We start from the raw sequence: 57,671 nt of genomic DNA, 5'->3' as shown, positions 1-57,671 counted from the left end.
CACCTACTACCATAATTACATAAGGCTTATGGTTGCCGTATTCAAAGTTTTGAAAATCGTTGCTGTTGTTTTCAGCCAGTAGGTGTTGTATTTCGTCGCGCAGTATAGTATTAAGTTCCGAAGTGCTTACATACTTATCGCGCGCTACGCGGGTCTGTATCCGATCAATAATCTTCAGCGTGGTAGTTACACCAACATCCGAAGTCACCAGCACTTCTTCCAAATCATCCAGCACTTCATCATCAACGGTTGATTTGCCAGCTATGGCTTTGGTGAATTTTGAAAAAAGATTGGCTTTGGTTTTTTCTAAACCGGTATCCAGAGCCTCCTGTTGCTGAGGCGTACTTTCCTTTTTCTTAAAAAAATCAAATAATCCCATAATTCAGATGTGCAGATTAATGAATGTGCAGTTGCACAAATATACGTAAAACCTATAGCCCTATAAAAGAGGAGTGGGGTAAGCGCCTAAAAAATGAATGCTTAATGATAATAATGGGCAGCTTTTTACACCTGATTTGCTTAACAGAGCTTTCCTAATTAAAAAAGCTTAAAGTAAAGGGTATAAAAAAAGCCCTCCTGCAATTACAAGACGGCTTTTAATGATTAACAGGAAATAATCAATTAAGCTTTAGCTTCGTTGATAGCATCCTTAACGTGATCGTTGTGTACGATTTGCTCTTTGAATGAGTAAGCACCGGTTTTTGGTGATTTCACCATGGTAATTACTTTAGAGTACTCTTTACCTTTACCGGTTTTCAGGGTTGCAACTACTTTCTTTGCCATTTCTTTGTGGTTATTGAGTTATTGCGTTACTAAGCTCTTAAGCATGCAGGTGTAAACACCTAGCAACTCAACAGCATCATTAACTTAAATAACTAAATTAATTACTTAATTTCTTTATGAACGGTTACTTTACGCAGTACAGGGTTGAATTTTTTCAACTCCAGGCGCTCGGTAGTATTTTTCTTGTTCTTGGTAGTAATGTAACGAGACATACCTGGCATACCGCTCTCTTTATGCTCGGTGCACTCTAATATTACCTGAACTCTGTTGCCTTTTTTTGCCATTGCTTTGGTTATTATGTGGTTAATGAGTTATTGAACGGCTGATGGATTGAGCTAAAAAAACTTACCCAATCAACTGATCAACCTCTCAACTACTATATGTATCCTTTTTTTACAAATTTGTTAATGCAAGCGGTTATACCGTTTTTGCTGATGGTTTTAACAGCTGAAGTTGATACTTTCAGGGTAATCCATTTATCTTCTTCAGGGATATAAAATTTTTTAAGCTTCAGGTTAGGATAAAATTTGCGTTTGGTCTTTACGTTTGAATTAGAAACGTTATGGCCATTCATTGCGCTTTTTCCTGTTAAATCACAGATTCTTGACATGACAAAACTTTTAATTGTAATTCTCTTCCAAAAAGAGTTTGCAAATATCAAGTTTTTTCATCACAAATTCAATAGTGTAGCAAAAATATTTTATAAAAGATATCCACATTTATATAACCTGTTGTACAGGCAGACTCTAAAATAGATCTGGTTGTACGTGCATGATATATTTAAAGCGTAGCTGTAAACATATCTGTTTTTTACAGTTTATTATTATATACACCTATTGGTAATTTATTAATTTACGCCACCATTATAACCAACTATGAAAATATCATCTTTTACCGAATACCAGCATATTTACCAGCAGAGTGTTGAACAGCCTGAACAGTTTTGGGCTGATGTGGCCGACCAATACTACTGGCGTAAAAAGTGGGATAAGACCTTAGAGTGGAACTTTAAAGAGCCTAATATTAAATGGTTTCAGGGCGGTAAGCTTAACATTACTGAAAGCTGTTTAGATCGTCATCTGGAAACTAACGCTGACACGCCAGCTATTATTTGGGAACCGAATGACCCGACAGAAGCACACAGGGTTTTAACCTATAAGCAGTTGCACGATAAAGTGTGTCAGTTTGCCAACGTATTAAAAAATAATGGTGCTAAAAAAGGCGACCGTATCTGCATTTATATGCCTATGGTGCCCGAGTTGGCTATTGCTGTACTGGCATCTGCCCGCATCGGGGCTGTGCATTCCGTAGTATTCGGTGGTTTTTCTGCCCAATCTATTGCCGACCGTATCAAGGATGCAGAGTGTAATATAGTCATTACAGCTGATGGTGGTTTCCGTGGTGCTAAAGATTTGCCGCTTAAAAGCGTGATTGATGATGCTTTGGTACAGTGTCCATCGGTAAAACGTGTAATTGTGCTTACCCGCAGCCATACGCCAGTATCTATGATTAAGGGGCGTGATGTATGGTGGGAAGATGAGGTGAAAAAAGTAGAAACCCAAGGTAACCCGGCTTGCCCTGCTGAAGAGATGGATGCTGAGGATATGCTGTTTATCTTGTATACATCAGGTTCTACCGGTAAGCCTAAAGGCGTAGTGCATACATGCGGAGGCTATATGGTATATACGGGTTATACTTTTGCTACGGCTTTTCAGTATGAACCGGGGGAGGTATATTTCTGTACGGCAGATATTGGCTGGATTACAGGGCACTCTTATATTGTATATGGCCCGCTTAGCCAAGGTGCTACAGCACTGATGTTTGAAGGGGTACCTACCTGGCCGGATGCCGGCCGTTTGTGGGATATTGTGCAAAAGTTCAAAGTAAATATACTGTACACCGCACCAACAGCCATCCGTTCGCTGATGGGTTTTGGTACCGACATCGTTAATAAATATGATTTAAGTTCATTGACCAAACTAGGTTCGGTAGGAGAGCCATTGAATGAAGAAGCCTGGCATTGGTTTGATGAAAACATAGGTCATGGCCATTGCCCTATTGTAGATACCTGGTGGCAAACCGAAACAGGCGGTTTCATGATTTCGCCTATTGCCAATGTTACGCCACTAAAGCCTGGTTATGCCAGCTTGCCTTTACCAGGTGTACAGCCTATTTTGGTAGATGAAAACGGTCAGGAGATTCAAGGCAATAACGTAAGTGGTAACTTATGTATCAAGTTTCCGTGGCCGGGCATGTTGCGTACTACCTATGGCGATCATGAGCGCTGCCGCCAAACTTATTTTTCTACTTACCCTGACTTATATTTTACCGGCGATGGTTGTTTGCGTGATGAAGATGGTTATTATCGTATCACGGGCCGGGTGGATGATGTACTGAATGTATCTGGTCACCGCATAGGTACGGCCGAAGTAGAAAACGCTATTAATATGCATAGCAGCGTAGTTGAATCAGCCGTAGTGGGTTATCCGCATGAAATTAAAGGTCAAGGCGTTTACGCGTTTGTGATTAGCCCAGAAAAACACGAGAGTGAAGAGTTGACACGTAAGGATATTTTGATGACCGTAAGCCGCATCATCGGGCCTATTGCCAAGCCCGACAAAATCCAGTTTGTAACCGGTTTACCTAAAACCCGCTCAGGAAAAATTATGCGCCGCATACTGCGTAAAATTGCCGAGGGTGATACCAGTAACTTAGGCGATACTTCCACCTTGCTTGACCCATCGGTAGTAGATGAAATTAAGGATGGTGCTTTGTAAGTATTTTTGATTAAAAAAGCTTAATGCCTGTTTAGATTGATAATCTAAACAGGCATTTTAATTTAAAGTACATTTTAGGTGGTAGCTAGTGCGAAAATATGGATATGGAAAAAGTACTTACTGACAGAACAATGCCACCACTGCCAATGGTTTGTCAGTGTTACAGGGTGTTACACACTGAAACATGTAACACCTGTAACACTTTTCTTTATGCAGCTTTTTCCGTTGTATATGTTCATGGTGTTCATTCTGTTCATGAACGTTCACGTGTGTAAAAGTAAACATCTATTTAAACACCCTAAATAGCTAGCTTTATGTTCAATCAAACCAAATGTATTAAGGCTTGTTATATCTATACTAAACATTAAAGTTATGGACAAGTTAGAATTAAAAGGTGGCTGGAACGAGCTGAAAGGTAAAATCAAGCAAGCCTACGGCGATTTAACCGACGATGACTTAGCTCACGAAGAAGGTAAAGATGATGAAACCTTGGGCCGGTTACAACAAAAAACCGGTAAAACCCGAGATGAACTAGTAAAGTGGATTAATAGTTTATAAAAAGAAAAGGCCGGAAATACCGGCCTTTTCTTTTTTAGAATATTGTTAGTTATTTAGCAAGCGGTAATATAGGAGACTTCTCCTGCAAAAACATAAGCAATAAAAAAGCTGTTGTGAGCAGTATTGCCTTCAGGCGAATAGTTTATGCAGATACGTTCTATTATTAAATGTTTGGTGTTCATCTTTATTATAAGTTGGTTGCCTTTATCATCCCGTGCCTTTTCTATTTTAACGCATGAGGCCATTATTGATGCGGAGTGGGATAATGTATTAAAACCCATGCTAAAGCAAAAGTACCCGGATGCAACCGACGAAGATATACGTAAAGCACATTCGTATGCTTATGGAGGGAGTTTAGTAGCCGACATTGGTTACATTCCCGGAGGTGATGCCTACTTTACCGATCTGTTGCATTACGTACGTACCGGCGATTTTATAACCAATGTATTGCACGAAGCACAAAACTTAAATGAATACGCCTTTGCTTTAGGAACATTATCGCACTATGTAGCCGATCAGTACGGCCATTCGCTGGCTACGAATGTTACGGTGCCGGAAGTGTATCCGGTTTTAAAAAAGAAGTTCGGCAAAATAGTTACTTACGATGAAGATCATGTTTCGCACAGCCGTATGGAATTTGCTTATGATGCCGTACAAATAGGACGTAGCCACTATGCCTCGGCAGCTTACCATGATTTTATTGGGTTTAATATTGCCCGGCCTGTGTTGGAAAGGGCTTTTTTAAAGACCTACGGACAGGACTTAAATGAGGTATTCAAAAACTTTGATACAGCTATAGGGCGACTTCGATGGGGCGTAAAAGATTTATTTCCTGAACTAACCAAAAGAGCCTGGAAAGCCAACAAAAAGGAGATCAAAAAGGAGGATGCACGTTCCAGCTTACATCGGTTTAAATACAGAATGAGCCGGCGTATGTATAAGCAGGATTTTGGTAAAATTGATAACAAGCCCGACTTCTTAGCAAGAACCGTAGGCTTCATTGTCAGCATTCTCCCCAAAATAGGCCCATTGAAAACTCTTAAATTTGTTTATCCCGGACGAGATGGTGAAAAGCGGTTTATGCAGACTTTTGATACCATCGTGGTAAAATATACAGCCATGCTCAGGCAGGTGGATAATAATCAATATGCAGTATCTGATATTAATTTAGATACGGGTCATGCTACTACATCTGGAGATTATGGGCTGGCCGATGAAACTTATAGCAAATTGGTGCTTAACTTACAAAAAGAAGGCTTGCAATGTATGTCTGCTGAATTACAGCAAAATGTACTACAGTATTTTAGTAAAGTTAATCTGGATAAATTATTGAAAGACAAGCCCGAAAAAGCTGAGAAGTTAAAAGCAGGGCTAAAGCTGATCAAAAATGCCCATCCTGTTCCCATTAACCAGGTTTCCGTTACGAACGATTAGAATGCGAGATAACTAAAAAATATAAAGCCCTATGCTTTTGCACAGGCTAAAATTTAAATTGGTTTACTATCCAGTAAAGTTATCGTACCAGGTTTACTTAGCTAGTACAATTTTTAACAATTCAGCCAGCCAGCCTGGTGCCTCCAATGGGTACAAATGCCCTATGCCATGGGTAGTAATTAAACGAGTATTGGATGGTAAGTTAGGCATAACCTCGTCTGTAACCATTTCATAAGTAATAGCGGCATCATCTTTAGAGGCAATAACCGTTACCGGCATGGTCAAACTTTTAGTAAGATCGGCAATAGAATGGTTTATACCTTCCAAAGGCCACCAACGCCAGGTACTACCGTCGGCCATGTAGTTGGTGTCAATGGCTAAGGCATATTGCTCGGTACCAAGGGGCTGTATCGTATTTTTCTTGATGTTGTATGCAGCTGCCTCACCACTTGGATGATCAAGCATGCGTTGAATTTCCTTCTCTGGTATTTTTTCAAAAGTAGGAGGGGATGGGGCGAGCAAAACTAATTTTTTGATAGTATTGCCTGGGTTTGCCGCCATCTGCATGGCTATCTTACCACCCATCGAGTGGCCTATAAGCGTGTAATCTGTTATGCCTAAATATTGAAGCTGCTGCTCAATATCAGCTGCCATATTAGCTATGGAGGGCTTTTCTAAAGGAGCAGCACCACCAAAGCCAGGTAGGTTGATAGCCACACAACGATATTGGTCTGCTAACTTTTGAGCTACCCATTGCCAGGTTTGCGCGCTGCCGCCATAATAATGCAGAAACACCAATACCGGGCCGTTATTGCCCCATTGCACAACTTTATCAGTTGAAAAAGGATTTTCCATATAGATACAATAAAAAAGCCGGCCTTTATGTTTGCATAAAGGCCGGCCTATAAATAATTGATTTTACAAATTATTCGCTGTCACGAAGTGCTTTCACACGGTCGTGAGCTAATTTTTGTTCTTCAGCTTGTTTAGATACAGTTTGCACTAAATCAGCTGATAATTCGCTGTCTGGTGCTAATGCACTTTTGTAAGCTGATTTCATAGCGTCTTCGCCACGTTCGCATTCTTGCAGAATTGATTTACGGTCATGACCAGTAAAGGTTCCTTTTACGTCAATCCATGCACGGTGAATAGTACCGCTGATGCTGTTACCAGTTTCTGCACTGCCACCGCTTTGGGTTACTGCAGCTGTTAATTCTTGTACGTTTTTACGGCTTTGTGAGCTGTATTCTTCAAACAACGATTTCAAATCGCTGTCGCCATTGCCTAATTCACTTATTGAACGTTCAAAACCTTTAATACGGTCGTTGTTAATTTCAAGTAGATCATTTAATACTTCTACTGATTTTTCTGATGTTGCCATAGCTAGATAATGTTTTATGCCTACTATAACTCATTTATGTAGCTTGTGGTTTTAGCTCTTTTAATTTAAATTATAAAAAATTTATTCATCTATTGAATAGAGACGACACCTTCAAAGGAGCGCTTGGTACCTTGTGGGGAGAAGCAGGCAATCATCTCTTCAGCTTTGTTTACCATGTTTTCTGAACCAATAAAGATCGCTGAACGCTGATGCGGCTCTTTGACTTCCAGCTCCAAGATGCGCTCATAACCGTTCGAGGCCTTGCCACCGGCCTGCTCTACTAAAAAGGCCATCGGGTTACACTCATATACCAAGCGCAGCTTACCCAAAGGTGCATGTGCCGTCATGGGGTACATGTAAATGCCGCCTTTCACCAAGCTGCGGTGCAGATCGGCTACCATCGAGCCAGTGTAGCGTGAGGTGTAGGGGCGGTGTGTTTTGGCATCCTCTACCTGGCAGTACTTGATGTACTTTTTGACGCCATCCGGAAAATGCGCGTAGTAACCCTCGTTGATGGAGTAAATGTTGCCTTCTTTAGGCATTTGCATGTGAGGGTGCGACAGGCAGAACTCGCCAATAGAAGGGTCCAGGGTAAAGCCGTTTACGCCTTTGCCGGTGGTATAGACCAGCATGGTCGAGGAGCCATAGATGATGTAACCTGCTGCGATCTGATCGGTGCCGCGCTGCAACACGTCCTCTAACGTTGCTCTGCCTTCGGTAGACTTTCTGCGGTAAATGGAAAAGATGGTACCTACTGAAACGTTAACGTCGATGTTAGAAGAGCCATCCAGTGGATCAATGGCTACGATGTACTTGGCATCTTGTGAGACTTCGTTGTCAATGTACACGCAGTCTTCGTTCTCTTCGCTCACTACGATGCAGCACTCGCCACCGGAGGTCAGGGCCGAGATGAACTGTTCATTGGCATAGATGTCGAGCATCTTCTGTCCTTCGCCCTGGATGTTCACGGAGCCGGCATCACCCAGGATGTTAGCCAGACCTGCTTTATTCACTTCGCGGTTGACGATCTTGGCGGCAATGCCGATGTCACGCAGCAAACGCGAGAGCTCACCTTTGGCATACGGATGATCGGCCTGCTTTTCAATGATGAACTGCCCTAACGTCTTGATTGATTTCATAGGTTTGGTTTTTGATAGGTTTAATAATGGTTAATGTGCAATATATCTATTGCTGATTCAATAATTTGTAGTGCTAATCATGTATCCTACAATATTGTGTATGATAGATAATTTGAAAACGGTTTGTAGCTCTTGAAAGTTGAGTATCGTGCTATAAGATGTGAACCGTGCTTTTATCCACTCCAGTACCTAATTGTACAGGCTTGGATAACTTTTTTGCATTGCTGTTACTAATTTTAATATTGCTGGTTTTAGTACCTGTAGCGGCAACCAATGTTGTTGTTTCGTTGCTGTACTGGATATTATCAGCAGTAATATTTTGGCTATTATCTAACTTCATTAACGTTTTTTCCGGCGAAATGATTTTAACATTTTTCAGCACAATTTCTGAAGCTTCAGTAGCTACAATGGGTTGCTGAGCCGAAATAACCACATCTGACAAGTTGATATGGTTAACCGGCATTTCTGGTAAGCCGGTAATAGATATTGCTGTTTTTGCATTGTTGCAATATACATGGCTAATGTAAAAATCTTGGAATTTCGGGGTTAAGTTGGTTACGGGTACTACTTTGTTTTGGTTTGTGCCATTATCTTCATAATAGGTGCTGAACAAGATTGCTTCGTTCAGAATATCATGCATAAATACATTATCAATGTAAATGTTATGCACCAGTCCACCTCTTCCACGATTACTTTTTACCCGAATGCCAATATCAGTATTTACATAATTGCAATTGGTTACATACACGTTGTTCATGCCACCATCCGTGTTGCTGCCTATCACAAAGCCCCCATGCGCATGGTATACAATACAATCGGCTATAACAACATTCTGCAACCCGGCTTCATCAGCGTTAGCATTTTTATTAGTGCTCGATTTCATGCAAATACCATCATCACCGGCATTAACAGTGCAATGATAAATTACAGCATTTTTACAGGCCGATAAATCAATGCCATCACCATTTTGAGCATAATACTCGTTATTGATAGTTACATTTCTGATAATTAGGTTGTTGCAGTTGTTAGGGTTTAGGGCAAACATGGGCGAGTTCTTAAAGGTTGGCCCATCAATCAGCACGTTTTTACTATTGCTGATAACCACCAAATTGGGGCGCAAAAAATCACGCGCAGGCAAGTAGTCATCAGGTTTTAAGTTGGGTTTGCCTTTTAAACCTTTTACATAAGCTTCGCCTTCCAAGCCTTCTTTGGTAGGCCAGTACATACTGCCATCAGTACTTACTACACCGCCCGATTTAGTAAGATCATTCCACAAAGCAGGAGCTGCTTTGCTTTTTTTCAGAGGTCGCCAGGTATCGCCCGAGCCGTCGTAAATACCTTCGCCAGTTAAGCCTACATTTTCCAGATTATTGCCCGATATTAACCTTTGTACTTTATTATCTGCTAAAATGGGATATATAGCATGATCTGGACTGAATATAATCAGCGCACCTCGGTCGGCATGCAAGTTTACATTACTTTGCAGCACTATAGGTCCGGTAAGCCATAGCCCAGGCGGGATGTGAACGGTACCACCGCCTGCGGCAGAACAAGCTGTAATAGCTTTTCTTATAGCTTCGGTATTTAAATATTCGCCGTTGCTTACCGCTCCATAATCCTGAATATTATATGTTTTGCCGTTAAAATGCGGTTCTGTTAATGCTGGCATTTTAAACGGCGCATGCGTTAAATAGTAATTCATATCGGGCACTGTACCATCCTGTGCAGCAGCCTTAAAAAAATGCGCAAGCACCAAAGCACCTGTCAGTGCCAGATGTTTTAAAGAAAGTTTCATAAGACGGGTTTATAATTTCAAAGTAAACCTAAAATTAAAAATCCCGTGTTTATGCATGCCAGAGTTTATTTTTTCACGGAAACGATTGCGTAAATATTGATTTACAGGAGAATAACTAAGGCGTTTAATGAGGTCGGAGTTGGGGAGCCGAGTTTCTTAAAATTAATTCAGTTGCTAACTGCTCGGTTTTATACTCGTAAATAGGGCGTTTGCTTTCAATAGTTTTAATCAACAGCTCGGTGGCTGTTTGCCCGATCTGGAAAGCGGGTTGCCGTACAACGGTAAGCGGCGGATCAAAAAGTTCGGCTACGTTCGAGTTGGTAAAACCCACAACGGCTATATCATCCGGTATTTTCATCCCCAGTTTTTTAATGCCTGCAATGAAAGTGGTCGTTAATTTATCTCCGGCAATAAAAATAGCTTCCGGTCGGTTGGGCTGACTAAACAGTTCACGAATAGCTGCTTCTACTTCTTCCAATACCATCCCGCCACGGTTACAGTGTTTAACATAATCAGGTATAAACGCAATATGGTGTTTAGCTAAGGCTGCTGTAAAGCCGTTTAGTCTGTCGCGACTAATCAGCAGATTGTCGGAACTGGTTAAATGAGCGATTCTAGTATAACCTGATTGAATAAGGAGTTCAGTAGCTTCAAAAGCACCTTGGTAATTGTTGGCGATTACCTTATGGGTATTAATTTCAGGTGCAATACGGTCGAAAAACACGATTGGGAAACCTTTTTCGTGCAAATATTGGTAAGGTGTAATGTCGGTAGTTTCAGCCGATAGAGATACCAGCAAGCCATCTACATGCCTGGATAAAAGGTGTTGTACATTGGCGGCCTCACGCGCTGCCGACTCATGAGTTTGTGTTATGATGACATGGTAACCTGAATTATAAGCGATAGATTCAATGCCATTAATAGCTTGAGAAAAGTAACTGTTAGCTACTTCGCACACCACCACACCTATAGAATGGCTTTTTTGCTCTTTTAAGCTTAACGCAATAGGATTGGGGCGATAATTTACTTTTTCAGCGTACTCCAATACCAGCTTTTTGGTTTCACTTCCTATTTCATAACTACCGTTTAACGCTCTTGAAACGGTAGATGTGGAAAGGCCAAGTGCTTTGGCAATATCTTTTATGGTGTACGATTGGAACATAATTGGTGGCTAAATTTAAGTTAAAATAACAAAATGTCCTAACCGCTCATGTCTGGTAAGCTAAGGTTCTGGTTTAATGAGGGTTCTTGAAAGAATTTCTATTGTACAAACCTTAGTACTACAAAAGTCTGTCAGTAAGCTAAATAACTATAAGTTAATTTGAAGGCGAAAATTTTGCTATTCAAATGCAAACGTTTCCGGGAACGTTTGCATACTTTTTATGCTGTATAAATTTCTTTTATTTATACAGAGTAGTTAATCTTGTTAAGCATTCGAATAGTATAGCTGAATAACCAACAGATTGTACTGAAGCCAGATACTTATAAACCAATTATTAAATTTTAACCAAGCGTACTTGAACCCGTGTAGTTGCCCTGAAAAGGAATAGGCTATGCTGTTGATTATGTGCTGCTGTTTACCTGAAACCACTTAAATTATGAATAAATTTTTACTTAATTTATGCTTACTGTTGCTGTGTTGCACTGCAGCGTGGGCACAAACCCGGCAGATTACCGGTAAGGTAACTGAAAAAGACTCCAAAGAGCCTGTTGTTGGAGCCACCGTATCCATACGAGGTACAACCTCCGGAACACAAACAGCCGTTGATGGAACTTACAAATTGAATGTGCCCGATAGAGCCGGTGTTGTTGTTGTTATCCGTTACGTTGGCTTTAAGCAACAGGAATTTACCTTAACTGCTGGCCAAACAACCATTAACGCTGCGCTTGAAAATGATTCGAGGCAGTTGGATGAAGTAGTGGCTATTGGTTATCAAACAGTAAAGCGCCGTGACGTAAACGGTGCAGTATCCTCAGTAAATGCCACTCAGTTAAAAGACATTCCGGTTACCTCGTTAGGTGAAGCATTGGCTGGTCGTTTAGCTGGTGTGCAAATTACCCAGTCAGAAGGTTCGCCGGATGCGGCAGTGCGGGTATTGGTACGTGGTGGTGGTTCTATCACCCAAAATAACGATCCATTGTACGTAATTGATGGGGTGCAGGTAGAAAACGGCTTGTCCACTTTATCACCGCAAGATATACAATCGATTGATGTGCTGAAAGATGCGGCTTCAACGGCTATTTATGGTGCTCGTGGAGCTAATGGTGTAGTAATAATAACTACTAAAGGTGGTCGTGAACAACCTACTACAGTTACTTACAACGGCCGCGTAGGTTTTAAAAGTCTAGCACGCGAGTTACAGGTTCTAAATCCATATGATTTTGTGCTTTATCAATATGAACGCAGCCGGGGTAACGCTACCGACAGTACCAGTTTTGCTAATGATTACGGTAATGATTTTGGAGCGCTTTCCCGGTTTCAGAGCGTGCCTTTTGTGGATTGGCAGAAAAAAACTTTGGGTAGAACCGGCTTCCAGCAGCAACATAATATTAGTATAACTGGTGGAAGCAAAAGTACGCAGTTTAACCTGAGCTTTACCGATGACAACCAAAACGAAACGGTAATCAATTCGATGTATGATCGTAAACTGATTAACTTCCGTATGGATCATACGGCGAGCAGCAAGTTCAGATTTGGTTTTAATGCTCGCTATAATGCACAAGCGGTTAGTGGCGCAGGTACTTCCAGTACACAAGGTTCTACTTATAACAATCTACGGAACACCATCAAATACCGTCCGTTTGATGTACCAGGCATTCCTGACGATCAGGTAGATCCAACACTCTATGCAGAAAGTAATGCAGCCGGTAATAACCTTGGCGTATTAAATCCTATAGTTAACTCCAATGCTCAATACCGAAAAAACTATACTTATGTAACTGATTTGAACGGGTACCTAAACTATACTTTCAACAAGTATCTGTCTTTCCGTTCTACATTAGGGGTTGATTTTAACCGTCAAAAGTTAAACTCATTTGATGACGCCATTACCTTCAATGCGCGCATTAATGGCAGCGGACAACCATTGGCAGGTATCAACCAGATTAATACCAATACGCTTGATTTATCAAACGTGTTAACCTTTAATAATTCAGCAGCTAATCCTAAACATCATGATGTTAATTTAATTATAGGTAACGAATTTTATAATCTGCATTCTGATGGGCTAAACAACCAATTTAAATTATTTCCGGCAGGCATCAGTGCTGAGTCTGCATTAAATCAGCTTAATCAGGGTACTATTATACCAGGTTATCCAACCGTCAGCAATTCAACCTCTCATTTGTTGTCTTTCTTTGCTCGCGGTAATTATACGTTGGATAAAAAATATACAGCAACCTTTACTATGCGTGCTGATGGTTCTTCAAAGTTTGCTCCCGGCCATCAATGGGGTTATTTCCCATCAGGCTCCCTGACCTGGCGTGTTTCTGAAGAGAATTTTATGAAGAATATCACAGCTATTTCTGATTTGAAATTGCGATTAAGCTATGGTACATCAGGTAACAACCGTATTGCCGATTACCTGACGCAAACTTTATACAACACCGGCACTAACACGTTATATACTTTAAATGAAAGTACTACCAGTATAGGTATTGCACCAACCAACCTGGTAAACCAAAAATTGAAATGGGAAACTACTGCTTCTACCAATATTGGGTTAGATTTTGGTATGATTAATAACAAGATTCAGGTATCGTTAGATGCTTATCAGGGGACTACCCGCAACCTTTTGATTAGTGTACCTGTACCAACCAGTTCGGGTTATACTACCCAACTGCAAAACGTAGGTAAAACACAAAATCGGGGAGTTGAAGCACAGTTTAATGCTTACATTATTCAAAGTAAATCATTTAGCTGGTCGGCCAACTTTAACGTAGCTTACAATGTGAACAAAGTATTGGCACTGGCTCCAGGACAAGATTCATACTTTGCTTACTCAGGTTGGGGTGTTTCTGGCCAGCCAGCCGATTTCATTGTACAAGTTGGTAAACCGGTAGGTAGCGTTTATGGCTATGTAAGCGATGGCTTCTATAAAACCTCTGATTTTAATTATAATGCAGCCACTAACCAGTACACTCTTAAATCAGGCGTGGTTGATCCATCTAAAACCATTGGTACAGCACAACCGGGTTTAGTAAGATATAAAGACCTGAACGGCGATGGGGTAATTACTTCAGCCGACCAAACTATACTGGGAAACACTAACCCTAAAATTACTGGTGGTTTAAACCAAATGTTTACTTACAAAGGTTTTGATGCTAGTATTTTTATCAATTTCCAAGCTGCCGCCAAGGTGTTAAATGCTTCGAAAATTGAATTTAGTAATGGCTATACCGCAAACACCAACTTATTAGGTACAGCTAAAGACCGCTGGCGCACCGTTGATGCCAACGGCAACGTTACCCAAAAGTTAGTTACGGTAAATGGTAGTACGGTAGCGGTAGGTGCAGCACCAGCCGTATTGGATGCCTTAAATGCTAATGCTAAAACATCAATACCTGTAACTGGTGCGGCAGCTTTCTATGTAACGTCTGATGATGTGGAAAATGCAGCTTTTGCCCGCGTTAACAACGTAACACTAGGGTATACCTTTAGTCCGGCGCTGTTAAGGAGAGTAAGCGTTAAAAAACTGCGGGTTTTTGTTACGGCCAACAATCTGGCTATTGTAACCAGCTATACTGGTTTTGACCCTGATGTAAATACCCGCCGTGCAACCCCGGTAACACCAGGTGTTGATTATTCTTCCTATCCACGCAGCCACACTTACCTGATGGGTGTAAATCTGACTCTGTAAACCTAATTAAAAAGTAACATCATGAAAAAAAGATATATATACCGTGTGCTTGTAATGGCAGTAGTACTTACTGCCGGCTCGGTTACTTCTTGTAAAAAATATTTAGATGAAAAGCCAGTAGCTTCTATTGGTACTGAAGATGCTTTTAGCAATGTAGCGAATGCTACAGAAACAGTATTGGGCGTTTATTCCAGACTGGCTGGTGATGCCGGCTATGGTACCCGTTTAAGTTTGTACTTCACAGTTGATCAGGATGAGATGTTAGGCCCGGCCAACAGCAGCGCGCCGGATAATGACCGCCGGGATATTGCGCGTTACGGGGCAACACCTAACAACGCGCAAATTGAATCGCCGTGGGAAAACTTGTACTCAGGTATTGAGCGAGCTAACAATTGTATTAAATACATTCCGCAGATGGGGGCTTATACCAGCGGCAGTACAAGCGATCAAGCTGCTTTGAAACGTTTGTATGGTGAGGCGCTTACCTTGCGTGCACAGTTTTATTTTGAACTGATTCGCAACTGGGGCGATGTACCAGCTTCTTTCATTCCTTCGGCAGATCAGTCCACTTTGTATTTAACCCGTGCTAACCGTAATACTATTTACGAGCAAATACTAGGTGATTTACTAACCGCCGAAACATTAGTGCCTTGGCGCACCGAGGTAAGTACACGTGATGAGCGTATTACTAAAGGAGCGGTTAAGGGGTTGCGGGCTCGTATAGCCTTATTTCGGGGTGGTTATTCATTACGTAATACATCCAGCCAGATGGAGCGGGATGCCGATTATTTAAAATATTACCAGATTGCCCACGATGAGTGTGCTGATTTAATGCAGCATCGTGAGCAGCATACGTTGAACACTAGCTTTCAAAACCTGTTTAAAAATTACGTAGATGCGCATACGCTTGATCCTACTTATGAAATTATGTTTGAAGTAGCTATGGGTGGCGGTGCCTCGGCTGCCGATAGTAAACTGGGCTATTATGATGGGCCTAGGGTAAATAACTTAGGTAGCTCGGCCTTGCTGGTGGTGCCTACTTACTTTTATGCTTTCGATCAGAACGATGCCCGCCGTGATGTGACTGTTGCTACTTATTTTACCAATGCCGATGGTACAAAAGTGCTGCAAAAACTTACCAGCGCTTGCAGCGGCAAATTCAGACGTGATTGGATTACTAATCCATCTATCTCGACAACTTCAGCGGCTCAGTACTTTGGCATCAACTGGCCTATCCTTCGTTTCTCTGACGTTCTGCTGATGTTTGCCGAAACCGATAACGAACTGAACAATGGGCCAACTTCTGCTGCTATTAATGCCTTTAATGAAGTTCGTACCCGTGGGTTTAGTGGTAACTCATCTTTGATTGGTACTACGCCTACTACGCACGATGCCTTCTTTAACGCTATTGTTAATGAACGTTCATTTGAGTTTGGCGGTGAAGGTATCCGTAAATATGATTTGATTCGATGGAATTTGCTAAACAGCGTAATCACTAAAACCCGGGCAAATTTAACCTTGATGTTGAACAGACAGGCGCCTTATGCTAACCTGCCACAATCCATGTATTATTTGAATAGTTCACAAACGTTGGTTTATGGTAATTCGCTGTACACAGCCACGCCAGCGGCTACGCCAACCAACAATACTAAAGTAAATTGGGTAAGTTCATTAAGTACAAGTTACATCACCAACGTGGCGCAATTGTTTACACCTAATCATGGTGAACTATTGCCAATACCATTACCGACTATGCAATCTAACCCATCGCTGGTACAGAACCCTGGTTATTAATCTGGTACGGCTAAGATTGCCATGTTGGTAATCTTAGCCATATAATTTATGTTAGCATGCATGACCTTTAAATAATGAGTTGCGATTAAGGTGTATAATATTTATGAAGTGGTTTTTGAAAAAATATAGTTTATCGTGTTTAGCTTTTACGTTGTTGGTGCTAACGGCTTTTACGTTTCCTCCGAAACATATTACCGTTTACCTGATTGGCGATTCTACGATGTCGGTTAAAGAAAAAAAAGCTTATCCTGAAACCGGGTGGGGGATGCCCTTCGTGGCTTTCATGGATTCTACCGTAACAATAGATAACCGGGCCAGAAATGGTCGCAGCACCAAGACGTTTATTACCGAAGGTTTGTGGCAGCCTGTAGCTGACCATGTACAAGCTGGCGATTATGTGCTGATTCAGTTCGGGCATAATGATGAGGTGAAAACCAAAGCCAGTTATGCTACCGAAAGTGAGTTTACCGCTAACTTAAACCGCTTTGTTAATGAGGTGCGTAGTAAAAAAGCTATCCCCATTTTATTGACCCCAGTAGCCCGGCGTAAGTTTGATGCTGGTGGTAAAATTGAAGATACGCATACTGTTTACGCACAGCTGGTACGTGATGTAGCTGCAAAAAACAATATTACCCTGATTGATTTGGATAAGCTTAGCATGGATATGTTGCATCAGTATGGACCAGAAACTTCTAAACTTTTATTTAATCATCTAACTCCTGGCGAGCATCCCAATTACCCTGATGGTAAGCAAGATGATACACACTTCAGTGAGCTAGGCGCGCGTAAAGTGGCCGAACTAGTATTGGCCGAAATCAGGAAAGTACAACCCGATTTGGCTGAGCATATTGTGAAACCTAAATCAGTAATTATTAAATGAAGTTTTTAGGTATTGTATTGACGCTTGAATTATTGGTTATACAGGCTATAGCCTTGCCCAAGCGCATAGTTGTAGCACAGGATGGAAGTGGTAATTACACAACAGTTCAGGCTGCGTTTGATGCTGTGCCGGCACATAACACAAAGCCGGTAGAAATTTATGTGAAAAAAGGTATTTATCAGGAGCGGCTGTTTTTGCCGGAAGGTAAAAGTTATATAACACTTACCGGTGAAGATAAAGATCGTACGATACTGACTTATAACAATCATACAGGCACTATCAGCCCTCAAGGTGATACTATAAACACCTACACTTCTGCTTCCTTTTTTGAGAATGCAGATAACTTCAAAGCTTCCAATCTGACCTTTCAAAATAATGCAGGATTCAGCGCCGGGCAAGCCGTAGCCGTTTATGCTTATGGTGATAAGCTGGTATTTGATAATTGTAATTTCAAAGGCTTTCAGGATGTGCTGTTTTGCAGTAATCCGGATAGCCACCAATATTATAAAAACTGCTATATTGAAGGTACTACCGACTTTATTTTCGGACCAGCAACCGTGCTATTTCAAAATTGTACCTTACATAGTAAAAAAAACTCGCATATTACGGCCGCATCTACTCCGCAAAACCATGCTTATGGTTTTGTTTTTATGCATTGTACTTTAACAGCTGATACTGGCTTGAACAGTGTATCACTTGGCAGACCTTGGAGGCCGTATGCCAGTGTTACTTATATTCATTGCAATATTGGACCGCATATTTTACCGGCAGGCTGGAACAATTGGAAAAACGCAGCCAACGAAAAAACAGCTCGTTTTGCTGAATACCAATGTACTGGCCCTGGTGCAGCTTTGCAAAACCGTGTGCCATGGGTGCATCAGCTTACGAGTGATGAAGCTAAAGCTTTTACGATTAATAATATTTTAAGCGGACCAGACCACTGGAACCCTTTAAAACAATAAAACCTTTATTTAGTAGAAAACAGTACCGATATGATAGACTTTAAAAAAGTTGCAGTTGCAGCCACCTTGTTTGCTGGCATGTTTAATTATGCTTCTGCACAAAATACAGCTTACTCCTGGAGCAATTTACCGAAAGTGAGTACGCCAACATTCAAGAAAGATACCATAAATATTACGCATTATGGCGCTAAACCTGATGGGCTTACGCTAAATACACAAAGCATAAACAAAGCTATTATGGCTTGTAGTGCCAAAGGCGGTGGTGTAGTGTTAGTGCCTGCAGGTTTATGGCTTACCGGACCTATTGAGTTAAAAAGCAATGTAAACTTGCATATTGACCGTGCTGCGCTGGTACAGTTTACTGATGATAAAAGCCAGTACCACTTAGTGGAGGGTAATTGGGAAGGCCATGCATCATACCGTAACCAATCACCTATATCGGGCACTAACCTGCAAAATATAGCTATCACTGGTGATGGTATTATTGACGGGCATGGTGAAGTTTGGCGGGCCATAGGCAAAGATCGGTTAACGGCAGATGAGTGGAAAGCTTTGGTAGCTTCAGGTGGTATGGTAAGTGAAAATGGTAAAAGCTGGTATCCTTCGGCTAGTTACCAAAAAGGTTTAACTACTCCAGAGGCTGGCTATATCAAACCAGGTTCATCCGTAAAAGATGTTGAACCGATGAAAGACTTTTTCAGGCCCAACATGCTGGTATTAACTAATTGCAAAAAGGTGTTATTGCAAGGCACTACCTTCCAGAATTCTCCAGCTTGGTGTTTACATACTTTATTGTGTGAAGATTTAACCTTACGCAATGTAAGAGTACGTAATCCGTGGAACGCTCAAAATGGAGACGCTATTGACGTAGAATCTTGTAAGAATATACTTATTGAAGGCAGCACGTTTGATGCTGGCGATGATGGCATTTGTGTGAAATCGGGTCGTGATGAAGAAGGCCGCCGCCGTGGTAAACCTACCGAAAATATGATTGTGCGTAATAACGTAGTATACCGCGCACATGGCGGTTTTGTAATTGGCAGTGAAATGTCGGGCGGAGCACGCAATATCTTTGTATCTGATTGTACTTTTATTGGTACCGATATTGGTCTGCGTTTTAAAACTACTCGCGGTCGCGGCGGTGTGGTTGAAAAAATCTACATCAAAAACATCGCTATGCGTGATATACTGCATGATGCCATTTTGTTTGATATGTACTACTCAGGTAAGTCGCCATCGGAAGAAGAAACAGTCGATAACTCTAAAATACCGGCAGTTACAGAAGCAACTCCACAATTCCGTGATTTTTATGTAAGTCATGTAGTATGCAATGGTGCTGATAATGGCTTACTGATTCGCGGCTTGCCGGAAATGAGCATTAAAGGTATTCATCTGGATAATATTGTGCTGAAAACCAATAAAGGCATTAATATTATTGAAGGTAAGGATGTAACCCTTCGCAATGTTTATGTGGAAAGTAAAAACACAGAACCATTGGTAAACATCAGCAACAGTAGTGAGGTAACTTTTGATGGTTTAAAATATGGTACTAACACCAACTTATTATTTAGCATTAGTGGTAGCAAATCTGGCCAGATAAAGGTGCTGAACACGGATGCCTCTAAAGCCAAAACCAAAGTAGAGTTTAAACGCGGTGCTGATGATAAGGCCCTGGTAGCAGCTAAATAAACGAACACTATAATGAAGAAGTTATTTGTACTTTTTGGCTGGATTTTAGTAGTGGGTAGGGCAGTTGCTCAGCCTGTAACCACCCCTGTACAGCTTACTGTGGCGCAAGATGGCAGCGGTAAATATAAAACCATACAGGAAGCTGTTAATGCTGTGCGCGATTTATCGCAACAGCAGGCAATCATTCACATCAAAAAAGGGGTTTATCATGAAAAGCTGGTCATACCAAGCTGGAAAACACATATTACATTAATAGGTGAAGATAAAGAGAACACCATCATCACCAATAATGATTACTCTGGCAAGCCAGTGCCCAGTGGCCATGATGCTATGGGTAAGGAAAAGATGAACACTTTTACTTCTTACACCGTGCTGGTACAAGGCAATGATTTTTGTGCTGAAAACCTGACTATCGAAAATAATGCGGGTAGAGTTGGGCAAGCGGTTGCTTTGCACGTGGAAGGCGACAAATGTATTATCAAAAATTGCCGTTTACTGGGTAATCAGGATACCCTTTATATGGCTACAAGCAACAGTCGGCAGTATTACGAAGGCTGTTACATTGAAGGCACTACCGATTTTATTTTTGGCGAAGCCACCGCTGTTTTTCAAAGCTGTACTATTAAAAGTTTACTGAATCGCTCTTATATTACAGCCGCTGCAACATCTCAGCAGCAGCAATATGGCTATGTACTGCTAGATTGTAAATTGATAGCAGATACTTCGGTACAAAAGCAGTTTTTGGGCAGACCGTGGCGGCCATATGCCAAAACAGTTTATATCCGTACGCAAATGGGTGCGCATATTATAGCCGAAGGATGGAACCCATGGAAAGGTGATGCTATGTTTCCCGAAAAGGAAAAAACTGCTTACTATGCTGAATATGGCAGTACAGGGCCAGGAGCTGATGTAAAAGGACGCGTAAGCTGGTCGCACCAACTTACCGCACACGAAGCCAAGCTTTATAATGTTCAAAATATATTAGCAGGACAAGATCACTGGAATCCGCAAAAGAATTAATGTAGCTGTAAAATGATGAGCAAGCCATGATGGTATAAGCAATCAGGAAGCAGCAGGATAGTGAGTTTTATTAAAGCCGTATATATTTACCATCCGCAGCAATGGATAAACAGGGTTATTGCGGGTGGTAAAAACCATTATAAACTAACAATTACTAACCTATAAGCGGTAAATAGTACTTCGGGAACGATTGCATAATTTATTCCAGGTAAACCCGATGATAAACCTTTAGAATATAGTTAAAATTGCACTAAGCACCATTTATAACTGTATAGTTGGATTGTCGTAAAGGTTAAGATTTATCCTTGTAACTGAATTATAAAGCTATAGCATCTATACATGAAAAAATATTTTCTGATAGCATTATTATCTTTTTTGAACTTAGGCTTGTGCCACGCGCAAACACAAACCTGGTCGCAGCGAATGGCAGCTACTGCTATGCATTTGTGGCCAGATACCGCCAGCAATGGTCATTGGGCTTACGAACAAGGCGTGGTATGGCAAGGCATGAAAAATGTGTGGCTGCAAACCGGTGATGCCAGTTATTTCAGATACATACAACATTGTGCAGACCATTATGTAACTGCTGATGGTAACATCAGAACTTACAAAGCTGAAGATTACAATTTAGATAATGTACTGAGCGGCCGCAGCCTCATGACGTTATATAACGTGTTAGGAACTGAAAAGTACTATAAAGCGGCTACGCTGCTGCGCGAACAACTGAAAACGCAGCCGCGCATACCAGAAGGCGGATTTTGGCATAAAAAAAAATATGTTAACCAAATGTGGTTGGATGGCTTGTACATGGGCGAACCATTTTATGCCGAGTACGCTAAAGCTTTCCATGACGATGCTGATTTTGACGATATCGCTCAGCAGTTTATTTTGATGGAAGCTAATGCCCGTGATGCTAAAACCGGATTGCTGTACCATGCTTGGGATGAAAGCAAAAATGAGAAATGGGCAAACCCAAAAACCGGACTTTCACAAAACTTTTGGGGCCGTGCTGATGGCTGGTACGCCATGGCACTGGTAGATGTATTGGACGACTTTCCGGTAAATCACCCTAAGCGGCCTCAATTGCTGGCTATTCTGAACCGGTTAGCTGTAGCTATTGAAAAGTATCAGGATAAGAAGTCAGGCGTGTGGTACCAGGTGCTGGATAAAGGAGCTGAAAAAGGCAACTATCTGGAAGCTTCAGCCTCTTGCATGTTTGTGTATGCATTAGCCAAAGGAGCCCGCGAAGGCTATCTGCCACAACGCTTTATGCAGGCAGCGCAAACAGGTTACCGGGGCATCATCAAAGAATTTATTACTACAGATGCTAACGGCCAGGTAAACCTGAATAAAGTTTGCAGCGTAGCTGGGTTAGGCGGTAATCCTTATCGTGATGGTACTTATGAGTACTACATCCATGAGAAAATTGCCACTAACGATCCTAAAGGGGTAGGGGCTTTTATCATGGCCAGTGTTGAGGTAGAACGTTTAGCAAATTTATCAGCCGGCAAGGGGAAAGTAGTATTATTGGATAGCTATTTCAATGATGAACATCGTAAGGATATTACCGGTAAAACCATTCCGACTCATTATAAATGGGAAGAAGAGGTCAATAATGGTTTTTCCGTATTCGGACACATCTTTAACAACTACGGTTTCAAAACTGAAACATTATACCAGGCGCCAGATGCTGGTAATTTGAAAAAAGCTTCGGTTTATGTAATTGTAGATCCTGATATTCCAAAAGAAAACCCTAATACTAAATATATTGAGCCTGCACATGTAAAAGCCATTAGCGAATGGGTAAAAGCCGGAGGCACGCTGTTGGTGTTAAACAATGATACTGGAAATGCCGAGTTTAAACACCTGAATACTTTAATGACCAAGTTTGGTATTCGCTTTAATGAGGACAGCCAGAACCATGTTACAGGCTCACAATTTGAAATGGGAGCAGTGCAAATTCCGGCCGGTAATGCTGTATTTAAAACAGCTAAAAAGGTTTACATTAAAGAAATCAGCACATTTACGCTAACACCGCCTGCCAAACCTGAGCTGATGCATAAAGGCTTTGTGGTAGTAGCCTCAGCTAAGTATGGCAAAGGCACGGTACTAGCTGTGGGCGACCCATGGTTTTATAATGAGTATGTGGATGGCCGTAAACTGCCACCTGAATACCAGAATTTTAATGCAGCTAATGATGTAGCTGCTTGGTTAGCCAAGCAAATTCCGGTAAAATAATGAAAAGGTTGTTTGCTATAGGGATAAATTGCTTGCTGGCATTAGCCTGCTGCACCGGTATGGCGCAAAGCCGCCCTGTGATAGTGGATGCTGCTGGTAAAGGTGATTTCAAAGCCATTCAGGAAGCTATCAATAGTTTGCCCGATTCTTCAGCAACCAACCGTACTATTTTAGTTAAAAAAGGCACGTATCCTGAAAAGATAAGTATCACCAAAAGTCATATCATCCTCAAAGGTGAAGACGAAGCACATACCGTAATTACATTTGATATGGCTCGCGATGTATGGCGTTGTCAAAATCATGCTGATGATTGGGGCGTGGCTACGTTGAACTTGCGAGGTAGCGATATTACACTCGAAAACCTGACCATTATCAATGGTTATGGCTTTCATCATGTGCAGGATAGCACCATAAATTGCCAAAGCAATACTGAGAGTACAACTACGAAGGTAGTGCGACCTGATGGGCATCAAATGGCATTACGTTCATTTCAAACTACACGTTTGCGGGTAATTCATTGTGCCTTACGTGCTCGAGGTGGAGATACCGTTAGCCCATGGAATGGTGCAAGCGGCTTATACTATTTTAAAGATTGCCTGATGGAAGGCGGCGTAGATTTTTACTGTCCGCGTGGTTGGGCTTATGCTGAAAATTGTCAGTTTGTTTGCCATAGCTTAGAGGCTGCAATCTGGCATGATGGATCGAAAAATAAAAGCCAAAAAACAGTGCTGGTAAATTGCACATTTACAGGGGATAGCCGCTTTAAGCTGGGGCGCTATCATCTGGATTCACAATTTTACCTAATCAATTGCAAGTTTGCTCGCAATATGGCAAATGCACCAATCTACCAGGCAGCCAGTTCAAAAGGCACACAGTGGGGCAGTCGCATATATTTTGAAAATTGCCACCGTGATGGCGGTGATTATACATGGTTTAAAAACAACCTGGCTACAGCACCGGGTGCTCCGGTAGCAGCAAATATTAATGCCTTGTGGGCGATGGATAACCAATGGAATCCAGAAAGGAGCGGTGAGTAAAAGAATGGGCTACAATAAGCAAATTGGAAAGGTTATCATAGTAATAGCAAGTGCTGTATTAATGCAGCAGAGTGCTGCTTGGGCGCAAACGGCATCGTCGGTAAAAACTGATCCTGTTGCCGAAAACATGTTGTTGTACCAACGGGCAATTGGAGGCTGGCCTAAAGCGGTTGGCAATATTAAGGTAGATTACCATAAAACCCTGCCTGCTCCCGACCGTATGGCTACGCAAGAAGATGCTTACCGTAATGATGCCACGCTTGATAATGATGCCACTAATAAAGAAATTAATTATCTGGTAAAAGCTTACCATGAAACACAGAATGGGGCTTATTTGAAATCGGCTGAAAAAGGTATTCGCTATTTGCTGAAAGCGCAGGAACCTAATGGTGGCTGGCCGCAGTTTTATCCGGATACCAGCATTTACCGGGCGTATGTTACCTTTAATGATAACGCCATGATGAATGCCATGAACTTACTGAACCAGGTGGCTCAGCGTACAGGCGGTTTCGAAGTAGTAGATGCAAAACTGGTAGAACCATCAGCTAAAGCGGTAAACCGGGGCATACAATGCATCCTGAAAACACAGGTAAAAGTAAAAGGGAAATTAACTGCATGGTGTCAGCAATATAACAACCATACCTTACAACCAGCGGCTGCCCGTAAGTTTGAACTGGTGGGTTTAACCGCAGCCGAAACAGTAGGCATTGTTCGTTTTTTAATGCAAATACCTACACCTTCACCGCAAATACAAACAGCTATTGAAAGCGCGGTAGCTTGGTTAAATCAGGTAAAAATTACAGGCTACCGTTTTGAACATATTCAGGATGCCAGCCAGCCAACCGGGCGTGACGGCGTGCTGGTGCCTGATGCTAATGCTATAATATGGGCCCGGTATTATGAAATAGGAAGTAATAAACCTTTCTTTTCAGGGCGCAACAGCGAACTAAAATACAATTTAACAGAAATAGAAAACGAACGGCGTGCTGGATATGCCTGGTATGGAACCTGGCCTCAGCAATTGCTGGAAAAAGATTATCCGGAATGGTTAAAACGAAACAATATCCATCATTGATAAGCAAAGCAGAATTATGATATTATCACAATATAATTTAAATAAAATTCAGGCTTCTGATATTACTCTGCCTGATGAATCCATATTTGAGTTGCCCGAAAAGGTACTGCAGTTTGGTACCGGGGTACTATTGCGAGGGCTACCTGATTATTACATTGATAAAGCCAACCGTAACGGTATTTTCAACGGCCGGGTAGTGGTAGTAAAATCAACCGATACTGGTTCGGCCGGACCTTTTGATAAACAGGATGGATTGTACACGTTGTACATGAAAGGCATCAATAATGGAACGCCAGTGAATGAGCAGGTAGTATGTTCAGCCATCAGCCGTGTATTATCGGCCGGTACAGACTGGGAAACTATTTTGCAGGTGGCTCATAATCCGGAGTTGCAATTGATTATATCCAACACTACCGAAGTTGGTATACAATTAGTACAAGATGATATTCGCAAGCACCCACCAGTATCTTACCCCGGAAAGCTGCTGGCAATACTGTACGAGCGTTATAAAGCTTTTGGTGGCAAGCCTGATAGCGGTTTGATTATCGTTCCAACGGAGCTGATTGTTGACAATGGCAAGAAGTTGGAGGCCATTGTATTGGAGTTAGCTCACTTGAATAAGCTGGAACCTGCTTTTATGGATTGGCTGGAAGAAAACAACCGTTTCTGTAACTCACTGGTTGATCGTATTGTACCCGGCAAGCCTGATGCAACTTTAGAAAAGCAATTGCAGGAAGAGTCGGGTTATGAAGATGATTTGCGTACCATGTCAGAAACTTATAGCTTATGGGCTATTGAAGGTGATGAAAAGGTAGCTCAAATACTGTCTTTCAGTAAAGCAGATCAAGGTGTAGTGATTGTGCCTGATATTGAGTTATATCGTGAGTTGAAGTTACGCTTGCTTAACGGTACACATACGTTAAGTTGCGCTGTGGCTTTTCTTTCTGGTTTTCGCACGGTAAAAGAGGCAATGGATAATTCGGCATTTTCAGAGTTCATTACACAAATAATGTTGAAAGAAATTGCTCCTGCTATACCTTACCAAGTAAATTATAATCAAGCTGCTGAGTTTGCCGCTCAGGTACTTGATAGATTCCGTAACCCCAATATTGAACACCAGTGGATTAGCATTTCGGCACAATACAGCGCCAAAATGGGCATGCGTGTAGTACCTTTGTTACTTAACCATTATAAGCTGCACTCCAGTGTACCGCAGCGCATTGCATTGGGCTTTGCTGCATTTTTAAGATTCATGAAAACTGAGCAGAATGCAGAAGGTAAGTTTATAGGTCATGTTAATGGAGCTGAATACACCGTTACAGATAGCCAGGCAGAAACCTTTTGTAAAGTATGGCAAAACGATGATATTAAAGAGATTGTAAATACCGTTTTAAAAGATAAAAATTTATGGAATGCCGACTTAAGTGTACTACCCGGCTTTGCTGAGGCGGTAGCTCAGAAGTTAGAAAGCCTGATAGCACAAGGTACTCGTGTGTTATTGGAAGAAGGCGTTAACGTTTAATTACCATGAAACAGCAAATTTTAAAAATACATCCGGCTGATAACGTGCTGGTAGCACTGGCTGATTTAGCCGCCGGAGAAGAGATCAATTATGACGGAGTAACTGTTCATACTGTTGATGCTATACCTGCCAAACACAAATTAGCGTTGGAACCAATACCTGCTGGTGGCATTATAACTATGTATGGTGTACTGGTAGGTAAAGCGCAGAGTGATATTCCCATTGGCGGTTTGTTATCTACCTCTAATGTAAAACATGCTGCTAACAGCACTTATTTAACCAGCGACCAGCAAGTTAGCTGGAATCAACCAAATGTGAGCACTTGGCAAAACCGTACGTTTAATGGTTACCATCGTACTGATGGCAGTGTTGGTACAGCCAACTATTGGCTGGTAGTTCCTATGGTATTCTGTGAAAACCGAAACATTGAAGTAATGCAGGAGGCGTTGTTGAAGCCACTGGGTTATGGCCGTAAAAAGACTTACGAAACCAAGGCGCAACAATTAATTGACCGCATCCGTTCGGGTGCAGCCGTTGAAGAGGTTTTGTACACTGAGGTTAACGCTAACGATGCTGCAGGTAATTCAGGGAAGGTATTCCCGAATGTAGATGGCATCAAATTTCTAAGCCATACAGGTGGTTGCGGTGGTATTCGGCAAGATGCTATTACTTTGTGCGGCTTGTTGGCAGGATATATCACCCACCCCAACGTAGCTGGTGCAACAGTATTGAGTTTAGGTTGCCAGAATGCGCAGGTAAGTATTTTACAACAAGAAATTGCCAAACGTTCACCTGGTTTCTCGAAACCTTTATACATTCTGGATCAGCAAACTATAGGTCGTGAGTCTGACATGATAGAGCAGGCTATACGCCAAACTTTAGCTGGTTTAATGCAAGCTAATCAAGTCACCCGTACGCCGGCACCATTAAACAAACTTACCATTGGTTTAGAATGTGGTGGATCTGACGGTTTTTCAGGTATATCGGCTAACCCGGCTATTGGTTATACTTCAGATTTATTGGTAGCTTTAGGTGGCTCTGTTATCTTGGCTGAGTTTCCGGAGTTATGCGGTGTAGAGCAAAACTTGGTAGACCGTTGTACGGATAAAGCCAATGCAGAACGTTTTGCGCATTTGATCCATAACTATAGCCAACGTGCCGAAGAAGTTGGTTCTGGTTTCGACATGAACCCATCCCCGGGTAATATTAAAGATGGTTTGATTACGGATGCTATCAAATCTGCCGGAGCCGCCAAAAAAGGTGGTACTTCACCGGTGGTAGATGTGCTGGACTACCCGGAAAAGGTAACTAAGCCAGGTTTGAATTTATTATGTACTCCGGGTAATGATGTGGAATCAACCACTGCCGAAGTGGGTTCGGGCGCTAACGTGGTATTATTTACTACAGGCTTAGGAACGCCTACTGGTAACCCCATTGCGCCTGTGGTGAAAATATCTTCTAATAGTCGTTTATACCAAAAAATGAATGACATTATTGATATCAATACCGGAACCATTATTGAAGGTGAAGAAAGTATTGAACAAGCCGGAAGCCGAATACTGGATTATGTGATTCAGGTAGCTAGCGGCGAAACCGAAGTGAGCGCTGTACGTCATGGCCAGGATGATTTTATCCCTTGGAAACGTGGTGTTTCACTTTAACCTATCTTGAACTGTTTGAATCGTTCTTTATAAAATGTAAGTAGCAAAAACTGCCCGCGATGGGCAGTTTTTTTGTTTTATAGAGATGTTCAAATGTTTAGTTGATAAAGTATTTCATTACGAGTAATAGTAGGTTAATCTACAATGACCTATAACTGCTATACCTTGTAAACTATAATACCTTTTTGCACTTTACTACCAAACCTGTTTGATCATAAATCAGTAGGTTACCAGCTTTATCTACTTTATAGATTTCGTTCGGACTATTAGCATTGATAAACACATTACCATTTCGCTTTAACAATGTAGCATTAGGCTCAATTACCGGACTATCACTTACCTTGAGGTTGTTGCTATTGAAAGTAATAGCCTGTATATATATCTTTTTGCCTTTGCTTACTACTTCATAAGCAATTTGTTGCCCTTGTTCGGTTTTAATGCTTTCATCATACCAAACACCTACCAAGCGACCAGTATCTGCAGGTGCAGGTTTTGACATTTCTACTGGTTTAGGTTGCGTGTTAGTAGCTGTAGCTGCCTGATTAGCTGATGGACGGTTACAAGCAGTTATGATGAAGATGGAGCCTATAGCAACGGAGAAGAATGGTGCAACTTTGTTACGCATAATGAATGTAAAACGCCAAAGATACGTAATTGCACTTACAGACTATCATGAAGTAAAACAGCCACGTAGCGGGTAATCGGCTGTTTTACTTTACTGATTGTTGCTTTACCTGATAATGGTTATTGAGCCTGATAGTAGTTTTTGATTATGCTTACGATTGATGATATAATAATATACACCGGCCGGTAAGTCAGAACCATTGTACCTGCCATCCCAAGGAACGGCATAGCCAATAGAGGAGTAAACCTTATTACCGTAACGGTTAAATATATCAACCGTACAGTCCGTGTAAGTACTCAAATATTCAATGTTCCAAACATCATTTCTTCCATCGTTATTAGGGGTAAAAGTATTGGGTATTACCGGGGTTTTTAGCACAGACACGGTAACATAGCTAACAGCTGAACATCCTTCCGCTGTTGTTACGGTAAGCGTATAAGTTACGTCGCTAGTACCGCCTGTAACGGTTGGGTTAAGTTCGGACGTGCTGCTTAAACCACTAGAAGGCGACCATGTTATAGTGGGTTGCGTACCCGCGTTAGTTAAGGTAGCTTGCATGGTAGCCGTACCTCCTTCAAGTAGGGTAAAGTTGGCTCCAGCGTAAACTTTAGGTGTCGGGTTAACGGTAACAGTTTGGGTAATGGTGTCGGCACAACCATTAGTTACGTTAAATATATAGGTAATAGGGAAAGTGCCTGCACCTGATACTGATGGGTTAAAAGTGCCGCCTGTGCTGGTGTTGGTTACTCCTGTGCCCAAGTAAGTACCTGTACCCGCAATACCACTGTTTTCTTTAGCGGTTAACTGCACTAAGCCGCTGCCTTGACAAACTACACCTAATGCCGGAAAGCTTAAATCAGCAACCGGCAGCAGGGTAACGGTTTGATCAGCCGTGCCGGTGCATGAATTGCTGGTAGCTCCCGAATAAGCAATCATGTGAATAGTATAAGTTTGAGCATTACCGGTATGAAAAACAGGATAGGAGTGCCGGAATAATTGCCCGTTAGTTGGTGCTGTATAGCTGGTCACAACCGAGTTATCCACCCCATACTCCCAATATACATCAACCCGAGTAACAGAACCAGGTGTTACGGTAGATTGATTGGTGACAAATACTTCATGGTCACTGCAAACTGAAGTATTAGCCAAGGTGAAAGCCGCATTGGGGTTAGAACCATTTACAGTAAACTGAGAAGAGGCAGTGTTTTGACAACCTGCTGCCGATGTAACAGTAAGGCTAACCGTATAAGTACCTGCATGGCTGTACGTATGTGAACCATTCTTTGCGGTAGAAGTATTAGGGTTAGCAGCAGTAATATTTGCTGGCACATCATCACCAAACGTCCACAAATAAGTAGCTGTACCATCATCTGCTGTGCTGGTGTTAGTAAAAGTAGCTATTCCGTCAGATAAACATATAGCCGGCGTGGTAAAGCTGGCTGTTGGTAAAGCACCAATAGTAATATCATGCGAAATAGTACTGGTGCAGCCGCCGTCTGTTGTAATAGTTAGAGTAATGGTTTTTGAACCTGTTGCAGTATAGGTGTGCTGAAAAGCTTGATTATTAGTTCTGGTTTCGGTAGTGCCATCACCATAATCCCATAGCCATGATGTAATCGTACCACTGTTAGCTGCAGAGGCATCAGTAAGCGTGATGGCTTGGTTTACGCAATTTGGAGTTGAAGTGTTAAATGCTGCTGTAGCTAGCTGGTTAATAGTTACAGTAACTGGTGTTGCTGTAGCGGTACAACCCGTGTTGCTAGTAAGGGTTAAGTTGACAGTGAATGTGCCTGCTGTAGTATAGGTATGGGTTGGGTTTTGTTCTGTTGAGGTAGTACCATCGCCAAAATTCCATAACCAGGATGCTATTGAGCCACCATCGGCTGTAGAGTTGGCCGACGAGAAACTGGTAGCATTACCTAAACAGGTAGTACTGGGAGGTGTAATGATAGCAGTAGGTGCTGCGCTTACCGTAATGGTCAGATCATTGGATGCTACCACACACTTAGCAGAGCTGATATTATCAGATAAAGCTGAAACTAAGCGATACAGGTAAGTTCCGGCTGTGGAAGGCGAGGTAACGGTGAAAGACGTTGCTGTACTGGCGGCAGTTAAATCAGTCCAGGTACCGTTTACATACATTTGCAACTTTTGTACATAGCCGGAAGCCAGTGTACTGGTTGCGTTAATGGTGTAAGTTTGCGAAGTTCCTGCACAAGTAGATTGGGTTATGGCTGTAGAGGTAGTTGATGATGCAGGAGCAATTACTGCTGAAACAATTGAACCGTAAGGGCTAAAAGTAATATCATCAACGGCAAAATCATTACCTACTTGTCCGCTGGCATTACTAACCAGTTTGATGATTACCGTTTGTGTGCCTGCCGGTAGTGTAAAATTTGCGATATAGTTATGCCATACATTACCTACGGGTACATCTCCGGTTGATACGCCACTACCTAGTTCGGTAGTACCATCGGCTGCATATATATGGAAAACCATATTAGGTAAAATACTTCCGGTGGTTGATAATACGTTCTTTATCCAGACACCAAACTGGTACGATGTATTACCACATAACCCGGTAACAGTACGGGTAAAAACTGTACCGGCAGTTAAGCTGCCGTTTACAATCATCATATAACCGCCTGTGTTGCCGGTGTGATCTGTACTGGTAACAAAGCCACCATGTATGCTGGTGTTAACTGCATTGGCAATAGTATATTGGTCTTCGCCTACGCTGCCGCTGGTATAAGTGTAAGTGGTTGAGCCAGAGTCAGCAGCTAAGGCACCTCCACGGGTAGCAGTGCCCGAACCAAAGGTAATTTTCACTACCGGATCACCCAAGCTTTGCGCTTGCAAGCGATTGGGTAATAATAAGGTTAATAGCAAAAGTTGAACAGCAGCGCATAATAGTTGATACTTTATGCGAATAGCTTTTTTCAAATACATACAGTGTGTAAAGTCAGCAAATACAAATACCAAGTTGATTCGGGCTGCTTATTACTCAGCCTTAATTAATTGGTATTAAATATTACGTTAATTACACACGTACGCTGTGAAGTGTCGATGAATGAAAAACTTGTATCGATTAATCAGCCAAACAAAACCATAAGGAGGCTGACAGCAAATGACTTCTTTATGGTTTTTACGTTTGATTTAAATATGGAGAGAAGTAGAATTTAGCTTAAAATTTTTACAGTTGGTGTTTTACTTAGTGCGTTTGAACTGTCCAAGCCGGTACATAGCCAGTAGTACTTTCGAACTGTATTTTGTAATAGTTATCACCTTTAGCCAGCACGAACACTTTAGCATGTGATGGAATTACCTTAATTACAGCCGAACTATAATAATCATACTTTCTCATGTTGACAACACCGGTTTCATTACCAACAATATCAGTAGTGTATAAATAATTGCTTTGGTGTTCAATAGGAGTGTTGTTATGAGCGGCTTTCGTATCTGTATAATTTTCTACAGGTATCTTTTTTGTGGTTATAGGTGTTGTGGTTGCTGGCGCTGTAATTACAGGATGATTGCTAGCTGTTGTAGTTACTTTAGAAATAATTGCAGTAGGCGGAGCCTGATTGTGCTTCGTGTTTGCTGTTGTTTTATTGATGTTAGCTTGCCATGAACTATTATCAGCCTGAATCCTTAACCTGTGTTTTCGTTTTTTATGGTGCTTAACAGTATGAACAGGAGCAGAGTTAACGGTAACAGCTGCTAATTGTGTAGGAGGACCCGGTTTGGATTTACTGATGGACTTTATAACGTAATGACCAAAAATGAAAGTAAACAGCACCAAAACAATGGTAAAAATTACATCAATCCGCTTAGTTCTTAAACGTTTTAACTGTTGTTTATACCTTCTGTCATACTGACGGCGCTTTGCAGGATCGCTTAATATTTCATAAGCTTCATGAATCTCCTGGAATCGCTTTTCAAAATACTGATCGCTCGCATTAATTTCCGGGTGAAACTTGGCTGATAGTTTCCCATAAGCCTCACTTATTTCAACGGAAGTAGACTTGGCATCCGCTCCCAAAATAGAATAGAAATCCTTCATGCTAAATTAAACCGTTAGTTAAGAGTTAGTTGGATTGAATTTCTAAGCCATAGTTTAAACTCGCTGAAACTTTTTAGGGTGTAAATTAAGATTTATCTTTTAGTAATTGCTTCAATATGGCTATGCAGTCTTCCAGTTCTTGCGGGGTAGAAGAAGCAAAGCCGAAGCGTGTAGCATTAAGTTTCTTGTCCGAGCTATTATGCGCAACGCCATTGGAGAAATAAAGATCTCGCTTTAAAGCTTTTTGCGCCAGCTCAGTTAGGTTAATGGTAGAACTAAACTTGACCCATACGGCCATGCCGCCCTCCGGTATTTTAAATTCCAGAAAGTCGCTTAATTCACTTTTCAGAAGATGACAAAACAGGTCGCGCCTTTGCCGGTATAAACGTAATGATTTACGCAAGTGTCGCTGTATAATGCCGTTTTGCAACAGCTCTGCCATAGCATTTTCTAACATTATATCTCCCTGCCGGTCAATCGTTCTGCGCAAGCGCGCTAAATGTTTAATTACATCTTCTGACCCGACCAGATAGCCTATCCGAAAAGCAGGAGAGATGGTTTTGGTAAAAGAACCACAATAGAGTACTAAACCTGATAAGTCTGCGCCCGCTAAAGGTAGAAGCGGCTTGTTCTCGTAATGAAAGTCATAGTCGTAATCATCTTCAAAAACAATGAACTTATACCTATCCGCAAGAGCAAGCAACTGAATACGACGGTCTGCACGCAATGAAACGGTTGTGGGGTAATGATGGTGGGACGTTACGTAAACCATTCGTACCGGCTTAAGTTGACAAAGCTGTTCCAGGTGTTCTATTTGCAATCCATAATCATCTACCGGTATCCGAATCAGTTCGGCACCTGCCTGTATAAAGTTGGTATCTGCACCGGCCCATCCTGGTGCACCCGTAATCACTATGTCTCCCTTTTTCAGCAATGCGGTACATGCCAGGTATAAGCCCATAACCGATCCGCGCGTAATCAGAATATTTTGAGCAGTTACTTTCAACCCACGGGTATCTTTCAAGTATGTAGCCAATTCCTCTCTTAACCATGCTGAACCTTGCGGATCATCGTACCCTAGTCTCGTATAGGGATTACCGATGAGTAATTGCGTACGGTAAGCTCTGGAGAGATCCTTTAGTGGAAACAATCTGGCATCTGGAAAACCATCATCCAGGTGATACGTGGCAGATACTTTTATTACTTCTCTGGCTAAGTGGGTTTCTTCTTCAAAAGTAAAGCCCGCTGTTTTTACAGGGTTTATGGCTTGCATTGTATGTTGGGCTAGGTGTTGTGGTTTAACATCCGGCAAACTTTTGGATACATAAGTGCCGCTTCCTGAAGTGCTTTCCAGCCAGCCTTGTGCCAGTAACTCATCATAAGCCCGTATTACTGTTTTACGGTGTAGTTTTAGCAGTTCAGATAGCTTTCTGGTACTGGGCAAACGATGGCCTGCTGGTAAAGTGCCGGTTCTGATTAATGTTGTAAGCTGTTCAGCTAATTGCAAGTAAACGGATTTGGCATCCGCTTTATTGATTGTAAGCAGGGAGAGGAGAGGCTGCATAAGTGGACTACTCTTTTTGTAAAAACTGGATGGATATACTCACCCGTTAAAAATAGAGATTTGTAAAAAAATAAAGCTATGAAAACACCTGCTGCTCACTTAATTCCAAGTCGTGCTCCTAAACGGGCTCATTTTGATGCAGAAACTATTTACCCGATATTGGATGAAGCATTACTTTGTACCATTAGTTGTGTGATTGATAATCGTCCGTTTTCTATACCTACTGCTTTTGTTCGGTATGAGGATAAAATTTATCTTCATGGTTCGGTAGGTAGCCATTTTATACGGGAGATAGAAAAAGGGATACCCGTTTGTATAGTAGTTACTTTAACGGATGCGTTGGTAGTTGCCAAGTCTGCTTTTAGCTATTCAATGAATTACCGATCAGTTATAATTTTTGCTCAAGCTGAGAAAATAGAACTACCTGCGGAAAAGGTTAAAGCTTTGGAATGGTTAACCAACAAAGTGGTACCCAATAGCTGGAATTATTTAAGACTGGTTACAGAAAGTGAAATGCGTAAAACAACAGTGCTGGCCTTTAACTTGGAAGAAGCGTCTGCTAAAGTAAGAACAGGTATGCCTAACGATGAGCCAGAAGATAAACAGCTGCGCATCTGGTCTGGTATTATTCCGTTACAAACGCAAAGGATGGCGCCGGTTGCAGATCAGTTTAGCCAGCATATTCCATTACCTAAACATTTGAATCTTTGATAAACTTATGTTTCATACTTGTAGTTGTGGCCAGTTGTTGACTGGTCATAACTACAAAAAAATATTATGTATCTGCCAGCAGATCAAAAAACTCGTCGTCTTCATTCTTCCCGCCAAAGCCTTTGCCTACTTGTTCATAGCTTTCGACAAACTCGATTGATTTGACCCACTTAACCATTTTGTACCCCAACTGATTCTCCACCCGAAGACGTAGCGGTGCACCATGTTTGTCGGGCAATGTTTCGTAGTTCATTTCCCAAGCCAGAATGGATTCTGGTTTCAGGCAATTGTCTAAACTGTGGGTATCGTAATAAACACCGCCGTATAAACCTTCACCAAAAGAATAAAATACTACTGTGGTAGCTGACGGGTGAGGTTTAACCAATTCTATCAGCTTGCTAATAGATAGGCCGCCCCATTCGGCTATGCCGGTCCACCCTTGAATACAATGATGCATGGTGATATTTTGATCTTTACCCAGCTTCATCATATCTTCTAGCGATAACTCTACCGGGTTTTCAACTAATCCGCTTACCCTAAGTTTATAATCTTTGAAATCATTTTTAACTAGGTTGCGCCACTCATCAGGATTAGGCATTTTGCCATTTACCCAAAAATAAGGTGATATATCTTCCTTCTTAAAATACCTTTGTGGTTTTAGTTTATTGATATTTAATCCCCATAGGGTACCATTAATGGCTGCTTCGGTATGTTGTAAAGAACGTGGGCGCCGCCAGGATAGCCAATGTGCTGCAAAGCCAAATAATATAGTAAACAGAATAATGGCTATACCGCCATACAAGCCGGCATAGCTTACAGTATTATCATTACTGGCCACTATATGGTTCATGTTGCGGGCAAAACCTGTGGCAGCAACCATTGCCACATGTATAATAATGAAAGCCACATAAGCCTGCATAACTAAAAAGTGAATGGAACGTGCTCCTTGCCGGTTGCCAAACAATTTAGGAAACCAATGGAAACGGTTCTCAATAGCTGGCGACATAGCCATACCAGAAAGCATAGCCACCGGAGCTAATATAAAAACCACACCAAAGTAGGAGAGTTGCTGCAAGGCATTGTAATGATAAAAGCCATTAGGCTCAATAGGCATATTGAAGGTTGTGTAATGTACAAATACCTTCCATGAATCTGGTACAATGTTCCATGATGTGGGGATCAGTCGTTTCCATTGGTTGGTTACAAATAGCATAACTATAAACACAATGCCATTAAGCAGAAAAAACGGAACGGTGATAAAATGCCAGCATCGCGCTAAGCCAACAGTATGGCGGTAACCAGGCAAACCGATGACGGGATTTAAATAGCGGGCATCTTCTTTAGCAGTCCACACTTTATTATCCGGAACTTTGATAGGCGTAAACCGAATCCACTCAGTATCACGAGCACAGCCGCGGTTCCAGTACAAGCGGGGATGATCAACCAGGATGGAGAGGCCGCTTCTGATAATGAGTATCAAAAAAAAGAAGTTCACCCAATGACTGAGACATAACCACCAGGGAAATCCTTTAGGATCAGCAGCTGTAACAGGCGGAAGTTGGATAGAAGGATCATTTGGTAATCCGAAAACGAGATATTGTATCCAAGCTACACCAACTGTTAAAAAGATAACCAGGAAGAAGGCCAGCCAGGTATAAGGTTTTAATCCGATATACATCCGACGGTCTTGAGGTATGCGCATAGCCCTTTCGGCTTCACTAAAATTGGTAAACATAGGTGTTTAACTAAAAAATGAGAAGGAGGGGAGCTGCAAGAAATAGCTGTCTGATCGGAAAGTGTTGTAGTTAATACCTTATTTATAAAAATCTGTTTGGTAAATAGTTGAATAGGGTAGGAAATGTGGGTAGTTGGTAAGCTTTTGTTGTGAGAATGAAATCTTTAGTGGGCTTATTGCTGATAAGTGCGGTAATTGTATATTGTAACTATGAAATTTCTAAACTTTACCCAACAAAAAAGCTCATACTACAGATGTAAAATCGTGCAATATGAGCTTGAATCGATGTTTTCAATGTGGAGGATAACGGATTCGAACCGATGACCTCTTGCATGCCATGCAAGCGCTCTAGCCAGCTGAGCTAAACCCCCGTCGGTGTGGGCAAAAGTAATAAAAAGTTATATACCGCCAAATTACGAGTGTTATTTTAAATAAAAAAGTTCAACGATCTAAAAGCTTGTAAAAAAGTAAAGCCACCTGATGGGCAGGCGGCTTTTACTAACCAATTATAAACCTAAATTATGAGAAGACTTTTTGTTCTATTTTTATTATGGTGTAAAATTAACACTATCTAGTTTGGGGTGCAAGTTTTTTTCAAAATTTTTACTGAAATTATTTAAAGCCACCTTTTTGTACCTCCATTTTACATTATAATATAGTCTTATACGCAAATTGATGATATAAGTTAAATTAAAGTAAACTAAAAGGTTTAAAAAATTACGTTTTTAGCAAAATGGCATCAATATGTAAATACCCAATATCCATTAATTAAAAAAGCTTAGCACTTTTGCGCCGTAAAACTGTGTTAAGATATTATGAACGCTACATCATCGGCTCAGCAGCAGCCAGCAAAGCTTACTTCTTTGGTTTTATGGGTAATGACTATAGCTACCGGTCTGGTAGTAGCTAATATTTATTACAATCAGCCTTTACTGAGTGATATCGCCCGTACGTACCATGTGAGTAATGGTACCGTCGGCCAAATAGCCATGTACACCCAAATAGGTTACGCTACCGGGCTGTTGTTTGTTATTCCGCTGGCCGATATGTTTAAGCGTAAACGGCTGATGGTAATTAATTTCATTTTCATCATTATAGCCTTGTTGCTGGCTGCTGTGGCGCCTGCTTTATGGGTGCTGGCGGTTGCTAGTTACTTAATAGGGGTATCTTCCATGATTCCGCAGATACTGGTACCTATGGTTGCACATTTAGCTAACCCCGAAGAACGTGGTAAGAAAATAGGTTTTGTAATGAGTGGTTTGCTCATCGGTATATTGCTATCACGTACCATTAGTGGTTTAGTGGGCGATTATCTAGGCTGGCGAGCCATGTTTTATATAGCAGCTGGTTTAATGTTGTTAATGTGGGCACTAATCGCCTGGATAGTACCCGAGGTAGAACCAGATTACAAAGGTACTTACCTGGATTTAATGAAATCGTTAATAGCTATTACCCGGCAGGAGCCTCAACTACGTTTAGCTGCTTTACGCGGTGCTTTGTGCTTTGCCGGGTTTAGTGCATTCTGGACAACCATTGTATTTTTGCTTAACACGCCGGCTTTTCACATGGGCAGTACAGCTGCTGGCGCGTTTGGTTTAGTAGGAGCTTTTGGTGCATTAGCAGCTTCTGTAATCGGGCGTTTAACTGATAAAAAAGGTACTAATCAAATCATCACTTATACCTTACTGTTAGTACTGGCATCTTTCATTATCTTTATTTTCTCCAGTCAAAGTTTAATCGGGCTGATTATAGGGGTAATTGTATTGGACATGGGCGTACAAGCAACCCACATAGCTAATCAAGCCATTATATTCTCTTTAAACCCTAACGCACGTAACCGTATTAACACGGTTTATATGGTAACCTATTTTATAGGCGGCTCATTAGGAACTTTCCTGGCTACTCGTATGTGGGGTGCCTATCATTGGACCGGTGTATGCGTGATTGGATTGGTATTGTCGGTAGTGGTTATTGCGTTGCACTTGTTGAGTAGTCGTAAAAAGTAGTACTTATTGTACGCTTGTAGTACAGTACTGACTATTGCAGACCACACCCATTTCAAAATTTAGGGCAGTGTGCTTTACAGTGCTGAGTAGCGATTAATTGTCGTAACATCGTGAAAAGCTGCATTTTGATGCCATGCTTCAGGATTGGTATTTGTTTGCAAATACAGCTAACACAATTTTGGCATTAAGTTGGCATATCACTTATCAAAATTAGCTGCGATGATTGTTATAAAAAATGCAATACCAGAAGATGGCGAGAAGGAGTGGGAAAACCCGGTGAACCCTGAAAAGCCAAAAGATGATCGTGATGCCGAGAAAATAGAAAGGCAATACGAAGAAGCTAAACGACGTAAAGACAACCTGACAGAAACAGATCATATTGATAAGCCACAAAAAAACGATTAATCATTATTAAAATTCAACACTATGAAAACCTACCACAAAACCTCTGTAAGTAAATTAGTAGCTAAGTTTGATAATGATTTGAAAGCTTTGTTACTGCAAGATCTGCAAGCTGTGAGAAATACTAAAAACGATTTGATTAATAAAATCAAACAAAGCATAGAAGTTAAAAGTTTATCTGCTGCCTGACAAACATGATAATACTCGCATCTACCTATTTAAATTGCTACATCTATCTATGAATAACATAAACAAAAACGCTGTTGACAAATTGTCTAATCAATTTGATAACGAATTAAAGAAATTACTGCTGGGCGAATTAAAATCTTTCAAAGCTCAAAAGCAGGTAAATGCTGATAAATCCCAAAGCTTATCATCAACTACTTTGGCAGCGGCTTAATACGTATCTATACTACATCTATCTATATATTACCTTTTTTCTGTACATCAAACCTATGAAAACAGCAAAGCTTCAACGTTAATTGAGGCTTTTGTTTTTTTGTAGCGTATAACTCACAATCAGTTCAGCAGTGCGGGCTGAGGCACCTGGCTGTCCCATAAATTGATGTAGTTGGTGATAGTCTTGCAACATATTTTGCCTATCAGTACTACTATTTGGCAGTAATTTATTTAATTCATCACTGATGGTGTCGGTGTTGCACTCTTCCTGTATAAGTTCTTGTACAACACGTTTGTTCATGATTAAATTAACCAGCGTAATGTATTTAATTTTCAAAAAGGTACGTGCAATAACAACCATTACCCAATTGGCTTTGTAAACGGCAACTTGTGGTACGTTGAATAAAGCCGTTTCTAAAACTGCTGTACCTGAAGCTACAATGGCTGCTTCGGCATGATGTAACAAATCGTAAGTAGCATTAAACAGAACCGGGATGTCTGAATTGTTTAAGTATTGCTGGTAGTAGGCTAAATCAAAAGCTGGTGCGCCGGCTACTATAAACTGGTAATCCGGAAAGCGTTGCGTTAAGGTTGCCATTACTGGTAACAGTTTGCTAATTTCCTGCTTACGGCTGCCCGGTAACAATGCTATAATTTTTTTTTCTGTTAAATGATGCTTTTGCAGAAAATCCGAGTCGGGTGTAAATGCTGCAATAGCGTCGAGCAAAGGGTTGCCTACATAATCAACCTGCATGTCCCATTGTTGGTAAAATTCTACTTCAAAAGGCAATATGCAAAATAGGTGGTCAACTACACGTTTAATCTGGTGTACCCGCTTTTGGTTCCAAGCCCATACTTTAGGTGATATATAGAAGCATACCATTAAACCTTGTGCTTTGGCAAACTCTGCAATTTTTAAATTGAAGCCCGGAAAATCTATCAATATCAAAACGTCGGGGTGCCAAGTTGATATATCTTGCTTGCAATGCTTCATGTTGGCCATAATGGTTCGCAGGTTTAAAAAGACTTCTACAAAACCCATGTAGGCCATGTCAGCATAATGCTTTACCAAAGTACCGCCTTCGGCCTGCATTAAATCGCCACCAAAGTATCGGAACTCAGCTTGAGTATCTTTTGCCTTCAGTGCTTTCATCAGGTTTGCGCCGTGTAAATCGCCCGATGCTTCGCCAGCTACCAGATAATATTTCATGTAATTACAACTTTATTTTAAATATAGTTATTAGCAGCATGCAAACGAACGTACTTAGCATAACTCCCTTACCTGTTTGTTCTGTACCATTTTTGTAACAGTAGCGGATAATAAATAAGTTTAAAGCTAATGCAATCAGGTAGGGGACAGCAGGCTTGTGCTGAATTTGGAACTCCGGAAATTTATAATCAAAAATCACCCAGGCAATAGCTGGGATAATCAGACCAGAAATAAGTCCCGTAAGTAAATTATTTTTTACAGACATAATGTTGTGCAAAAGTACAACGGTATTCTCTTTTTATGTTATTTTAGATATTATATTAACAAACAACCATGATTAAAACTCTTTTTACATCAATATCATTACTGATGATAACTTGTGCAGGCTTCGCACAAAAATATGTACCGCAAATTAAAGCTGGAACTGTATTCAATTACACTGCGTATGCGCGTAATGCCGGTCAGCGGGTACCAGCTAGTTTTACTTTGGTTAGCCTTACGCCGCCTGTTCAACTAAAATGGGCAATTCCTGGGTTTGGCAATGGCATGTATGAAATATCAGCCAAAGGAGTGCAAAGTGGTACTAAAATGGCTATTAAAGAACCTGGTATGGACCCGGTAACAAAGCTGAAGGATGATGAAACTATGGCTTTCCTATCAAAAGACACCTTTAACAGCTTAGTAAATAATAAGACTTTTACGTTAAACAAGCAAACGTTTAATGTTGTAGCAGATACATCTGCAACTCCTTACAAAATTAATGACAAAGAAGCCGATGTGTTTTATGCAATAACGTCAAATGGAAAAACTAAAATATGGGTACTGAATAATCCGGGTTTTCCGCTAATCTGTAAAATGGAAGGTGGCCCTTATGGTATTGACTTGAACCTGGAAAATATACAATAATATAACTTTAAGTCAATTTATAATAAAGCCCCAAGCTACTGTTAAGTAATAATTGGGGCTTTAATTGATTAGTTTGTAAACACCCAATTATTCAATAGTGGTATGGCATGATGAGCTGTCATATCAAATTGTACCGGTACTACCGATACATAATTGTTTTCCAGCGCCCAAACGTCAGTATCTTCACCATTATCATTTAATTCGAATACTCCGGTTAACCAATAGTAAGGCCTGCCGTGCGGATCAACTCGTTCGTCAAATTCCTCTGCCCACTTGGCATGGGCTTGGCGACATATCTTTACGCCTTTCAGGTCTGCCTTGTTCGGGAAATTTACATTCAGCAGGGTAGCCGGTGGCAAGCCATTAGTAAGCACCTGCTCGGCAATATTCTTTATATACTTCAGACACGGCTCAAAGTTAGCCTGTAAGGTGTAATCATCTAATGAAAAGCCTATAGATGGTATACCCTCAATAGCCCCTTCAACTGCCGCGGATAGGGTGCCGGAGTATAAAACATTAATCGAGTTGTTTAAACCATGATTTATGCCCGATACGCACAAATCCGGTTTTGAACCTTTGAATATGATGCTTTTTGCCATTTTTACACAATCGGCCGGTGTACCCGAGCATCTATACATTTCAGTATCGGCATATATTTCAACTTGGTCTAGTCGTAAAGGTTTACCGATAGTAATGGCATGCCCCATACCCGATTGAGGGCTGTCGGGCGCTACCACAACAACTCTTCCCAGTTCCTTCATTACGTTAATTAAGGCTTTAATGCCCGGGGCAGTAATGCCATCATCATTCACAACCAAAATAGTAGGCTTCTGCTTTTTCATAGGTTAGCAAAGGTACGGCTATTTCATGAATGGTGTTGTTATAACTCTGCCTAAAGCATTTGTAATTTATTTTAACATTTTGAATGACTTTTAGCCGGCTATGTACGTATAATGCATGTTTTGCAGCTGTTAATGATCTATATATAGCTTGAAATTCTTATTAAAGCCAATTAGATACAGTTGCCGATTATAGATACAGAAATTTCAAATTATAATTTGGTGCTTTTATGAGACCCTTGCAGATACCAGCCTATATCGTTAACTACATAACAGGCACTACGCAACCCCAGCCCGAACAGGTAAAGGAAGCTTATAACCAATTGTATAAAGGTACACCCGAAGTATCAATAGTAATGCCGGCTTATAATGAAGAAAGCACCATTGTGCCTACATTAGCCTCACTTTGTAGTAATATAACCGGCAGATCGGTAGAGATAGTAGTAGTCAACAACAACTCAAAAGATAATACAGAAGCTTTGGTAAAAGCGTGTGGGGTAAAATGTATTCTGGAAACTACTCAAGGTATTACACCTGCGCGTAATACAGGGTTGGCACAAGCTACGGGTAAGTATATATTAAATGCTGATGCAGACACCATTTATCCGAAAGATTGGATTGAGGAAATGATAAAGCCTCTGGCTGATGAAAGTAAAAAAGTGGCTATTACTTACGGCCGCTTTGCTTTTGTTCCGGTAGGGAGTACCGGGCGGTTTACCTACTTTTTTTATGAGTACGTAGCCGATTTAACACGTTTTTATAACAAGTTGTTTAAATCTGAAGCAGTTAACGTGTATGGTTTCAATTCAGGTTTCAGGCGCGAACAAGGGTTGCAGGTTGATGGCTTTAACCATCCACCGGGCACCAATGAAGATGGTTACCTGGCCTTGAAGCTGAAAGGGAAAGGCTTTGGTAAATTATACCGCGTTACACGCCCTAATGCTATTGTATGGACAACAGACCGCCGAATACAGATTGATGGTGGCTTATGGAAAGGTATTATTAAGCGTATAAAGCGATTGTTTAATATTTAACATTTTCCTATTTATACAACCTTATAGTATTAACTCTCGTATTACAGGTAAAATACATCACCTATGGTACCTGTTTTTAATAACCTTTTTAATACAACAAATCACAGCAAATCCGCTTCTATGGGATTCTCCGATACCGCTCAGGCCAAAATCTTGGTTATTGAAGATGATAATTATATGCAATTGATACTCAAAAAGTTTTTGAGTAAAGCTTACGAAATTGAAATATGTCCGACCGCGTTGGATGCCTTATCATTTTTGCAAAATGGTAACATCCCTGATTTGGTTATATCAGACTTAAATACTCCTAATTTAAGTGGATTGGACTTTATTAAACAAATTCAAAGTAGTGATTTTTTTAAATCTATTCCGGTTATTATCGTATCAGGTGAAGACAGTTCAGAGGTGAGAGTAAGATGCTTAAATACCGGTGCAGATGATTTCATCGTAAAGCCTTTTAACCCGGCCGAACTGGAAGCACGCGTTAGAGTTATATTGAGAAGAATAGGAAAATAATTTGTTGAAACTTGATAATGAGTGCAGATACGTTGACCGCTAAAAGGCAAGTTATTGCCTTAATTAATCTTGATGATGAACTGACGATCTCTATAAACGAATGTGATTTTCAGGACAGGCAATTGATGCATTTTAAAAATGGTATGCAGATGTTTACAGCTTGGGAAGCTGGCGATCTGAACATTGCAGCCATTATCTCTCAGGATGAGGTATTAGCCTCATCAGGTATAACATTGTTGGAAACGTTTCAAAAAAATGGCTTAAACAACGTTCCATTCTTTTTGATTGTTAATCATTTTAACAGCAATCTGCGTAGGTTGGCACTTAACGCCGGCATTGCCGATGTTTTCAAACTGCCAGTTAAAACTAAAAATATTGAAACCAGGGTCAACTTCATGATTGACCGTTGGGGTGACTTAAAAAATAATATCCAGCAGCAAGCTACAGCAGCTTATAGCATACCATCTAATAAGCGCGCGTTTGATATTATCTTTTCAGGCTTTGCGTTATTGTGCCTTTCTCCTATTTTTTTACTGATTTATATCTTAATCAAACTGGAATCGAAAGGGCCGGCTTTTTATTACTCACTACGGGTAGGTACCGGTTATCAAGTGTTTAAATTCTACAAGTTTAGGTCGATGTATGTAAATGCAGATCAGCGTTTGAAAGACTTAAAACACCTAAACCAATATGATACAGATGCGGCAGCAAAGACTGAGAAAAAAGTAGAAGAAAATACCGCTCATCTATGTGCTGAGTGTCAGGGCGCAGGTAAATGTCAGTTCCCGATATATGCTGATAAAGTGCATTGGTGCGAGAAAGAATATATGGATAGTAAAAAGCATAATGCCGGTTCCGCATTCTTTAAAATCAAGAACGATCCGCGTATAACCCGTGTAGGTAACTTTATCCGTAATACCAGTATTGATGAACTCCCTCAACTCTGGAATGTATTTATTGGAGATATGAGTATTGTAGGTAACCGGCCTTTACCTTTATATGAAGCTGAAAAGTTAACGACTGATAAATATGCTTTACGCTTTCATGCACCTGCTGGCATTACTGGTTTATGGCAGGTTGAAAAGCGGGGTAAAGGTGACATGAGCGAAGAAGAACGTTTAATGCTCGACAATGTTTATGCTCAAAACCACAGTTTAGGCAAGGATATAAAACTTATACTGAAAACCATTCCGGCACTGCTACAGAAGGAAAACGTTTAAAATATTATAGTAGTAATTATACAAAAAGGCTCAAGATTAATCTTGGGCCCTTTTTAGTTTATAACATTTTTAAAGTGTTTAAATGTATTTACAAGTAGATAGCATTATTTATTGTTATCGGAAGTTACTCTATTAACTACAACTATCCGTGTAGGCATAACCGTATTGAAAAGTTAAATCAGTGTATAATTAATAGTAAAATGCTAAATACATATTTAACATCTTACCCATTCTTGTTTTTCAAAGTCATATCGTTTGATAACCTTAGCCGGATTACCTGCAGCTACTGAGTAGGGTGGAATGCTTTTAGTAACTACAGCATTAGCAGCTACAACACTATGTTTGCCAATGGTGGTACCGGCTGTAATAACCGCATTAGCAGCTATCCAGCAATCATCTTCCACAACAATGGGTGCGGTAATTACATTTTGAGCTTGTATGGGTACGTTAATATCTCGGTACTCATGGTTTAAGGCGCTTACTACAATGTTTTGTGCAAATATAACGTTGTTGCCAATGGTTACGGGGCCAATAATTACGTTACTCATACCGATGAGAGAATTATCGCCAATGAGTACATCGCCAACCCCATTATTAATGGTGCAAAAATCTTCAATAACGGAGTTCTTGCCTAATTCAAACCGGTTAAAAGGCAGTACATCTATTCGGGTGCGTCGCCGTACTTTAGAACCTTTGCCATGTTTATGTAATATAGGGTTCACCAGGTACTTAACCCACAACCTGGGCCTTGCTTCGCCTTGTGGAATAAGCAAGCGGTGCACCAGCTTTTTTAATGACGGATTATTCTTAATCGATTCTTTTAATGACATGGATACGTGTAGCTTAACTGTTTACTATAACTTGTTTACGTTGAGCTTTTTCCCATGCGGCACTTTGTGTACCAGCAAAATAGCGGAATATGCCTCGAATTACGGCGTAATTCATCATGCAGAAGTAATAGGGAATAAAAAGCAATTTCACTTTAACCTTGCGTTGCTCCAGCAACCATCCGGCTAAGGCCATGGTGTAAAATGCAACCTGTCCGGCTAATAATAATTGGTACAACCAATTACCACCATCTATTACAATAGCAATGTTTAGTGCTAAGGCGAACAGCATTAAGAAGGGAACTACCGTCCAGCGCAATACGCGGTGACTGATGTACTGGAAGGAGAGTAAAGGTGTGCGGAAAAAATTAAGTAAGCTTTTGAGCCAAATAATAGATTGCAAGCCACCCGCAGCAATGCGTATTTTACGTTTAAGTTCTTCCTGTACATTGGCTGATGAGGTTTCCTGAGCATAAGCATTAGGTTCGTAAATTACTCGATAACCATCTTTAGCTACTAGTAACGAAATCATAAAATCATCCAGAATGGCAGTTTCTGATACAGGCTTATATAATTGAGTTTTAATACTGAATAATTCACCTGCTGCACCTACAACGGTGTATAACTCCGAGTCCCAGGTTTTTAGTTTTGATTCATACTTCCAATAAAAACCTTCACCGGCCGTAGCATCGGCTGTTTCATCTACCATAACACGTTTTTCGCCAGCTACAGCACCAACGTTTGCATCTTGATAATGCCGGCAAATGTTAATTAGAGCATCGGTATTCAAGTACGTATTAGCATCGGTAAATACCACTACGTCGCTGTTTACAGCATTCATAGCACGGTGCACCGCAGCTATTTTACCCCGCCGCTCAGGCCGGTGTAACAAAGTGATTTGCGGGTAAGCAGCAATAATATCAGGAGTACGGTCTGATGAGCCATCGGTAATAAATACAAAGTTGAGCTTGCCTGCCGGATAGTGCAGAGCCAGTGTGTTCTGTATTTTTTCAGGCATGAAGCTTTCTTCATTGTAAGCCGCTACTACCAGAGTGCAAGTAGGTAGCTGATTATCATGAGTAACCGTAGGTATTACAGGTTTACCCCGCAGTATACGTTTTATCTTAATAATAACAAATAACAATATGCCGTAACCAAAAAAGGCATAAAAAACAATAAACAGGCTAAGCCAAAGTAGTATCTTCATATATTAAAAAGGATATCCTAAATTTTTGCTGTCTTTACTTTCCGTGATGTTCCACCATATGGCACGTAATAACAGGCTGGTGAAACCTTTGTAACCCTTACGGGCATAATTGATGATATTGCGTGGTACTACGAGCAACGTAAAATAGGTGTAGAAAAATAAGCGTGCTGTAAGCGGTGCGTTACGCCGTATAAACAACAGACGGTTACGGTTCATAAAGTATTCTTTCAAGCCGCTTACCCGCCCCACCGATACTGATTCTTTATGGTAAATCAATGCCGAAGGCTCAAACCAAATTTGGTAACCTGCCCGGCGGATGTGATCGCACCAATCCATCTCTTCATAATACAAGAAGAAGTTTTCAGCCATCAATCCGCCTTTCTCCATTGCTTCGCGGCGTACCATCATGGCGGCACCATGTATATAACCGGTTGTGCCTGCTGTATGATCATACTGGCCATTATCAGTTTCAAACTGACCAATACACCGATTGCGCATGGTATAGTAGTTCATGGGAGTAAAGCCCACGTATTGCAGCATGCTCGGTTGATCAAAATACCTGATTTTGGGTGATACCATACCCACCTTGTCATGTTCATCTAAAACCTTAACTAATGTGGAAACTAGATTGGTCGTAAATTCAGTGTCATTATTCACAAAGAACAGGTAATCGCCGCTAGCTGCTTTAACGCCCAAGTTGTTACCTCCTGCAAAGCCCAAATTGGTTTCCGATCTTATAAAGGTGAGCTCGGGGTATTTATCCTTCCAGGCGGGTACTGGGTTTTCTTTGCTGGCATTATCTACCACAATAATTTCCATAGCCGCGTAGGTGTTAGTAGCATAAATAGAGGATAAAAGTTGTTCGGTAACGTAACTTTGGTTGTAATTAACCGTAATGATGCTAACACTTTTCATTTTTCGTGATTTTACGGTATTCAGGCTGTAAAAGTTTGGTGTTGAAAATATTACTTTACATTGGGTAAGCCGCAGAACATAGAGAAAGATATTAGCAGGATTCAGCATACAGCTGATGGCCAAACTACTATTGATAACAAGCTGGATGAGTTGGTAGCTTTACTAGACCACAGTGAGCTGGATAGCGAAAAAATAAAGGCTTTACAACAACGCTTAAACGGAGCACTAGACAATCTGGCTGCTTCCAAAACACAGTCTATAGATGCTTTTAAGCATATTCAAATAGATGAAAATGCATCCAGGGCAGAGCTATTAGATGAGTTTAGCGTTTTGCTTTCAGGCAATCAGTTAGATAGTAAAATGGCTAAAGAATACATCCGGGGGGAACGTTTATCCAAGCTATTTTTGATGTTTATCGGGTTGGTGATGGTTGCTTTAGGCTTTGCCATGATTATTATGCCGGCACCTCCTTATTTTGAAATGTTTACCATCTATTATTTTTCGCCTGATGATGGTGTAACGTTGATGGACTTAATTTCGTTGCTCATCATATTGTCGGGTATATTTTTGATTATACGCTCGATGTACAAAAAATCAAGTACCAACTCCTGATATGACAGCAAGTGCCCCTAAAAATATTTTGTTGGTTGACGATAATGTGCTGTTTTTGAAATTATTAAAGCAGGCTTTTCGGCAAGCAGGATTGGAATGCCATACTGCACCATCGGCACAGGAGGCCTTGCAATGGTTGAAAAGTAATACGCCTGATGCAATCTTGTCTGATTATGAAATGCCGGGTATGAACGGACTCCAATTCAGACGTCACTTGTTGAAGCAGAGTTCGCTTAGCGATATCCCGTTCATTTTCTTAACTGCCGTAACAGATACACAATTAATGACTGCAGGGCTTAGCTTGCAAGCAGTAGATTATGTAGTAAAAAATACGCCGGTGCCAGTCATTGTAGCTAAGCTCACTAATTTGCTGAATACAGTTGATAAGCAAAGGCAGTTATCAGAACAAGAAATTAAAAAAACAGCTGCAGCCTTAAATATTAAAGCCGTACCTGATAATGTGCCACCATCAACAGATTTTGCCATCAACTTCTGGCACCAAGATTACCAGGATATTCCTGGTGGTGACTTTATTGATTTCATTGAGGCTGACGAACGCTATTTGTTTATTGTGCTGGGCGATATTATGGGTAAAAAGTGGAAAGCCTGGTTTTTTACTTTTAGCTACTTAAGCTATATACGTGCAGCCATCCGCTTTGGCATCATGAGTCAGGAGTTATCAACAGCGGTGATATTGCAAAAAGTAAATCAAATTATTTGCTATGATCAGGTTCTGAAAGATATTCTATCCAGCCTTTCACTTGTTCGGCTCGACCGGCAAACAGGGCAACTTACTTATGCTGGTGCAGGCGATTTGCCTTTGTTACATTATCATTATGATGAGGGCAAGTACAGTCAAATTCAATCTTCAGGTTTACTACTAGGGCTGTTCCCTGACGGCATGTACCAGGAAACAGAAATCAGGTTAGCGGAACATGATAGTTTATTGCTGTTTACTGATGGTTTGATTGATTATGATACCGGTGATGGCAGTAAAAGTGATTACACGCATTTCGCTAACCGTATAACTGAATTATTAAGTACCCAATCTGCCTTCGGCAACGTAAAAGATGATTTACTGCGGCAATCTGACCTGTGGGTAGATGATGCCAGTTTGATACACATCCAAAAAAATTAAAATTACCATGATTAGTATATCTAAACAAGCCAACTACTTGGTAGCTACTGTTAACCTTACAGAAGCTAATTTACATAGCTCCGAAATTTTTAAAACAGAGCTAATAAGCTTGCTTAATCAGTATCAACAAACTATTATACTTGATCTGGAAAAAATTACCTACGTTGATAGCTCTTTTTTAGGCGCATTGGTAGCTGTACTGAAACATGCTTTAAGCTTGAAACTTGATGTTTTACTTACCGGATTGCAAAAAGATATCTATGATTTAATGAAGCTAATCCGGTTAGATAAAGTGTTCAAGATTTACAAGGCTTTACCTGAAGCCCAATACGCATTGCAGTAAACAGCGGGTATGCAGCTTTTTAACTTTAACCATCATCCGCATGCCTTATCACCTATGGTGAAAGAGATTATGGCGCATGTGCAGCAATTGCCTTATAGTATAACGGATGATTTACCCTTTAAGGTAAAATATATCGTAACCGAACTACTCACGAATGCTTTAAAACATTCAGTTGCAGCGCAAAGCTCTATACACTTGAGCGTAAATAATGGCTATTTACATATTCATAAAGCGGATGAAGGTGCGCCATTACCTATATTGTTAAAGTTAGCAGTTACAAAAACTGGCCAGCCGATACTTGTTGGTCAAGATGTTTTATATCGGCTTTATGGAATTCAAGAAGAGAAGAATCGGATAAAGTTTATCGGAGAAGAGCTAGAATGTATTATTGATGTAAATCAAGTTACAGAACATTTTGGTTTACAAATAATTACTCGTATGGCTGATGAGTTTATATATCAGTATGATGAACCCACAAACCTATTTACCGTTAGAATAAAACTAGATTGAATTGGTAAGTGGATTAGACTCTAGTTTACGATCAATACAATCTAACACTTCAATATCTTTATTCGTATCAAATTTTCGGGCGTAAAGCTTATTGGAAGCTAAAAGTTGGCTTTTATCTGCTATCGTAAAAGTTTTAGGGCTTGCACCACCTAATGACCAATCCATGTGGCGTAAGTTGTTATTAACCATCCAACTCTGGTACTTAGAGTTGTATAAGATGGTTTGAAATACAAACTCATCTGCACCCCAGGTAAGTTTCATGAACCGTACAAAGCCGGGGTTTTTACGCCAGTATTGTAAAATATATTCAATACACTCAGCCGGTACGGTAAACCATTGCGAGCGACCTACAGGTACCATTTGGTTGGGTAGTTTTCGTTTGGGTTTCAATATGCTGTTTATAAGCATCCCTAATCGGGTATTACCCGGAAAGTGGAAGTTCGTAAAATGATATTGTGTAAAGCGGGGTAAAGCTTCCTGCCATTCATTTTCGATTGAAAGATAACTCATGAAAGCTTTGCCTGGGTTTTGTGTTAAGTAATTGTGGATTTGCTGAGGTGTTTGCAGTGGGTAATCACAGCCACTCAGCAAATTCACAAAGTCATAGTGCTGGCCTGAAGCCATAATTTCAGTAAAGCTATTAACCGTGGCCTCTACAATATTGAAGCAGCCCCAATCTACACGAACCCTTTTGTTGATGAACTGAACATGATTGTACTGGCTCAAATAAGCAAAGCTCTCAAAATCTGACTTTTTATCTACATGAATGTAGACCACATCATCCTGAAACAATAGCCTTTTTATTAATCGTTCTAATTGTTTCGGGTTATTGTGTGCCAGTATAAGATGAGCTATTCTCATTGTAGAGGGATCGGTAAGGATATATGTGGTTTAAAACTAGCAAATATTGTTTAACAGGCTAAAGGATAGCTATAACTTAACCCTTAATAATCCGTATTAAATTGCTGTATATTAATTCTAGTTTCCACGTTATACGCTGTCACATGAAAGAAAGGTTTGAAGTTTTAGATATTTTCAGGGGTATATTTGCAAGTTTAGTAGTTCTCTTTCATGCCAGTGCATTTTCGGCAACTCCATTAATAAATAACAGTTTTATTAAGCATTCCGACTTGTTTGTCGATTTCTTTTTTATTCTAAGCGGGTTCGTAATTGCTTACAGTTATCAATACATTACTTCAGGCCATGACTTAAAGCGTTTTTATTCAAAACGTGTTTACAGGCTTTATCCGTTACACTTGGCCGTATTATTGGTTTTTATTGCTATCGAGCTGTTAAAAGGAGCAGCTTCGCATTACGTACATGTAAATAAACTGGTTAATGAAAGCAATAACCTGTACACCGTATTGACCAACTTATTGCTGCTGAATTCTGTTAAGTTTCCTTTTGTGCATGATGTGAGCTGGAACATTGCCAGTTGGTCCATCAGTGCCGAAATGATTTCTTATTTGCTGTTCGGTTTAACGGTGGCTGCAATTAACCGTAGCGGTTTGGCGAAAAACAGAAATGCTGTTTACATTTTAGTAGTATTTATAGCAGCAGGTTTATTATACTTTTTTACAGGTAACTTCAAATTGACCTATAATTTTGATTATGGCTTTTTACGAGGAACAACAGGGTTCTTTATCGGTGTAATATGCTACAATACTTATCAAGCTACTAAAAAAATTCAAAGCAAATTATCGTCTTTAACCTACCATGTTTTGGAGCCGGTACTGTTTTTTGGTACACTGGTTATGGTGTATTATGGTGGTATTTATGAAAACCAAGGTTTTATATACGAAATATTGTTTTTTGCTAACGTGCTGTTGTTTGCTTCGCAAAAAGGATGGTTATCTAAATGGCTGATGAAATCACAATTATTACATCAAACCGGTAAATACTCTTATTCTATATACATGACACATACGCTAATGCTGAGCTTGTTCAATATCGTATTCATCCGCGTACTGAAGTTTCCGCCATCGGCATACAGTTATTTAATTATTTTAAATTATCTACTGATTTACTTTGTATCAGCCTGGACGTTCAAAAATATTGAGATGCGATTCAACCAAGTACCACAGCAAAAAGGTAAAAAGGTGTGGTGGTTATGGTAAATTAATTCAGATATAATAGAATAGAAACAATAAAGGGTATCTCAATGTGTAGTAATTGAGATACCCTTTATTGTTTCTAATGTTACGAAAACCGCAAATTACATTTGCAGTTTTCGTTTAGCCAATGTTTGTTGTAATAACAACTTGGTTTCTTGATATCCGGTTTTGAATATACTCCAGTATGAAAAGTTGCAGTACTTGTTCAAGGCCCAGTAACCAATAAGCGTTCCGGTGATAATTGGGAACACTGTAGCTACAGCTATACCATAAACGCTATGTGTCAGGTAAATGCTTAAGAAATCGGTAATGATGTTTACCGCCAGCATAACCAGTACTTTGTAAAAGTTGATTTTAGGTTGATGAATTACGTCCAGCGTAAGGGCAAAGAACCGATCTGGTGGGAAGATAATAGCAAAGGTTAGAAATAAGCGAAACACATTTGCTGCTTCTGTTCCTGCATATTTTCCACCACCAATAATGTAAATAGGTACATCAGCCAAAGCACAGCCCAGCAAAGCGCCAGGTATGAGTAGGAGGGATAACATGCCGGCATACTTTTTCATGATTTGAATAACACCAACACGATCACTCTGATTGTAAGCGGCTGATAGTTCAGGCATACCAGTAGCTGCAAAGCTGCGCAAAGGAATTTCTACCAGCTGCATTAAGGTTTGTCCGAGGTTATATATAGCCAAAGCTTGCTTGCCCAGCATAAAGTTGATAATGAAGGTATCAGATGTGCTGAACATATTAGCGCTTAAAGCCGTGCCTACACTGTACTTGCCGAAGTTGTAAATATCTTTTACTGTAGCTGTGGTGCGTTTCCCTAAGGTAGTAATTCGTGTCCAGCTTTTGCTTAAGGCATAGATGCTAGTAATCAGGTTGGATAGTAGATAAGCAAAAAGTACATGAATAATAGTCATGTTGCCAGTTATCATCAGCAATATAATAAATACAATGAAGCTGCCTTGGTTACTCAACCTAATGTATAAAAGTTTATCAAATTGCTGTTCGCCTTGTATCACGCAAGTGGCTAAAAACCAAGGTAAAGAAAAAGCATAGTACAAGCCTGAGTACTTAAAAAACATGACCAAGCCTTCATCTTTAATCTGGTTTAGAAATAGTAACGAGGATAAGCTAACCACTACCAGTACGCCTGTAATACACAAGCCTAAAAACCAAGCTGAACCAGCTACATCCGCAGTACGGTCTTTATTTGCACCAGCGTAAAATTTGATAAACGCCGTAGTCAAGAAACCGGATCGAAAAGTATCAACCAGCAACAAGATGGATTGAAAAAATACCCAGGTGCCCGCTTCTGATTTGGACAGGGTGCGGTAAATCAGTGTCATGGTCACCAGTCCTAATCCTGACATGATGATGTTGCCTGTTAAAGATAAAAAATGTTTGTTTCGGACGAGATTAATAACCTTTAGCCACATTATACGTAAAATTATGCTTAGCAAGAATGAGCGAATAGTGCCTGTAAAGTAAAGGCACCACTGGCATGTCAGCTTTAAATTATGGATGTAAACGAAATAGCCTTCCCAGAAGTTACTTTATTAATTACACACTACAATCGTAGCCAATCATTAGAACGATTGCTGCAAACTTTTAAAACCCAACAGATGGTTTTTGGTGGTATTGTAGTATCTGACGATGGAAGTAAACCGGAACATCTGAATCGTTTAAAAGCTTTGCAGCCAGAGTATGGGTATAAGCTGGTTACTACACCTGTAAATAAGGGTTTGGGTAATAACATCAATAAAGGTCAGGATGCGGTAACTACTCCATATACCTTGTATGTGCAGGAAGATTTTGAACCCAAGCCAGCGTTTGTACAACATTTTAAAGATGCATTGGCCTTTATGAAAGCTGACCTGGGGTTAGATATTGCTCGATTTTATGCCTATTTCAGTTACCCATATATAAAAAGCTATGGTAAAGGCTTTGCCGAAATGTTATTCAAATCATCAATACTGGCCAGTAATCATTTGAAGTTTTACGTGTACAGCGATCACCCGCATTTGCGACGTAGCAACTTCCTTGAAAAGTTTGGCCGTTATCCTGAAGGAATCAAAGGCGACCTTACCGAATATGGTATGGCTAAATCCTTCATACAGCACAATGGTCGGGGACTGTTTTTTGAAAACTTTAACGACTTGTTTTATCAAAAAAATTCATCTGATGAACCAAGTACCATGAACCGTGCAAGCTGGCGGGAAAGTAAAAATCCATTAGCTCTAGCTCTACGTGCCGTTTACTTACAGTTTAAACTCATACGCTGGACGTATGATGTATTGTACAAGCGTTAATTCTAATCTTATTATCCTATGCCTGTCAGCACCTTTCCGGAAGTTACTTTATTAGTTACTCATTATAATCGTAGTCAGTCGTTAGAGCGACTATTACAGACTTTTCAAAATCAGCAAATTGTTTTTGGCGGTATTGTCGTATCTGATGATGGGAGTAAACCTGAACACCTGAACCGTTTAAAATCTTTGCAGTCGGTGTATAATTACAATTTAGTTACCACTCCTGTAAACAAAGGCTTAGGGAACAACATAAACAAAGGTCAGGATGCAGTAACAACGCCTTATACACTATATATACAAGAAGATTTTGATCCTTACAAAAATTATGGAGTTCATTTGAGTGATGCATTATCTATTATGCAGGAGCGTAAGGATATTGACTTGGTTAGGTTTTATGCTTATTTCAAATACCCGTATTTGAAGCCTTATAGAAATGGGTTTTCAGAAATGGTATTTAAAATATGGTATCTAGGCTATCGTAAGTTTCATTGCTACAGCGATCATCCACATTTAAGAAGAACCAGTTTTTTTAAAAAGTTCGGCCGCTATCCTGAAGGATTGAAAGGCGATCGTACGGAATTTTTAATGGCTATATCTTTCCTAAAAAATAAAGGTAAGGGAATGTTTTATGAAGATTACAAAGGTTTATTTGATCAAGTGAACTCATCGGATGAGCCTAGTACTATGACGCGTAGCGATTTACGTCAGAGTGGTAACGTATTGATTTCAATGTTGCGTGGTATTTACCGTAATGTAAAGCACACTTGGGAAGTGCTATTTTAACAAATACGCTTGCAGCCTATCTGTTAAAGTAATCAGGCTGCTTTAAAGAAAAATTTATTTTCTCTAGAGCAGCCTGAAGTTATGGTAATAAGGTTTAGAAAATACTTATTTATCAAACATTAAGCTTGCACACTTAAGGTTTGTTCAATCGCTTGGTAAATTTCGTTGACATTGTTTTCCCAGGTATGTGTAGCTGCAAAGCTGATCCTTTCTTGCGCTAAAGCCTCACTGTTCTCAATTAAAGCTTTTTGTATTAGTTGCAGGTAATCGTTAGGTGTAGTACCTAAGTAAACGTGCTCTTCAAATACGCTCATCGCATCTGTACGGGTAGCAACAGTAGGCTTGCCTAAAGCAAGATATTCATCTATTTTGCGCGGATAATTTCCGACTGTAACTTCGTTAAACAACTGAGGATTAATACATACATCAAATGCATTAATATATGCTGGTAATAGTTCTGGATCTTTAGCACCTAAAAAATGAACGTTAGGCATTTTATGTAAATCGCCAACTTTAAATTGTTCATCCTCCGGACCTACTAATACCACGTTCCAGTCAGGTCTTTGTTGAGCGATGTGCTTTATTAAATCCATATTCAGCCTGATACTTTGCAAAGCACCTACGTAGCCGATAATAGGATGGGAGATACCCGCTATATCCTGAGGTGGCGAATTCTGCCGGTTATAGCCTGTAAATAAACCCAAGTCACAGCCTTGGCCAACATAGTAGGAGTTAGGGTTATATTGGCGACAGTAATTAGCTAAGTAAGTAGAGTTAGCTACACATACGTCACTTTTGGCTATTAACTCTGGTTCCAGTTTGCGGCCATGTAGCTTCCAGTAATCAACTGCCAGCATATAATCGCGCGAATAATAGATGCTTATGGCTGGTTCCAGAATCTCTTTCAAGTAAAAGCTTCTGAACATATCATTGTCGTTAAACAATATATAATCTTGAAATCCAAGTTGTTTAATAGCTTTTTGTATAGAACGGGCAAAACGATGGTTGTTAATTCTGTTCAAAAAAGAGTAGATGATGTCATTCTTAATCCAGTTAATAGATTCAATAAC

Annotated in this window: 53 protein-coding genes and 1 tRNA gene (2 of these 54 cut by a window edge); 30 read left to right on the top strand and 24 right to left on the bottom strand. The window is 40.5% G+C overall.

What is annotated here, in order from left to right:
* From ftsY to rpmB, 4 genes are all read right to left on the bottom strand, one after another.
* Positions 1-379, bottom strand: the 5' end (the start) of a protein-coding gene (ftsY, locus tag HH214_RS01345; RefSeq protein WP_169605630.1) for a signal recognition particle-docking protein FtsY. Its footprint begins 587 nt before the window's first position; the window shows 379 of its 966 coding nt (coding positions 1-379); its start codon is at positions 377-379; its stop codon lies off the left edge, out of view.
* A gap of 242 nt (positions 380-621) precedes the next feature.
* Positions 622-783, bottom strand: a complete 162-nt coding sequence (locus HH214_RS01340) for a DUF4295 domain-containing protein (RefSeq protein ID WP_169605629.1) — start codon at positions 781-783, stop codon at positions 622-624.
* A 101-nt stretch (positions 784-884) separates the two neighbouring features.
* Positions 885-1,067 (bottom strand): 50S ribosomal protein L33, encoded by a 183-nt coding sequence (gene rpmG / locus HH214_RS01335; protein WP_074490316.1) that lies wholly within the window; start codon positions 1,065-1,067, stop codon positions 885-887.
* Between the two features lie 92 nt (positions 1,068-1,159).
* The gene (gene rpmB, locus HH214_RS01330) at positions 1,160-1,393 is read right to left on the bottom strand and encodes a 50S ribosomal protein L28 (RefSeq protein ID WP_169605628.1); all 234 of its coding nucleotides are present in this window, start codon (positions 1,391-1,393) and stop codon (positions 1,160-1,162) included.
* 265 nt (positions 1,394-1,658) lie between these two features.
* Between rpmB and acs the strand changes: the two genes are divergently transcribed.
* The 3 genes from acs to HH214_RS01315 all read left to right on the top strand — a co-directional run bounded on the left by acs (position 1,659) and on the right by HH214_RS01315 (position 5,552).
* The gene (acs, locus tag HH214_RS01325; RefSeq protein ID WP_169605627.1) at positions 1,659-3,560 is read left to right on the top strand and encodes an acetate--CoA ligase; all 1,902 of its coding nucleotides are present in this window, start codon (positions 1,659-1,661) and stop codon (positions 3,558-3,560) included.
* Between the two features lie 372 nt (positions 3,561-3,932).
* Positions 3,933-4,118 carry a CsbD family protein gene (locus HH214_RS01320; RefSeq protein WP_169605626.1) on the top strand — a complete coding sequence of 62 codons (186 nt, stop codon included), beginning with the start codon at positions 3,933-3,935 and terminating at the stop codon, positions 4,116-4,118.
* 198 nt (positions 4,119-4,316) lie between these two features.
* On the top strand, positions 4,317-5,552 hold the full coding sequence (locus tag HH214_RS01315) for a zinc dependent phospholipase C family protein (RefSeq protein ID WP_169605625.1): 1,236 nt from the start codon (positions 4,317-4,319) through the stop codon (positions 5,550-5,552).
* A 93-nt stretch (positions 5,553-5,645) separates the two neighbouring features.
* Here HH214_RS01315 and HH214_RS01310 read toward each other — a convergent pair whose 3' ends face one another.
* From HH214_RS01310 to HH214_RS01290, 5 genes are all read right to left on the bottom strand, one after another.
* A complete protein-coding gene (locus tag HH214_RS01310; protein ID WP_169605624.1) occupies positions 5,646-6,407 on the bottom strand; it encodes an alpha/beta fold hydrolase in 762 nt (253 codons plus the stop codon).
* A gap of 70 nt (positions 6,408-6,477) precedes the next feature.
* A complete protein-coding gene (locus HH214_RS01305; RefSeq protein WP_169605623.1) occupies positions 6,478-6,933 on the bottom strand; it encodes a ferritin-like domain-containing protein in 456 nt (151 codons plus the stop codon).
* 89 nt (positions 6,934-7,022) lie between these two features.
* Positions 7,023-8,072 carry a class 1 fructose-bisphosphatase gene (gene fbp, locus HH214_RS01300; protein WP_169605622.1) on the bottom strand — a complete coding sequence of 350 codons (1,050 nt, stop codon included), beginning with the start codon at positions 8,070-8,072 and terminating at the stop codon, positions 7,023-7,025.
* Positions 8,073-8,223: 151 nt separating this feature from the next.
* Positions 8,224-9,867 (bottom strand): glycoside hydrolase family 28 protein, encoded by a 1,644-nt coding sequence (locus tag HH214_RS01295; RefSeq protein WP_169605621.1) that lies wholly within the window; start codon positions 9,865-9,867, stop codon positions 8,224-8,226.
* Positions 9,868-9,991: 124 nt separating this feature from the next.
* Positions 9,992-11,029, bottom strand: coding sequence for a LacI family DNA-binding transcriptional regulator (locus HH214_RS01290; protein ID WP_169605620.1), 1,038 nt, complete (start codon positions 11,027-11,029; stop codon positions 9,992-9,994).
* A gap of 436 nt (positions 11,030-11,465) precedes the next feature.
* On the opposite strand from HH214_RS01290, the gene HH214_RS01285 reads away from it, so the two are divergent.
* The 11 genes from HH214_RS01285 (at position 11,466) to HH214_RS01235 (ending at position 28,604) form a co-directional block, all read left to right on the top strand.
* Positions 11,466-14,726: a SusC/RagA family TonB-linked outer membrane protein gene (locus HH214_RS01285; protein ID WP_169605619.1), complete on the top strand. Its 3,261-nt coding sequence runs from the start codon at positions 11,466-11,468 to the stop codon at positions 14,724-14,726.
* 21 nt (positions 14,727-14,747) lie between these two features.
* Entirely contained in the window at positions 14,748-16,520 is a 1,773-nt protein-coding gene (locus tag HH214_RS01280; RefSeq protein ID WP_169605618.1) for a RagB/SusD family nutrient uptake outer membrane protein, read from the top strand.
* 103 nt (positions 16,521-16,623) lie between these two features.
* Positions 16,624-17,400 (top strand): rhamnogalacturonan acetylesterase, encoded by a 777-nt coding sequence (locus HH214_RS01275; RefSeq protein WP_169605617.1) that lies wholly within the window; start codon positions 16,624-16,626, stop codon positions 17,398-17,400.
* The gene (locus HH214_RS01270) at positions 17,397-18,362 is read left to right on the top strand and encodes a pectinesterase family protein (protein WP_169605616.1); all 966 of its coding nucleotides are present in this window, start codon (positions 17,397-17,399) and stop codon (positions 18,360-18,362) included. The genes HH214_RS01275 and HH214_RS01270 overlap by 4 nt, the downstream gene beginning before the upstream one ends.
* A gap of 30 nt (positions 18,363-18,392) precedes the next feature.
* Positions 18,393-20,051, top strand: a complete 1,659-nt coding sequence (locus tag HH214_RS01265; protein ID WP_169605615.1) for a glycoside hydrolase family 28 protein — start codon at positions 18,393-18,395, stop codon at positions 20,049-20,051.
* Between the two features lie 12 nt (positions 20,052-20,063).
* Entirely contained in the window at positions 20,064-21,071 is a 1,008-nt protein-coding gene (locus HH214_RS01260) for a pectinesterase family protein (protein WP_169605614.1), read from the top strand.
* Between the two features lie 339 nt (positions 21,072-21,410).
* The gene (locus tag HH214_RS01255) at positions 21,411-23,309 is read left to right on the top strand and encodes a glycoside hydrolase family 88 protein (protein ID WP_169605613.1); all 1,899 of its coding nucleotides are present in this window, start codon (positions 21,411-21,413) and stop codon (positions 23,307-23,309) included.
* Entirely contained in the window at positions 23,309-24,346 is a 1,038-nt protein-coding gene (locus tag HH214_RS01250; protein WP_169605612.1) for a pectinesterase family protein, read from the top strand. Before HH214_RS01255 ends, HH214_RS01250 begins: the two co-directional genes overlap by 1 nt.
* Positions 24,339-25,421 (top strand): pectate lyase, encoded by a 1,083-nt coding sequence (pelA, locus tag HH214_RS01245; protein ID WP_211166288.1) that lies wholly within the window; start codon positions 24,339-24,341, stop codon positions 25,419-25,421. The genes HH214_RS01250 and pelA overlap by 8 nt, the downstream gene beginning before the upstream one ends.
* Positions 25,422-25,437: 16 nt before the next feature.
* Entirely contained in the window at positions 25,438-26,943 is a 1,506-nt protein-coding gene (locus tag HH214_RS01240) for a tagaturonate reductase (RefSeq protein WP_169605611.1), read from the top strand.
* A gap of 5 nt (positions 26,944-26,948) precedes the next feature.
* Positions 26,949-28,604: a UxaA family hydrolase gene (locus tag HH214_RS01235; RefSeq protein ID WP_169605610.1), complete on the top strand. Its 1,656-nt coding sequence runs from the start codon at positions 26,949-26,951 to the stop codon at positions 28,602-28,604.
* A 172-nt stretch (positions 28,605-28,776) separates the two neighbouring features.
* On the opposite strand, the gene HH214_RS01230 is transcribed toward HH214_RS01235, so the two are convergent.
* The 4 genes from HH214_RS01230 to pdxR form a co-directional block, all read right to left on the bottom strand.
* Complete coding sequence (locus tag HH214_RS01230) at positions 28,777-29,229, bottom strand: hypothetical protein (protein ID WP_169605609.1); 453 nt, start codon at positions 29,227-29,229, stop codon at positions 28,777-28,779.
* 105 nt (positions 29,230-29,334) lie between these two features.
* Positions 29,335-32,178 carry a PKD domain-containing protein gene (locus HH214_RS01225; protein ID WP_169605608.1) on the bottom strand — a complete coding sequence of 948 codons (2,844 nt, stop codon included), beginning with the start codon at positions 32,176-32,178 and terminating at the stop codon, positions 29,335-29,337.
* 262 nt (positions 32,179-32,440) lie between these two features.
* Entirely contained in the window at positions 32,441-33,292 is an 852-nt protein-coding gene (locus tag HH214_RS01220; RefSeq protein ID WP_169605607.1) for a DnaJ domain-containing protein, read from the bottom strand.
* Positions 33,293-33,377: 85 nt separating this feature from the next.
* A complete protein-coding gene (gene pdxR / locus HH214_RS01215) occupies positions 33,378-34,856 on the bottom strand; it encodes a MocR-like pyridoxine biosynthesis transcription factor PdxR (RefSeq protein WP_169605606.1) in 1,479 nt (492 codons plus the stop codon).
* A 78-nt stretch (positions 34,857-34,934) separates the two neighbouring features.
* On the opposite strand from pdxR, the gene HH214_RS01210 reads away from it, so the two are divergent.
* Positions 34,935-35,567 carry a pyridoxamine 5'-phosphate oxidase family protein gene (locus tag HH214_RS01210; protein ID WP_169605605.1) on the top strand — a complete coding sequence of 211 codons (633 nt, stop codon included), beginning with the start codon at positions 34,935-34,937 and terminating at the stop codon, positions 35,565-35,567.
* Between the two features lie 64 nt (positions 35,568-35,631).
* Here HH214_RS01210 and HH214_RS01205 read toward each other — a convergent pair whose 3' ends face one another.
* Positions 35,632-37,302, bottom strand: a complete 1,671-nt coding sequence (locus tag HH214_RS01205; RefSeq protein ID WP_211166287.1) for a molybdopterin-dependent oxidoreductase — start codon at positions 37,300-37,302, stop codon at positions 35,632-35,634.
* Between the two features lie 297 nt (positions 37,303-37,599).
* Positions 37,600-37,673: transfer RNA gene (locus HH214_RS01200), tRNA-Ala, on the bottom strand.
* A gap of 444 nt (positions 37,674-38,117) precedes the next feature.
* Here HH214_RS01200 and HH214_RS01195 point away from each other — a divergent pair.
* The 4 genes from HH214_RS01195 (at position 38,118) to HH214_RS01180 (ending at position 40,110) form a co-directional block, all read left to right on the top strand.
* On the top strand, positions 38,118-39,308 hold the full coding sequence (locus HH214_RS01195; RefSeq protein WP_211166286.1) for an MFS transporter: 1,191 nt from the start codon (positions 38,118-38,120) through the stop codon (positions 39,306-39,308).
* Between the two features lie 219 nt (positions 39,309-39,527).
* A complete protein-coding gene (locus HH214_RS01190) occupies positions 39,528-39,713 on the top strand; it encodes a hypothetical protein (RefSeq protein ID WP_169605604.1) in 186 nt (61 codons plus the stop codon).
* 21 nt (positions 39,714-39,734) lie between these two features.
* Positions 39,735-39,899: a hypothetical protein gene (locus tag HH214_RS01185; RefSeq protein WP_169605603.1), complete on the top strand. Its 165-nt coding sequence runs from the start codon at positions 39,735-39,737 to the stop codon at positions 39,897-39,899.
* A gap of 49 nt (positions 39,900-39,948) precedes the next feature.
* Entirely contained in the window at positions 39,949-40,110 is a 162-nt protein-coding gene (locus tag HH214_RS01180; RefSeq protein WP_169605602.1) for a hypothetical protein, read from the top strand.
* Positions 40,111-40,188: 78 nt separating this feature from the next.
* On the opposite strand, the gene lpxB is transcribed toward HH214_RS01180, so the two are convergent.
* Positions 40,189-41,319, bottom strand: a complete 1,131-nt coding sequence (gene lpxB / locus HH214_RS01175) for a lipid-A-disaccharide synthase (RefSeq protein WP_169605601.1) — start codon at positions 41,317-41,319, stop codon at positions 40,189-40,191.
* A gap of 4 nt (positions 41,320-41,323) precedes the next feature.
* Entirely contained in the window at positions 41,324-41,584 is a 261-nt protein-coding gene (locus HH214_RS01170; RefSeq protein ID WP_169605600.1) for a hypothetical protein, read from the bottom strand.
* A gap of 68 nt (positions 41,585-41,652) precedes the next feature.
* Here HH214_RS01170 and HH214_RS01165 point away from each other — a divergent pair, with 68 nt between their 5' ends.
* Positions 41,653-42,225, top strand: a complete 573-nt coding sequence (locus tag HH214_RS01165; protein WP_169605599.1) for a hypothetical protein — start codon at positions 41,653-41,655, stop codon at positions 42,223-42,225.
* Between the two features lie 68 nt (positions 42,226-42,293).
* On the opposite strand, the gene surE is transcribed toward HH214_RS01165, so the two are convergent.
* Entirely contained in the window at positions 42,294-43,067 is a 774-nt protein-coding gene (surE, locus tag HH214_RS01160) for a 5'/3'-nucleotidase SurE (protein ID WP_169605598.1), read from the bottom strand.
* Positions 43,068-43,294: 227 nt separating this feature from the next.
* Between surE and HH214_RS01155 the strand changes: the two genes are divergently transcribed.
* The 3 genes from HH214_RS01155 to HH214_RS01145 all read left to right on the top strand — a co-directional run bounded on the left by HH214_RS01155 (position 43,295) and on the right by HH214_RS01145 (position 45,834).
* The gene (locus tag HH214_RS01155; protein WP_169605597.1) at positions 43,295-44,098 is read left to right on the top strand and encodes a glycosyltransferase family 2 protein; all 804 of its coding nucleotides are present in this window, start codon (positions 43,295-43,297) and stop codon (positions 44,096-44,098) included.
* Positions 44,099-44,218: 120 nt separating this feature from the next.
* Complete coding sequence (locus HH214_RS01150) at positions 44,219-44,614, top strand: response regulator transcription factor (RefSeq protein ID WP_169605596.1); 396 nt, start codon at positions 44,219-44,221, stop codon at positions 44,612-44,614.
* Between the two features lie 17 nt (positions 44,615-44,631).
* Entirely contained in the window at positions 44,632-45,834 is a 1,203-nt protein-coding gene (locus HH214_RS01145) for a sugar transferase (protein WP_169605595.1), read from the top strand.
* 215 nt (positions 45,835-46,049) lie between these two features.
* On the opposite strand, the gene HH214_RS01140 is transcribed toward HH214_RS01145, so the two are convergent.
* Genes HH214_RS01140 through HH214_RS01130 form a run of 3 tightly spaced genes read right to left on the bottom strand, consistent with a single transcriptional unit; the run spans position 46,050 to position 48,783 of the window.
* A complete protein-coding gene (locus tag HH214_RS01140; protein ID WP_169605594.1) occupies positions 46,050-46,664 on the bottom strand; it encodes an acyltransferase in 615 nt (204 codons plus the stop codon).
* 13 nt (positions 46,665-46,677) lie between these two features.
* The gene (locus HH214_RS01135; RefSeq protein ID WP_169605593.1) at positions 46,678-47,868 is read right to left on the bottom strand and encodes a glycosyltransferase family 2 protein; all 1,191 of its coding nucleotides are present in this window, start codon (positions 47,866-47,868) and stop codon (positions 46,678-46,680) included.
* A gap of 3 nt (positions 47,869-47,871) precedes the next feature.
* Entirely contained in the window at positions 47,872-48,783 is a 912-nt protein-coding gene (locus HH214_RS01130; protein WP_169605592.1) for a glycosyltransferase family 2 protein, read from the bottom strand.
* Between the two features lie 60 nt (positions 48,784-48,843).
* Between HH214_RS01130 and HH214_RS01125 the strand changes: the two genes are divergently transcribed.
* From HH214_RS01125 to HH214_RS01110, 4 genes are read left to right on the top strand one after another with little or no spacing between them, the layout of a single operon-like run.
* Positions 48,844-49,395, top strand: a complete 552-nt coding sequence (locus HH214_RS01125) for a hypothetical protein (protein ID WP_169605591.1) — start codon at positions 48,844-48,846, stop codon at positions 49,393-49,395.
* Between the two features lies 1 nt (position 49,396).
* Positions 49,397-50,533 carry a PP2C family protein-serine/threonine phosphatase gene (locus HH214_RS01120; RefSeq protein ID WP_169605590.1) on the top strand — a complete coding sequence of 379 codons (1,137 nt, stop codon included), beginning with the start codon at positions 49,397-49,399 and terminating at the stop codon, positions 50,531-50,533.
* A 7-nt stretch (positions 50,534-50,540) separates the two neighbouring features.
* Complete coding sequence (locus HH214_RS01115; protein ID WP_169605589.1) at positions 50,541-50,876, top strand: STAS domain-containing protein; 336 nt, start codon at positions 50,541-50,543, stop codon at positions 50,874-50,876.
* Positions 50,877-50,885: 9 nt separating this feature from the next.
* A complete protein-coding gene (locus HH214_RS01110) occupies positions 50,886-51,386 on the top strand; it encodes an ATP-binding protein (RefSeq protein ID WP_169605588.1) in 501 nt (166 codons plus the stop codon).
* Here the strand turns inward: HH214_RS01110 and HH214_RS01105 are convergent.
* Positions 51,378-52,247 (bottom strand): beta-1,6-N-acetylglucosaminyltransferase, encoded by an 870-nt coding sequence (locus tag HH214_RS01105; protein WP_169605587.1) that lies wholly within the window; start codon positions 52,245-52,247, stop codon positions 51,378-51,380. The two genes, HH214_RS01110 and HH214_RS01105, sit on opposite strands and share 9 nt — an antisense overlap.
* Positions 52,248-52,390: 143 nt before the next feature.
* On the opposite strand from HH214_RS01105, the gene HH214_RS01100 reads away from it, so the two are divergent.
* Positions 52,391-53,503, top strand: a complete 1,113-nt coding sequence (locus HH214_RS01100) for an acyltransferase family protein (protein WP_169605586.1) — start codon at positions 52,391-52,393, stop codon at positions 53,501-53,503.
* Positions 53,504-53,601: 98 nt separating this feature from the next.
* Here the strand turns inward: HH214_RS01100 and HH214_RS01095 are convergent, their stop codons facing one another.
* Positions 53,602-54,945 carry an oligosaccharide flippase family protein gene (locus HH214_RS01095; RefSeq protein ID WP_169605585.1) on the bottom strand — a complete coding sequence of 448 codons (1,344 nt, stop codon included), beginning with the start codon at positions 54,943-54,945 and terminating at the stop codon, positions 53,602-53,604.
* A gap of 81 nt (positions 54,946-55,026) precedes the next feature.
* On the opposite strand from HH214_RS01095, the gene HH214_RS01090 reads away from it, so the two are divergent.
* Positions 55,027-55,818 (top strand): glycosyltransferase family 2 protein, encoded by a 792-nt coding sequence (locus tag HH214_RS01090; protein ID WP_169605584.1) that lies wholly within the window; start codon positions 55,027-55,029, stop codon positions 55,816-55,818.
* Positions 55,819-55,836: 18 nt separating this feature from the next.
* The gene (locus HH214_RS01085) at positions 55,837-56,601 is read left to right on the top strand and encodes a glycosyltransferase (protein ID WP_169605583.1); all 765 of its coding nucleotides are present in this window, start codon (positions 55,837-55,839) and stop codon (positions 56,599-56,601) included.
* Between the two features lie 119 nt (positions 56,602-56,720).
* Here HH214_RS01085 and HH214_RS01080 read toward each other — a convergent pair whose 3' ends face one another.
* On the bottom strand, positions 56,721-57,671 hold the 3' portion of the coding sequence (locus HH214_RS01080; protein ID WP_211166284.1) for a glycosyltransferase. Its footprint extends 270 nt past the window's final position; only the last 951 of its 1,221 coding nucleotides appear in the window; its start codon lies off the right edge, out of view; the stop codon is at positions 56,721-56,723.

The organism is Mucilaginibacter robiniae (genome assembly GCF_012849215.1).
GTDB classification, from domain to species: Bacteria; Bacteroidota; Bacteroidia; order Sphingobacteriales; family Sphingobacteriaceae; genus Mucilaginibacter; species Mucilaginibacter robiniae.
The sequence above is the reverse complement of the archived record's forward strand: the minus strand, read 5'-3'. Positions and strand labels throughout refer to the sequence as shown.

What these genes read in the sequence shown, in the direction of transcription:
- HH214_RS01340 (WP_169605629.1), bottom strand. Translation starts at nt 783, where the DNA reads ATGGCAAAGAAAGTAGTTGCAACCCTGAAAACCGGTAAAGGTAAAGAG.
- rpmG (WP_074490316.1), bottom strand. Translation starts at nt 1,067, where the DNA reads ATGGCAAAAAAAGGCAACAGAGTTCAGGTAATATTAGAGTGCACCGAG.
- rpmB (WP_169605628.1), bottom strand. Translation starts at nt 1,393, where the DNA reads ATGTCAAGAATCTGTGATTTAACAGGAAAAAGCGCAATGAATGGCCAT.
- acs (WP_169605627.1), top strand. Translation starts at nt 1,659, where the DNA reads ATGAAAATATCATCTTTTACCGAATACCAGCATATTTACCAGCAGAGT.
- HH214_RS01320 (WP_169605626.1), top strand. Translation starts at nt 3,933, where the DNA reads ATGGACAAGTTAGAATTAAAAGGTGGCTGGAACGAGCTGAAAGGTAAA.
- HH214_RS01310 (WP_169605624.1), bottom strand. Translation starts at nt 6,407, where the DNA reads ATGGAAAATCCTTTTTCAACTGATAAAGTTGTGCAATGGGGCAATAAC.
- HH214_RS01305 (WP_169605623.1), bottom strand. Translation starts at nt 6,933, where the DNA reads ATGGCAACATCAGAAAAATCAGTAGAAGTATTAAATGATCTACTTGAA.
- fbp (WP_169605622.1), bottom strand. Translation starts at nt 8,072, where the DNA reads ATGAAATCAATCAAGACGTTAGGGCAGTTCATCATTGAAAAGCAGGCC.
- HH214_RS01295 (WP_169605621.1), bottom strand. Translation starts at nt 9,867, where the DNA reads ATGAAACTTTCTTTAAAACATCTGGCACTGACAGGTGCTTTGGTGCTT.
- HH214_RS01290 (WP_169605620.1), bottom strand. Translation starts at nt 11,029, where the DNA reads ATGTTCCAATCGTACACCATAAAAGATATTGCCAAAGCACTTGGCCTT.
- HH214_RS01285 (WP_169605619.1), top strand. Translation starts at nt 11,466, where the DNA reads ATGAATAAATTTTTACTTAATTTATGCTTACTGTTGCTGTGTTGCACT.
- HH214_RS01280 (WP_169605618.1), top strand. Translation starts at nt 14,748, where the DNA reads ATGAAAAAAAGATATATATACCGTGTGCTTGTAATGGCAGTAGTACTT.
- HH214_RS01275 (WP_169605617.1), top strand. Translation starts at nt 16,624, where the DNA reads ATGAAGTGGTTTTTGAAAAAATATAGTTTATCGTGTTTAGCTTTTACG.
- HH214_RS01270 (WP_169605616.1), top strand. Translation starts at nt 17,397, where the DNA reads ATGAAGTTTTTAGGTATTGTATTGACGCTTGAATTATTGGTTATACAG.
- HH214_RS01265 (WP_169605615.1), top strand. Translation starts at nt 18,393, where the DNA reads ATGATAGACTTTAAAAAAGTTGCAGTTGCAGCCACCTTGTTTGCTGGC.
- HH214_RS01260 (WP_169605614.1), top strand. Translation starts at nt 20,064, where the DNA reads ATGAAGAAGTTATTTGTACTTTTTGGCTGGATTTTAGTAGTGGGTAGG.
- HH214_RS01255 (WP_169605613.1), top strand. Translation starts at nt 21,411, where the DNA reads ATGAAAAAATATTTTCTGATAGCATTATTATCTTTTTTGAACTTAGGC.
- HH214_RS01250 (WP_169605612.1), top strand. Translation starts at nt 23,309, where the DNA reads ATGAAAAGGTTGTTTGCTATAGGGATAAATTGCTTGCTGGCATTAGCC.
- HH214_RS01240 (WP_169605611.1), top strand. Translation starts at nt 25,438, where the DNA reads ATGATATTATCACAATATAATTTAAATAAAATTCAGGCTTCTGATATT.
- HH214_RS01235 (WP_169605610.1), top strand. Translation starts at nt 26,949, where the DNA reads ATGAAACAGCAAATTTTAAAAATACATCCGGCTGATAACGTGCTGGTA.
- HH214_RS01230 (WP_169605609.1), bottom strand. Translation starts at nt 29,229, where the DNA reads ATGCGTAACAAAGTTGCACCATTCTTCTCCGTTGCTATAGGCTCCATC.
- HH214_RS01225 (WP_169605608.1), bottom strand. Translation starts at nt 32,178, where the DNA reads ATGTATTTGAAAAAAGCTATTCGCATAAAGTATCAACTATTATGCGCT.
- HH214_RS01220 (WP_169605607.1), bottom strand. Translation starts at nt 33,292, where the DNA reads ATGAAGGATTTCTATTCTATTTTGGGAGCGGATGCCAAGTCTACTTCC.
- pdxR (WP_169605606.1), bottom strand. Translation starts at nt 34,856, where the DNA reads ATGCAGCCTCTCCTCTCCCTGCTTACAATCAATAAAGCGGATGCCAAA.
- HH214_RS01210 (WP_169605605.1), top strand. Translation starts at nt 34,935, where the DNA reads ATGAAAACACCTGCTGCTCACTTAATTCCAAGTCGTGCTCCTAAACGG.
- HH214_RS01205 (WP_211166287.1), bottom strand. Translation starts at nt 37,302, where the DNA reads ATGTTTACCAATTTTAGTGAAGCCGAAAGGGCTATGCGCATACCTCAA.
- HH214_RS01195 (WP_211166286.1), top strand. Translation starts at nt 38,118, where the DNA reads ATGAACGCTACATCATCGGCTCAGCAGCAGCCAGCAAAGCTTACTTCT.
- HH214_RS01190 (WP_169605604.1), top strand. Translation starts at nt 39,528, where the DNA reads ATGATTGTTATAAAAAATGCAATACCAGAAGATGGCGAGAAGGAGTGG.
- HH214_RS01185 (WP_169605603.1), top strand. Translation starts at nt 39,735, where the DNA reads ATGAAAACCTACCACAAAACCTCTGTAAGTAAATTAGTAGCTAAGTTT.
- HH214_RS01180 (WP_169605602.1), top strand. Translation starts at nt 39,949, where the DNA reads ATGAATAACATAAACAAAAACGCTGTTGACAAATTGTCTAATCAATTT.
- lpxB (WP_169605601.1), bottom strand. Translation starts at nt 41,319, where the DNA reads ATGAAATATTATCTGGTAGCTGGCGAAGCATCGGGCGATTTACACGGC.
- HH214_RS01170 (WP_169605600.1), bottom strand. Translation starts at nt 41,584, where the DNA reads ATGTCTGTAAAAAATAATTTACTTACGGGACTTATTTCTGGTCTGATT.
- HH214_RS01165 (WP_169605599.1), top strand. Translation starts at nt 41,653, where the DNA reads ATGATTAAAACTCTTTTTACATCAATATCATTACTGATGATAACTTGT.
- surE (WP_169605598.1), bottom strand. Translation starts at nt 43,067, where the DNA reads ATGAAAAAGCAGAAGCCTACTATTTTGGTTGTGAATGATGATGGCATT.
- HH214_RS01155 (WP_169605597.1), top strand. Translation starts at nt 43,295, where the DNA reads ATGAGACCCTTGCAGATACCAGCCTATATCGTTAACTACATAACAGGC.
- HH214_RS01150 (WP_169605596.1), top strand. Translation starts at nt 44,219, where the DNA reads ATGGGATTCTCCGATACCGCTCAGGCCAAAATCTTGGTTATTGAAGAT.
- HH214_RS01145 (WP_169605595.1), top strand. Translation starts at nt 44,632, where the DNA reads ATGAGTGCAGATACGTTGACCGCTAAAAGGCAAGTTATTGCCTTAATT.
- HH214_RS01140 (WP_169605594.1), bottom strand. Translation starts at nt 46,664, where the DNA reads ATGTCATTAAAAGAATCGATTAAGAATAATCCGTCATTAAAAAAGCTG.
- HH214_RS01135 (WP_169605593.1), bottom strand. Translation starts at nt 47,868, where the DNA reads ATGAAGATACTACTTTGGCTTAGCCTGTTTATTGTTTTTTATGCCTTT.
- HH214_RS01130 (WP_169605592.1), bottom strand. Translation starts at nt 48,783, where the DNA reads ATGAAAAGTGTTAGCATCATTACGGTTAATTACAACCAAAGTTACGTT.
- HH214_RS01120 (WP_169605590.1), top strand. Translation starts at nt 49,397, where the DNA reads ATGACAGCAAGTGCCCCTAAAAATATTTTGTTGGTTGACGATAATGTG.
- HH214_RS01115 (WP_169605589.1), top strand. Translation starts at nt 50,541, where the DNA reads ATGATTAGTATATCTAAACAAGCCAACTACTTGGTAGCTACTGTTAAC.
- HH214_RS01110 (WP_169605588.1), top strand. Translation starts at nt 50,886, where the DNA reads ATGCAGCTTTTTAACTTTAACCATCATCCGCATGCCTTATCACCTATG.
- HH214_RS01105 (WP_169605587.1), bottom strand. Translation starts at nt 52,247, where the DNA reads ATGAGAATAGCTCATCTTATACTGGCACACAATAACCCGAAACAATTA.
- HH214_RS01100 (WP_169605586.1), top strand. Translation starts at nt 52,391, where the DNA reads ATGAAAGAAAGGTTTGAAGTTTTAGATATTTTCAGGGGTATATTTGCA.
- HH214_RS01095 (WP_169605585.1), bottom strand. Translation starts at nt 54,945, where the DNA reads ATGTGGCTAAAGGTTATTAATCTCGTCCGAAACAAACATTTTTTATCT.
- HH214_RS01090 (WP_169605584.1), top strand. Translation starts at nt 55,027, where the DNA reads ATGGATGTAAACGAAATAGCCTTCCCAGAAGTTACTTTATTAATTACA.
- HH214_RS01085 (WP_169605583.1), top strand. Translation starts at nt 55,837, where the DNA reads ATGCCTGTCAGCACCTTTCCGGAAGTTACTTTATTAGTTACTCATTAT.